Genomic DNA, 57,671 nt, shown 5'->3' on the forward strand with positions numbered 1-57,671 from the left:
CCTCAGAAGCTACAAACAGAATAGATAAGTTGTTAGTAGCCAACTCGAGCTCCTTTCGGAATAACAACAATGCCCTCCTCAGACACGTGGAAGTGTTTTTTATCTTCTTGAAGATTCACACCAATCTGAGTACCAGGAGCAATATCGGCATCCTTGTCGACAATCACACGACGTAAAACACATCCTTCGCCAATTTTTACGTCACCAAGAAGTATACATTCGCTGATATCGCAAGCAGAAGCAATATTACTGCGAAAACCAAGCACCGACTTTTCGATTCTTGAGCCTCTAACATAGCTGCCATTACACACTAAACTATCGATTATCTGCACACGACCATTATCAGAGTCGGTAAATGTCGCAGGTGGTAATGGTGGGTAGTAGGTGTGCAATGGCCATTTACGGTTGTACAGCGAAAATGGTGCATCTTTTTCTAGCAGATCCATATGCGCTTGCCAGTACGCATCAATAGTTCCGACATCACGCCAGTACACCTCTTCTTTTTCGCCACTGATTTTGTTGGTACTGAAGTCATACACGAACACATCACCTCTAGGGAACATCTTTGGAATGATGTCCTTTCCAAAATCATGTGATGAAGCTTCATTATCCGCATCTTCGACCAACTCTGAGAACAATACCTGAGCTTCAAAAACATAGTTACCCATTGAAACTAAAGCGTAATCAGGGTCCCCAGGAATCGATTTCGGATTTGCTGGTTTTTCTTCAAAGCCAATCATACGACCTTCACTATCGACTTCGATAACCCCAAATTGCGACGCCTCTTTTAGTGGCATGCGCAATGCAGATACCGTCAGAGAAGCCTTCTTTTCTGAGTGGAAGTTCAGCATTTGTTTGATATCCATCTTATAGATATGGTCAGAGCCAAAAATACAAACTTGCTCTGGTTCCTCTAATTCCATAAAACGCAGGTTTTGATAGATCGCGTCCGCCGTCCCTTCGTACCAACGTTTACCAGTACGCATTTGAGCGGGAATAGGATCGATAAAGCGGTCTGTAATGCCGTTGATGTTCCACCCCTTTTTTAAGTGATGGAATAAAGATTGAGATTTAAATTGGGTTAGGACGTAAATGCGCATCAGATCCGCATTAACAAAATTGTTTAGAGCAAAATCGATCAATCGATAACTACCACCAAACGGTACCGAAGGTTTACTGCGAGATTCCGTTAAAGGTCTCAAACGAGAGCCTTCACCGCCAGCAAGAATCATTCCCAAAACACCAGCCATTTGTTGTTCTCCATATCGTTATAGCTTGGATTTGGTACTCGCTTGAATGAGTCATACTCGGGGAGTCAAGCGAATACATTTAGCAACCGTCTCTGAGTTTCTGTGAACTCTTACAACACGGATAAAAAAGCTACGGCACTTCCAGTATGCAACGTCCACTCTTTCCTTATTTTTTGACGCAAAAAATGCACACAGTTGCACTAATTTTTGTAATAAATTATCTAAGCGGGTTCTAAATTACAATTTTTAATACGCCATTCTGTGTACCATACAGCTCTTGCGTACTCAAGACGATATCTAGATCACACATGGAAAAGCAAACGATTACATTGTGAAAACAATTTACGAACGGATTCACTACACCGCCGATTTTTTAGCCCAATGTATAACAAATATGTGAATGCAAAATGAAAGTTACAACGAATATTTTTTACATAAAAAATACATCAGCGACTACGAAATATTGATGCAGGGATCTTCTTGCGTCAGCAAAACTCAGTCAAAGCAGCAAAGATCTATACGAACAACACAATGGCCTTTACGCAAAAACAAAACGCAAAAAAGGCAGCGATATCGCTGCCTTTTTACATCACTTAGATCGTACGTTTTTATGCTTTCGCTTTTTTACGCTTATCAGTGACTTCCCACTTACCGTCAACAAAGAGCGCTGTCCAACCACTTGGCTTACCGTTCTCTTCCGAACGAACGTAGTTCTCTTTTGTTTTGCGACTAAAGCGTACGACTGCAGGACGACCATCAGGATCTTCTTGCGGTGCGGTCGCTAGGTATTTGAACTTCTCAGGTAAACGCTCTTCAAAACGTGCCAGTTCAGCAACCAAAGGAGCACGTGTCTCGCGCGATTTCGGGAAGTTGCTTGCCGCCATAAATAGACCTGAAGCACCATCACGAAGTACGAAATACGCATCTGAGTTTTCACATGGCAACTCGGGGAAATGAACAGGATCTTCTTTCGGGGGCGCGACTTCGCCATTCTTCAAGATCTTTCGAGTGTTCTTGCACGTTTCGCTCGTACAATCCATGTATTTACCAAAGCGACCGTTCTTAAGCACCATATCAGAGCCACATTTGTCACATTCAACAACTGGACCATCGTAGCCTTTTACTTTGAACTCGCCGTATTCAACAAGGTAGCCTTCACAGTTCGGGTTATTACCACAAACATGCATCTTACGCTTGTCATCAATCAGGTATGCGTCCATCGCTGTTTCACAGATCGGACAACGCTTTTTAGCACGAAGAGCTGCGGTTTCAACGTCTTCTTCTAGAACGTTAATAATACCTTCTTCGTCACCCAAGTTGATGGTTGTCTTACAACGCTCTTTTGGTGGTAACGCGTAACCTGAACAGCCTAAGAACACACCTGTTGAAGCAGTACGGATGCCCATTGGACGGCTACACGTCGGACATTCGATATCCGTCATGACGATATGGTTTAGCTTCATACCGCCTTCTGACTCATCCAATTCCGCTTTTTCAAGATCGCCAGTAAAATCAGCAAAGAAGTTGTCTAACACAGCTTTCCAGTTCACTTCACCTTCAGCGATTTGGTCCAATTTCTGTTCCATACGCGCAGTAAAGTCGTAGTTCATCAAATCGTTAAAGCTGTCATCAAGGCGGTCAGTAACAATTTCACCCATTTTTTCAGCGTAGAAACGGCGCTGATCAACTTTCACGTAGCCACGATCTTGAATCGTAGAAATGATCGATGCGTAAGTCGACGGACGACCAATGCCTCGTTTCTCCAGCTCTTTAACCAGTGCTGCTTCAGTGTAGCGCGCAGGTGGCTTTGTAAAGTGCTGTTTAGGGTCAAGTGACTCTAAGCTTAGCTTATCGCCAAGTTGTACCGCTGGAAGGATTGTATCCTCGTTTTTGCCCATTGGACGCTGTACACGAGTCCAGCCGTCAAATTTAAGGATACGGCCTTTCGCTTTAAGCGTGTATTCTGCCGCTTTTACGCTAATGGTTGTTGAATCGTATTCTGCTGGCGTCATTTGACACGCTACAAACTGATTCCAAATCAAAGCGTAAAGTTTGTGCGCATCAGCATCGACACCTTGCAGGTCTTCCGCCTTAACACCCACATTTGAAGGACGGATCGCTTCGTGCGCTTCCTGTGCTCCTTCTTTGCTACCGTACGTCAATGGTTTCGCTGGTAGGTACTTATCACCAAACTCAGAACCAATAAAGTCACGTACAGCGTCCACAGCCTCGGCACTTAGGTTAGTCGAGTCAGTACGCATATAAGTGATGTAACCGGCCTCATAGAGGCGCTGAGCTAGCATCATGGTCTTTTTCACGCCGTAGCCCAGACGTGTACTCGCTGCCTGTTGAAGCGTAGAGGTGATGTAAGGTGCTGAGGGCTTGCTCTTTGTAGGGCGGTCTTCACGCTTACATACTTCGTAACTTGCATTCTCAAGTACAGACATCGCTGCTTTGGTTTCTGCCTCATTAACTGGCTTAAACGCAGAACCGTCTTTCTGAGCAACAAGCAGTTTAAAGTCCGCTTTGTCTTTCGTTTTCGTATTCGCATGAATGTCCCAGAATTCTTCTGGTACAAACGCGTTAATCTCACGCTCGCGCTCAACTAACAGTTTCACCGCAACAGACTGCACGCGACCAGCAGATAAACCACGAGCCACTTTTTTCCAAAGTAAAGGTGAAACCATAAAACCAACGACACGGTCCATGAAGCGACGTGCTTGTTGGGCATTTACACCATCCATGTTCAGCTCGCCAGGTGTCTGGAAAGCTTGTTGGATCGCGTTTTTCGTAATTTCGTTAAAAACTACACGTTTGTATCGCTCTTCATCGCCACCGATGATCTCACGAAGGTGCCATGCGATTGCTTCTCCTTCGCGGTCCAAATCGGTTGCGAGATAAACGCAATCTGCGTCTTTGGCGAGTTTTTGTAGTTCGTTGACAACTTTTTCTTTGCCTGGAAGGATTTGGTAATTCGCTTCCCAGTCATGATATGGGTTAATCCCCATCTTTTTGATCAACGCTTTGCGGTCTTTCTCTTTTTTAACGCGCGCTTTCTCTTCCGGACTCATCCCTTTAGTTGAGATGGCTGCGGCTTTTTTCTCACCAGTGCTTTGACCGGCCGTAGGCAGATCACGCACATGACCAACACTAGACTTAACAATAAAGTCTTTACCAAGGTACTTATTTATCGTCTTTGCCTTGGCTGGTGACTCCACTATAACGAGTGATTTACCCATAACTGACTCTAACGTCCTTCATAATAATGCGGGTAGAAACCTTGTTTAAAGGCCACCCGCATAATGTTCTATTTCATTGCTTCTTTTTTTACTATTGTGCGAGATGAAAAGAAGATCAACTGCTTTTTTGAAATTCAGATCCGATTGGTTGACAATTCATCGTCTTTATACTTCAAAGAGACAGGGTTCTGAAAGGTATTGAGCGGCATATCTAAACAGGCAAACTTAGCATCCGCTAATCCAATGCAATAAATTTTGTTACCCATCACAAAATAGTTTGGTTCAATGCTCTGCCATCTTCCTCCGCATCATGCTTATACTCTAAAAATTGATCTGTTTAGTCTTACTGAACGATTGACTGAATTAATCATGCAAACCCATTTTAGTTGTAGGTATACTCAGCGTTCTTAACTGAATAGGATGGTAGAAAGAATATGTCTGATAGAACGTTTATCGAAGAGTTCGACCTTCTTTTGATCGCTAACCAAATCATCCAAGAGCACGATGATTACATCGAGGGAATGCGAGCAACAAGTGTAGAAGAAAAAGAAGGTGTTTTAGTTTTTAAAGGTGAATACTTCCTTGATGACAAAGGTTTACCAACTTCAAATACGACTGCAGTATTCAATATGTTCAAATACTTAGCGCATCACCTTTCTAAGGAATTTACGCTGGTTAAATAGTATTGGGAAACCAAAAAGCCAGAGTGTTATTCACTCTGGCTTTCCTGTTTCAGGTCAGAATATTTAGCAGCTTAAAGCCTTAAGTTTGTCGAAGTAGTCAGGGAACGTTTTCGACGTACACTTTGGATCGTTAATCGTCACAGGCGTATCACTAAGTGCCACCAGCGAAAAACACATCGCCATTCGATGATCATCGTAAGTATCAATCGCAGCATGCTTTAACTGAGAGACAGGTTTGACGATGATGTAGTCTTCCCCTTCTTCCACTTCCGCACCAACTTTACGTAACTCAGTCGCCATAGCTGACAAACGGTCTGTTTCTTTTACACGCCAGTTATAAACGTTACGAATAGCGGTAGTGCCTTCGGCAAATAACGCTGTTGTCGCGATGGTCATTGCAGCATCAGGGATATGGTTGTAATCCATATCAATGCCTTTTAATTGACCAACACGTGAAATTACGTAGTCATCACCCCATTCAATTTCTGCACCCATTTTTTCAAGCGCATCAGCAAATTGAATATCACCTTGAATGCTGTTTTTACCGATACCCGTGACTTTAACTTCTCCGCCTTTGATGGCTGCCGCCGCCAAGAAGTAAGAAGCAGAAGACGCGTCACCTTCAACCAAGAAATCACCTGGAGCGATGTATTGCTGACCGGCTGGGATCACAAACTCTTGATAGTCGTTGTTGATCACATCGACTCCAAACTGCTTCATGATATGCAGGGTGATATCGATATAAGGCTTAGAAACCAAATCGCCTTCGATGTTGATGCGAATTTCACCTTCAGCCAATGGCGCAGACATTAAGAAAGCGGTCAAGAACTGACTTGAAATGGACCCATCGATAGAAACTGTACCTGCTTTTAGGCCAGTACCAATTATTTTGAGAGGCGGAAAGTTCTCGTTTTCCATGTACTCAACGTTCGCACCAGCATCTTTCAGTGCCGTGACAAGGTGACCAATTGGACGCTCTTTCATACGAGGTTCGCCCGTCAGTACATACTCCCCTTCTCCAAGACAAAGAGCCGCAGCTAATGGTCGCATCGCAGTGCCAGCATTGCCGAGAAATAACTCTACCGGCTCTGAGACAGAAAACGGACGCCCAAGGCCTTCAACGAGACATTCTGTTTTATCTTCGGAAAGTTGGTATTGAACGCCTAGTTTAGTCAGCGCATTCAGCATATGACGGATATCATCACTGTCGAGGAGATTAGTAAGGCGAGTTCTGCCTTTAGCAAGAGCAGCAAGTAAAAGAGCTCGATTAGAAACGCTTTTAGAGCCAGGAAGGTTCACTTCCCCTTGAATTTTATTGATAGGTTGTAACGTTAGGCTTTCCATTAAAAGTTGATAATCCTTTGTGCCCTCAACATACGATTTTTTATGAGGGCTAAACAATTCTTCGTGAATTCAGACTACCCAAAAAAACACGACAAAACCAGAGTAAATCGGCGCTAATTTATGAATATCCTCAAGCAGCCTAAAGATACAGAATTAAAGGCATTGCCAGCGATGTAAATCAGAGCGAAAGAAGCACGGCGAAACAGCAAACTATTTCGACTTTATTTGACGATAAGCCAGCCCGACTGTACATGCCTGATTAGGCTTCGTTAGACTAAAACAACCTAGGGTTAATAAGTGATATCAACCCTGACTCCATCATCAAAATATAAAATACGAACTTCATCCCCTCGACTAAATAACATATTTTTATCAACATCTTGGATGACATTAATTAGCTTATCACCCTTCACTTTGATGAGTAGCTCAACTAACTTATATTCAACCGTGTATTGGTAATTACTTTGGTTTTGAGCAACTGCGGCACCTGCAAGCGCACCCACTGCCGTCGCGACTTCTCTTCCCGTACCACCACCAAATTGATTACCGACTAAACCACCGATAGTGGCACCAAGTAGTGTCTTCCAACCGTTACTTTTCGATTGAACAACCTCTTGTTGAGTAATATAACGGACAGAGTCAATCTTCCCGTAAACTACTTCATTAACTGGCTTGGCAACATTTCTTTCATAGGCTGCGTTGGCGACAAGTGGTAAAAACAGTATGATCCCAAGCCATACTTTTACGATATTTCTTAACCAGGTCATCATAAACTCCTCTGACTCCAATGTTGGTAACGACTTCTTATGGCTATTTATTTAACTGAACTCGATGAAACGTTCAACTTTCCCTCACCCTATAAAGCACTCAGCGACCCCAATGGTTTGCTGGCTTTTGGTGGTGACTTAAACCCCATGAGAATCCTCAATGGTTACTATCAAGGCATTTTCCCTTGGTATGGTCCTGGTGAACCTATTTTATGGTGGAGCCCTTCTCCGCGCGCCGTGTTTGACCCATTACAGTTTAAGCCATCTAAAAGTCTCAAAAAATTTCAGCGTAAACATAACTATAAAGTAACACTCAATTTCGCGACAGAAGAAGTGATTAGACTATGTTCTTCAACACGCCCTGCAGAGGAAACATGGCTCAACGAGGAAATGCAAGCTTCCTACATTGAGTTAGCCAAACTTGGTCACTGTCACTCTGTAGAAGTATGGCATGACAACAACCTGGTTGGCGGACTATATGGCATTTGCGTGGGCCAACTTTTTTGCGGAGAGTCGATGTTTAGTCTAAAAGATAACGCATCCAAAATTGCATTGTGGTACTTATGCAACCATTTGGCGTCAAAGCAAGGTCAATTAATCGATTGCCAAGTTATGAATTCTCACTTGGCATCACTTGGCGCATTTGAACTTGAGCGTGACGAATTTATGCAAAAACTACTATCTTTAAGAGAAAAGCAAACACTATTTGATGCCTATCAGCCCCAAGTTTTGCAGGATTCAGTATGAGTACGGATATACAACATATTCGAATAGGGTTGACGAATAATCACCCTTGTAGTTATTTGCCTGAACGGCAAGAGCGGGTTGCGGTGGCGCTTGATGAAAGGCTGCATACTGAAGAAAATTACCAGTTGCTCATGGCTAACGGTTTTCGTCGTAGCGGAGATACCATATATAAACCGCATTGCGAGCATTGCACCGCTTGCCAGCCAATTCGAGTCTCGATTCCAGACCTTAGACTATCAAAAAGTCAGAAGAGGCTGCTTAATAAAGCACAGTCTTTACGCTGGGAAATGAAACCTGAAATGGATGAGGAATGGTTTGAGCTTTACAGTCGGTACATCTGCAAACGGCATAAAAACGGCACTATGTACCCACCAAAGCGTGATGAGTTTGCTCGATTTGCTCAAACCAGCTGGCTGACAACGTCGTTTTTACACATTTACGATGAATCAGATCAATTGCTCGCCATTGCAGTGACAGATTTGATGCCACAATGCTCGAGTGCTTTTTATACTTTCTTTGACCCTGACTACGAGTTATCTCTTGGGACATTAGCGGTGCTTTATCAAATTAAATACTGCCAAGAAAACAAACAACAGTGGCTATATTTGGGATATCAGATTGATGAGTGCCCAGCAATGAGCTACAAAACACGCTTTCAACGCCACCAAAGGCTAGTAAATCAGCGTTGGCGAGGGTAGAATACGCCTCAACTTTACATAATTACTATTTAGCGGCAGAATATAGCCCGCTAATATTGCCTAATTTCTAAAGAGGATTAAATGGCTAAAGAAGACGTAATCGAGATGCAAGGCACAGTCCTTGACACTCTACCAAACACTATGTTCCGTGTTGAACTTGAAAACGGTCACGTTGTGACTGCTCACATCTCTGGCAAGATGCGTAAGAACTACATCCGTATCCTAACGGGTGACAAAGTAACTGTAGAGATGACTCCATACGACCTGTCAAAAGGCCGCATCGTCTTCCGCGCTCGTTAATCTCTGATTTTCGGATGCAATAAAAAACGGAGCAAGCTGCTCCGTTTTTTATTGCACAATTTTTTCCGATTTAGTTCAGATAAAAAAGCGCACGATCTTCTCGTGCGCTTTTGCGTTTGTTACCGACTAACGATTAATGCATCGCTGTCTCTTTCTCACTTAAGTATTCAAACTCAAGCGTATCGTTGACCAGCGTTACTTTCACTGTACCGCCGTCAACTAAAGATCCAAACAACAGTTCGTTAGCCAAAGGCTTCTTAAGCTGTTCTTGGATAACACGCCCCATTGGGCGAGCCCCCATAGCTTTGTCATAACCTTTATGTGCTAACCAATGGCGAGCGTCTTGCGATACTTCCATTGAAACGCCTCTCGCATCAAGTTGCACTTGCAGTTCAACAATGAACTTATCAACCACTTGATGGATAACGCTTTCATCAAGGCTGTTAAACCAGATGATGTTATCAAGACGGTTACGGAACTCAGGAGTAAACACCTTCTTAATTTCCGCCATTGCATCGTGACTGTTGTCTTGTTGAATCAAACCAATTGATTTCTTCTCGGTTTCCGCCACACCTGCGTTAGTTGTCATAACAAGAATGACATTACGGAAGTCTGCTTTGCGACCATTGTTGTCCGTTAGCGTACCGTTATCCATGACTTGCAACAGCAGGTTAAAGATATCAGGGTGCGCTTTTTCAATCTCATCAAGTAATACGACTGAATGTGGGTGCTTAATAACAGCATCAGTTAGCAAACCACCTTGGTCATAACCGACATAACCAGGAGGCGCACCAATTAAGCGACTTACGGAGTGACGCTCACCATACTCAGACATATCAAAACGAAGTAGCTCGATACCTAGAAGCTTAGATAACTGCACTGTCACCTCTGTTTTACCAACCCCTGTTGGGCCTGCAAACAAAAATGAACCAACAGGTTTGTTGTCTACACCCAAACCTGCACGTGTCAGCTTGATCGCCTCGGACAATGCATCAATCGCATTATCTTGACCAAATACCAACATCTTCATTTTGCTATCTAAGTTTTTCAAAATGTCTTTATCTGAAGAAGAAACCGACTTCTCTGGAATTCGCGCCATTTTGGCAACCATTGATTCGATATCAGCCACTCCGACCGTTTTTTTACGACGGCTTGCAGGAGCAAGACGACTACGCGCACCAGCTTCATCAATGACATCAATGGCCTTATCTGGTAGATGGCGTTCATTAATGTATTTAGCCGACAGTTCTACCGCGGCACGCAGTGCTTTATTGGTATAACGTACTTCATGGTGAGCTTCGTACTTCGGCTTCAAGCCCATCAAGATTTTAGTTGTGTCATCTAATGAAGGCTCTACAACGTCTATCTTTTGGAAACGGCGAGACAACGCACGCTCTTTCTCGAAAATGTTGCTGTATTCTTGGTATGTCGTCGAACCAATACAACGCAACTTACCGCTACTCAAAAGAGGCTTAATAAGATTTGCTGCATCGACTTGACCACCAGATGCCGCGCCTGCACCGATGATGGTATGTATTTCATCGATGAACAAAATGGCATCTTCTTCTTTTTCAAGTTGTTTCAAAATCGCCTTGAAGCGCTTTTCAAAATCACCGCGATATTTGGTACCAGCGAGCAAAGAGCCAATATCTAGTGAATAAATCACGCTGTTTTGAATGACCTCAGGGACCTGCCCTTCGACAATTCGCCATGCAAGACCTTCCGCAATGGCTGTTTTACCAACCCCTGCCTCACCCACTAGTAGTGGATTATTCTTGCGGCGTCGGCAAAGTACCTGAATAGTGCGCTCTAACTCTTTATCACGTCCAATTAGTGGGTCGATGTTTCCATCTTTAGCGACTTGATTAAGATTCGTCGCAAAGCTTTCTAGGCGTTCTTCAGAATTAGGCTCTTCAACACTTTCTGAGCTAAACGAGTCTGATGATGAATCCTCACCTGCACCTGATGCTTTAGTAATACCGTGGGAGATGAAATTAACAATATCTAATCGGGAGATGTCATTTTTCTTCAGTAAGTAAGCGGCATGCGACTCTTGTTCACTGAAGATAGCAACAAGCACGTTGGCGCCTGTTACTTCATTACGACCAGACGACTGTACATGAAAGACGGCGCGTTGTAGTACACGTTGAAAACTCAAAGTCGGCTGCGTTTCACGCGTCTCATCACTATCTGGGATAAGAGGCGTAGTTTGATCGATGAAAATATCGAGTTCGTTGCGTAAAGCGTCAAGATCCGCCTTACAAGCTAGAAGGGCTTCCTTAGCTGCATCATTTTCCAACAATGCAAGTAGGAGGTGTTCGACAGTCATAAACTCGTGGCGTTTATCTCGCGCCCGAGCAAATGCACCGTTAAGGCTTGACTCTAGTTCTTTATTTAGCATAAGTACCTCCCGAAAAAACAACTGGGGTTGTTCGAGCAAGTCTTCTTTGTTTACGCTTGCTCCATAGTGCAAAGTAGCGGATGTTCATTTTCCCTTGCGTACATCGTAACTTGCGCTACTTTTGTTTCGGCAATTTCTGCGCTGTATGTGCCGCAGATTGCCTTTCCTTCATAGTGGACCTGAAGCATGATTTGAGTTGCTTTATCAATATCATGTGAGAAAAATCGCTCAAGCACCTCTATGACGAAATCCATAGGTGTATAGTCATCATTATTGAGTACGACATTGTACAGCTTAGGTGGCTGGACTTTCGTACTTTCTCGCTCCAGAAGATCAGAGTCCGGAGTGACCCATTCAAAATTTTTACTCATGGCAATCTAAAGATATCGTATCAAAGGGTTGATGTTTTCGACCTATAAAAACAATCTACCACAAGCGTGCAACGCGGTGTAGTGAGTTATGGCACCGAATTCGATCTTTGATCGATAAAAGTTGCTACCTAATATAGAGACTAATGCACGTCTTGATACGGCGCAAATAAAAGATGCTTGTCGATAAGTTACACATTTTTTCTTATAAAAGAACTTTCTATTTATTGCTTTCGGACTATTGCAAACCACCCCATCATCTTCTATCTGGATCACACTTCCTCATTGAGAATACGGTAATTATCACGAAAACTTCATTTTTTATTCAGTCAGAGGATTCTTCTACCATAAGCAACACGGACAGTATGGCTTTTTCAGTATGAACCACTTCATAGGCAAATTGACTAAACTTCTGCGTATATACGAAAAACTGTTTGCAAATTTGTTAATCTCAAAAGTGATTTGTTTTCAATTATGTTTCTGTTTGTTGCTCACTGCTATTGACTGTCGAAATTCATTGACTACAGTGGAAAGTGTCGATGCATAAATCATCATTTTGAAACATCTCTTCTTTAAGTGGTTTGATGAATGTGACTTATCATTGATTTGACGTTTGTTGGCATTCGCTGACAATGGTAGTACCAAGTTAAAGGTATAACTTGGTTGCAGTAACAACATCAGTAAAAAATGCATGAGGGATGTAAAGCATGGCTACAGGTACAGTAAAGTGGTTTAACAATGCCAAAGGATTTGGGTTTATTTGTTCAGATGAAGAAGAGGGAGATATCTTTGCCCACTACTCAACTATCCAGATGGACGGTTATCGTACACTGAAAGCAGGCCAACAAGTCTCTTACGAGATTGAAAAAGGTCCCAAAGGCTGTCACGCGAGTAGCGTCGTGCCTCTTGAAGGCCAAGCCAAATAATTAGAGCGCTGTCGAAATATAAAAATATTGCTCTCGAAACGCCACGTTGATGTTTTGAAGAGAAAAATAAACCCGCCAAGATAGCGGGTTTCTTACTATTTAGAGCACGTGTTACAAAAGGAACACTTACAACGCACTTACAGGATAGGAAACACGCCGAAAACGACGTGTTTTTTAACACTAACTTACTTGTTAATGATTGCGTTAAAGGTTTCGCTTGGACGCATCAATTTAGAAACCAATGCATCGTCTAGTAAGTAGTAACCTCCTAGCTCACCTTTCACGCCTTGCGCATTATTTAGCTCAGCAACGATCGTTTCTTCCTGCTCTGACAGCGCTTTTGCAATTGGTGCAAATTCAGCAGCAAGATCCGCATCATCCGTTTGCTCTGAAAGCGCTTTCGCCCAGTAAAGTGCAAGATAGAAGTGGCTTCCACGGTTATCTAGCTCACCCACTTTGCGTGACGGAGATTTGTTGGTGTCTAAAAACTCACCAGTCGCTTTGTCTAGTGTATCTGCTAGAACCTGAGCCTTAGGATTGTTTGTCGCTACACTTAAATGCTCTAACGAAGCTGCAAGCGCTAGGAACTCGCCCAAAGAATCCCAACGAAGGTGATTCTCTTTTTCTACTTGTTGAACGTGCTTAGGAGCAGAACCACCAGCGCCTGTTTCAAATAGACCACCACCATTCATCAATGGAACAATAGATAGCATCTTAGCAGACGTACCTAACTCTAGAATTGGGAACAAGTCTGTTAGGTAGTCACGAAGAACATTACCTGTAACAGAGATAGTATCTAGGCCCGCTTTCATACGCTCTAGTGAGTACTTACAAGCTTCAACAGGAGATAGGATCTTAATCTCTAGACCGTCAGTATCGTGATCTGGTAGGTAGGCGTTTACTTTCTTGATGAGCTCAGCATCGTGCGCGCGGTTTTCATCTAGCCAGAATACAGCTGGAACACCTGTTGCACGTGCGCGAGTCACTGCTAGTTTAACCCAATCTTGGATTGGTGCGTCTTTAACCTGACACATACGGAAGATATCACCTTCTTCAACCGCTTGATCTAACAGTACGTTACCTGAAGCATCAACAACGCGAACAGTACCCGCAGCGTCTAGAATGAATGTCTTGTCGTGAGAACCATACTCTTCAGCTTTCTGAGCCATTAGACCAACGTTAGGTACGCTACCCATAGTGGTTGGATCAAATGCGCCGTGCTCTTTACAGAAATCAATAACCGCTTGGTAAATACCTGCGTAGCTACGATCTGGAATCATCGCTTTGGTGTCTTTTTGTTTACCATCTGGTCCCCACATTTGACCCGAAGAGCGAAGCATTGCTGGCATAGAAGCATCTACAATAATGTCACTTGGTACATGTAAGTTTGTGATACCACGATCAGAGTCAACCATCGCAAGTTCTGGTTGAGTTTGGTAAACCGCTTGAATGGCCGCTTCAATTTCTGCTTTTTGCGCTTCAGGTAGAGACTCAATTTTTGAGTAAACATCACCGATGCCATTGTTTACATCAACGCCTAGCTCTTCAAACAGCTTACCGTACTTATCGAAAACGTCTTTGTAGTAAACTTTTACGGCATGGCCGAAAATGACAGGGTCAGAAACTTTCATCATCGTCGCTTTCATATGAAGAGACAGCAGCACGTCTTGTGCTTTCGCTTCAGCAATCTCTTTCTCGAAAAATTCAACCAACGCCTTCTTCTTCATTACTGAAGTATCAATGACTTCTTTATCTAGTAATGGGAACGCAGACTTAAGCTCTTTAACTGTACCATCATTACCGACAAACTCGATTTTGACATCTGTTGCACCAGAGATAGTTGTAGACTTTTCGCTACCAAAGAAGTCATTGTCTGACATGCTCGCAACATGAGACTTAGATTCTGCTGACCATGCACCCATTGAGTGTGGGTTTTTCTTCGCGTAGTTCTTAACCGAAGTCGGAGCACGACGGTCTGAGTTACCTTCACGAAGTACTGGGTTAACCGCACTACCTTTGATTTTGTCGTAAGCCGCTTTAATCGCTTTCTCTTCGTACGTGCTCGGCTCTTCTGGGTAGTTTGGTAAATCGTAACCTTTCGCCTGAAGCTCTTTAATCGCCGCTTTAAGCTGAGGAACTGAAGCTGAAATGTTAGGTAGCTTGATGATATTTGCTTCTGGAGTTTGAGCTAGTTCACCAAGCTCAGTCAACGCATCGCCAATGCGCTGTTCTTCTTTTAGATGCTCTGGGAAGTTAGCGATAATTCGACCTGCTAGTGAAATATCACGAGTATCTACATTGATGCCAGACGATGCTGTGAATGATTGAATGATTGGTAGTAATGAATAAGTTGCTAGCGCCGGCGCTTCATCAGTGATGGTGTAGATAATTGTAGGTTTTTCTGTAGGCATGAAATTTCCCTATTTTTTAATCAACTTGTTGGCTGATCAACTCAGCGTCTGAGTTGGTTTAATTGACGCATTGCTGCACGTTAGCAGTACATGTCTCCTCACTAACGCCACATGCGGTTCGCACTCTTTGTTGTAGTTTGAAGCTCTAAGCTCTGAATCCATGAGTGCACTGATATAATTAAACAAATAACACGAATTAGTCTATCATTCTGTGCGCGTTTGTTAGTTTTAGGCGCGCAAATCATATCCGATCATGAGAAAACTTAAAACTTTCAAACACAGTTCATTTACATTTTTGCAGGGTAGTTAACATGTCATCTCGTACAGGTCAGGAAAAAGGTCGCAGTCGTAACCAGTCTAAAACGGGCCATTTTAAACACTCAGGAGCTCGCAATGGCTCGAAGACTCGTACTCAGCAAGACCGCCGCCCTAATCGCCCAACAAAAAGCCAAAAGCCAAAAGTGGCCCCTAAAGATCGTAAAGTCATTATTTTCAATAAGCCTTACGATACGCTCAGTCAATTTACCGATGGCGATGGTCGCAAAACGTTAGCGGACTATATCCCAATCAAAAATGTCTATGCGGCTGGCCGATTGGACCGAGACAGCGAAGGTTTGATGGTACTCACTAACGATGGCATCTTGCAGGCGAAGCTAACGCAGCCAAAGTCAAAATCGCCGAAGACTTATTGGGTTCAAGTTGATGGCGCTCCTCAGGAGCAAGATCTTGAAAAATTGAGAAAGGGAGTAGAGCTAAAAGATGGTATGACTCTACCAGCCGAAGTTGAAGTTATTCCAGAACCACAAGTCTGGGACAGAACGCCTCCGGTCCGTTTTCGCGCAAATATCCCTACCACTTGGTTAGCCATTACCATTATTGAAGGAAGAAATCGTCAGGTGCGTCGCATGACTGCGCACATTGGCTTCCCTACTTTGCGCCTCATTCGTCATTCGATGGGTGATATCGTCCTTAACGACCTAATGCCTGGTGAATGGAGAGAAATCTCTCTCTAACAAGCAGAAAAGATAAAAGCAGGCTTAAAGCCTGCTTTTTAGATTCATACTTTTTCAGTTAAGCCCTATCTAATGAACTAAGGGATTACTGCTCAGCAAGCCAGTTTTTAAAGGCCTCTTTTTCCGCCGGAGACGCTTTCTGGTACATCGTCTTTAATACATCAACCATTGGGCTGTCGTTTGATGCGGCTGTTGAACGGGTATCACTAGTCTCAACTAGAGGCTCGATATCACTTACTGATTGTTGATGCTGATTCACAGTTACATAACTAACGGCAACACTCGCGATACCGCCAGCAATATTGTAGTTGCGAGATTCTTGAGGGTAATTACGACCAATTTGAACACCATCTGACTCTAATACATCTTCGACCAAAGCAATAGGTTGGCCTTTGGTATCCAGTAATTGCCAATTTAGAGGCGAGATGTTGTTTTGCGCTTGGCGAAGAGTTTTAAACTCTGGCAGTTCAAACGTTAGCTTTTCGTTTTCAGCATCAAATTTAGCAACGATTACATCACTGTAAACCGTCTTAAGGTTTTCGTTAATTTCGAATGTAGGTTGATATTTGAAGACAATTTGATTCGTTCCGTCAGGTAGTTCGATTGTCTTCTCACTAGAAAAAAGACCACCTTCTAGATCTGGCTTCTCCATGTTGACGGCCAATAACTTCACGTCTTCTGGAACCACTAAAGTCGTTGCAGCGTAGAGGTTTGTACTGGCAAAAATAGACAGTGCCATTGCCACTTTTAATGATAACTGCATAGAATTTTTCATCCTTATCTTCATAGTAAAAGACCCAGCATATAGCTGGGTCTTACAATATCAAACTGGGTATTGATTACCAGTAGAAACGAGCACCAACACCGAAGTTAGTTGCGTCGTCTGTGTCTTTGTTGTCGAAGTCAGTACCTTCGAAAGTGTAACCCGCTTCTGCGAATACACGTGCCCATTTAGAGAACTTGTATTCAACACCAGCGTAGAACCAAGAAGAGTCTGCGTCTACTTTACCTGCTTCGTCAGTAGACTGAGCTAGGTACTCGTAACCAGAGTATAGAGTTGTTTTAGGAGCAACAGCGAACATACCAGCTACAACGATGTAGTGTGAATCAACTGTTGATTTACCTAGCTTATCTTCGTTTTCGTTGTAGTAGTACGTAGCACCTAGAGTGTGCTCGTTTAGTGCGTACTCAGCAGTTACTTCAAAAGATAGGTTTTCGTTATCAGTACGCTCTGTGTGAGAAACTGTTTGCTCTACACCATTAAGAACTAGTTTTTTCTCTTTAGTTACGTTGATGTCGTTGTTCGCAGTAAGTACACCAGCGTGTAGAGATAGGTCGTTGAAAGATTTACCAACGAATACTTCTAGTACTTCTTCGTTAGAATCTTTTTCGCCTAGCGCGTAACCAGCTTTTAGCCAGAACGCGTCATTTTCGTAAGCGTATTTGATTTGAGAATCGTTGTTCCAAGCGTGACCGTATGCAGTTTCCGCTGCGTTACCACCGAAGAAGTAAGAGTAATCTGCGAAGTATACGTCATCAGCCCAAGTACCTTCTTTACCGAAGCGAAGAGTACCCATATCACCCATATCAAAACCGATGATGTGGCGACGTACGTATACAGAGTCATCTGTACGCTCGCTTGAATCAGCACCTGCGTCGTAGTTGTCACCTAGAGCAACACCGATTTCAACTTCACCCAGAACTTTTAGGCTTTCGTCAACAACGTAAACCGCGTTCACACCAGTACGAGAAGAGCTAGTGTTTAGCTCTGCTGTGTGATCAGTTTTTTCTGTGAATAGAAGAGTTGGACGTAGCTGACCGTAGAAATCTACAGAACCTTCTTCAGATTTGAATACTTCAGCTGCGTTCACTGAAGTTGCAGACGCAACTACAGCTAGTGCTAATAGAGTTTTTTTCATAATTAATCCACTGCCTTTTCTTAGTTCGGGATATCCTTGTCCGGTTCCCTTTTTTTATATGTTTGAGGTAGAGCGTTAACAAAACGTTATACAGCACCTCCTCAAAATCTGGAGCTAAGAGTGCAAAAGATTATTCTGGCTGTCAAATTTTCTAAATACCAATGTAAAAAAAACAAAATACCATTATAAAACAACAACTTGATAAGTTTACCTTTATTTATTCGACGAACATCTAACCAATCTCCATTATTATTTGTAATTTACAAAATTATTAACAAATGGTTTTTTAATCCAATAAGTAAATTTAAAAAAACAAAAAAAAGAATAAAGACCCACAAATCAGACCAAGTTGGAGTTTTATATTTTTCATATAATGAAATTAATTTCATTAAGATAAGGTTCAATATTTTTTTGTGAAGGAGATCTACATTCCTTATAAAAGCATTCCGTTTTGTGAACTACTGTACAACTAGTGATGTGTGCTACTATTCGCCTCCAACGCATTTGAGGCCCGTATGCTGACCAGTAACATTCAAAAATCGATTCGTAATAGCTATCAAAACCTTCAAGATCAACTTGATAACTTTGTGCCTAGAAGAGCACAAAACTACCTTGTTGCAGAGATTGCAAAAACGCTGTGCGGTCAGTATCACAAATCTAACCGAATACTCGTTGCAGAAGCAGGGACTGGAATTGGTAAATCGCTCTCCTATCTAATGGCGACCATTCCCGTGGCTGTACATAACAATAGAAAAGTGGTTATCTCAACGGCGACCGTCGCTCTGCAAGAGCAGCTCATAAATAAAGACCTCCCTCTTTTTCGTCGGATTACCGACCGAGAGTTTTCTTTTATTTTGGCAAAAGGCCGTCAACGCTATTGTTGTGCAGAAAAGCTCGCTACTGCTAGCGGTGCTGATGGTGGCCAGTTAGCCATGTTTGAAACCAAACCTAAGCAAAAAGATATAGAGCTGTTAGAAACAATGCATCGCTCTCTTGCGCAAGGTAAATGGGACGGTGACCGTGATTCTTGGCCTAAACCCATCGACGATAAGCTTTGGCAACTGATTGTCAGTGATAAACACAGTTGCAATAACAGTTTACCAGGCCACCGCGGCTGCCCATTCCAAAAAGCGCGCTCAGAGTTGGATAAAAACGATGTCATCATTGCTAACCACTCTCTCGTCATGGCAGACGCAGATTTAGGTGGCGGCGTGATTTTACCTGAGCCAGAAAATACGATATACGTCTTCGACGAGGCACATCACTTACCTCACGTCGCTCGTGACCATGCTTCAGCATCTGCGAGTTTAAAAGGTGCGGCAGCATGGCTTGAGAAGTTAAATCAGTCGATTAGTAAGTTTTCATCACTCGCAGACGAGAAACGCGTAGCTCGATTTCGCAACGACCTTCAAGACGCGGTTCAGAACTTGATACCGGCACTGACTCAATTGCCCAAACAGTTCGACCCAGCTCAATTTGAAGAGGGTATCTACCGCTTCGAACACGGTGAACTACCTGAGTGGCTAGAGAACCAATCCAAAGAACTAAAACAGTTCAGTAAAAAAGCAAATCAGAGCGTGGCAAAAATTGCCGACCTTATTGCGGAAAGAGTAAAAGACGGGGAGCTTGCGACAAGGTTGGCTGAACCAGCGCTTGCAGAGCTCGGTTTCTACATTCAAAGGTTAGAAAACCTAGCGCAAGTATGGCATTTAATGGCTGAACCAACTCGTGAAAAAGGTGCGCCTTTAGCTCGCTGGTTAGAAACCCACCCCGATCGCGAGGGTGATTTCATTGTGAGTGTTTCGCCACTTGAAATTGGATGGCAACTCGACCAACAGATTTGGAGCAGATGTATTGGCGCCATTTTGGTTTCCGCAACGATGCGTGCATTAAACTCTTTCCATTACTTTTGCCATCAGGTTGGTATTGATGGAAAACCAGAATCAGGCACTCAGTTTTTAGCGCTTGCGTCACCATTCGATTACCAAAACCAGGCAGAATTGCTCATCCCTGCGATGAAATATGAACCACCAGCGCCTCAATTTACTGAATATCTTATTGAGACCTTGCCTAAGTACTTGGAAGACAAGAAAGCCAACTTAGTATTATTCTCATCCTATTGGCAGATGAACCAAGTCGCGAAGGCACTCTCTTCGGAGTTCATAAAAAAAGGCTGGGCGTTGCAAGTTCAAGGTGAAAGCTCACGTCAAGAAATTCTAAAAAAACATAAAAAGTTAATAGAATCAAATAAAACCAGCATCTTATTTGGTACTGGCAGTTTCTCTGAGGGGCTAGATTTACCTGGCGAATTACTTGAAAACTTGGTGATTACAAAAATTCCATTTGGTGTTCCAACCTCCCCTGTTGAGCAGGCTCACTCCGAATACATCGAGAAAAAAGGAGGAAACCCGTTTATGCAAATAACTGTACCTGACGCAAGCAAAAAGCTGATCCAGAGCGTAGGTCGCTTACTGCGTAAAGAGAGAGATTCTGGTAGAGTAACGATTCTTGATCGACGCCTAGTCACTAAGCGATACGGACAAGCCTTAATCGACTCACTACCTCCATTTAAACGTAAAATAGAATATTAGAAGAATCACCATTTATGGAAATGATTGAGCCAACCATGCTGTTGGTGTTGGCGCTTGTCGCTTTTGTCGCAGGATTTATTGATGCAGTTGCCGGTGGTGGTGGCATGCTTACCGTACCTGCTCTACTTTCGCTAGGCTTGCCGCCTCATATTGCACTAGGCACCAATAAACTTGCCGCTACCTTTGCTTCTTCTACTGCAGCATTTACGTACTACAAAAAACGTCTATTCAAACCTCAATGCTGGAGGCGTGCATTCGTGGCAACACTCGTCGGAGCGACATTAGGTACGCTATTTGTAGATGCGATTAGTACGGATTGGCTGGAAAAAGGATTGCCGCTTGTTATTTTGGCGGCAGCGTTGTATACCGTTTTTCATAAAACACCCCACTCTGCTCATCAAAGTCCAATACCCGAGCCTTGTCCAAAACTTCATAAAAAACAGTACATGCAAGGCTTATCCATAGGATTCTACGACGGACTCGCAGGGCCTGGAACTGGGGCTTTTTGGACAGTAAGTTCAATGGCGCTGTACCGGCTGAATATCTTGCTCGCTTCTGGCTTAGCAAAAGCAATGAACTTTACCAGTAACTTTACCTCTTTGATCACTTTTGCATTCCTCGGACATATCAACTGGGTGCTAGGCTTAACAATGGGAGTATGTTTAATGGCTGGTGCTTTTGTTGGCGCGCACTCCGCTATTAGATTTGGTTCTAAATTCATTCGTCCTGTATTTGTTACTGTCGTCAGCATACTAGCCATTAAATTGGCTTATGACGCATGGTTTGTAGGTTTGTCATGAACATTTCTCAACTCCAGGAAAATCTAGAACAAATGGCGAAGCAAGCCGCTGTTCTTGACCGTCAAAGAGGCGAACATCATGTTCCGCTTTTTGATGAGCGTTTATTTGGTTGCCGCTCTCGCTTACTTACTCCTTGCGTAAAAGAAGCAAAAGCCACGCTGGATGCGATTGTGCGTGAGCAAAATGAAGGTAAGCTCACCGCTTTGCGCGCTGAGTACCTCACTGAACGGTTAGTGGCGCAAATCGGTGCGATTCAACGCGAGATTTCTACCACTAAAATTCGTAAGAATGAAATCAAACATAGCAGCCATTTCCGTAAGCCTATCAACGTGCTTTATCAGGAGCTCGCTCAACACCAAGAGTGGGCAAGACGCTTGCGCGAGATGGTGTTAGAAAAAGAACGTGCTGTCGAAAGCGCTCCGAGTTTTATGCGTGCCGACGCTCAAAAAGTATTACTAGCAACCGAGCAACGTTTAGCGCGTTGTGAAGCAGCACTTCTTAAGCTAGAGAACCAAATTACACATAGGGAAAAACATCAATAATGGCTGACCAACCAACCTCGCCTTTAGATGACGCACCTGAAGAGATCAAACTGGCTGTCGATTTAATCTATTTGCTTGAGAGCAATGAGATAGATCCAGAAGTTGCGCTTAACGCTTTAAAGATCGTGCAAAACGACTTAGAAAACAAATTAAAAGCAAAGTAGCTCAGAGCGTTTCACTCCTTTCACCGAGACTCATTTTCAGTGCTCTTACACAATGATACTATTCATAAAAAGTACGCCCCAAAAGGATAAATAATGAAAGTAATCAGCTTTAACATCAATGGACTACGTGCGCGACTGCACCAACTCCAAGCGCTAATCGACAAACACCAACCTGATGTAATTGGTCTTCAGGAAATTAAAGTTCACGATGAAGCATTCCCGATTGAAGCTGTCGAAGCCATGGGCTACAAAGTGTATTTTCATGGTCAAAAAGCACATTACGGCGTAGCAATGCTTTGTAAGCAAGAGCCTCTACACGTACAAAAAGGGTTCCCGACGGATAACGAAGAACATCAAAAGCGCATGATCATGGCAACGTTTTTAAATGAAAACGGCGAAAAGGTCACTGTGCTAAACGGCTACTTCCCTCAAGGGGATAACATCAGCCACGAAACCAAATTCCCATACAAGCGCCAATTCTATAAAGATCTGATGACCTACCTAAACGATCATCACAATAACGACGAGCAATTGATTGTTATGGGTGACATCAACATCAGCCCTATTGATGCAGATATCGGTATCGGCGAGCCAAACCGTAAACGTTGGCTAAAAACAGGTAAATGTTCATTCCAACCTGAAGAGCGCGAATGGTTGAAAACCTTACTAGACTGGGGCTTTGTGGACACCTTCCGTAAGCTATACCCAGAGGTGAACGATCAATTTTCGTGGTTTGACTACCGTTCTCGCGGTTTTGATGATAACCGTGGCCTACGAATTGATGTCATTTTGGCAACCCCTTCTCTAGCGGAAAAGTGTATTGAATCTGGTATCGACTATGAGCTTCGTGGTATCGAGAAGCCTTCAGATCACGCACCAATCTGGTCGACATTTAAGTAATTTATTGCAAAGCTATAAGCGAGACTCAACGCTAAGCTTAGTCCAATAAAAAGGGAGACTCAGTCTCCCTTTTTCATACAAATTACTATTTAATCACTGATTCAGCGGCCAAACCGTTTGACCATCAATAGTTATCGGTGTTTGAGCAAATTCGTTCAGACAGTAGCCTGTATTACTACTTGCAAAGTAAGTGAGCGGCATCGGTGGTAGATTCAGCGCCACAACCTGCTGTTTCGCTTTTTCTGTGAACGAGAACCCCCACATATCGAGATAGTTAGTCATATCTCGCTGAGAGATGTAGCTCAGAGCAATAAGCAACCAGTCGTTGTTCGAGATGCTATTTACTTCTTCCCGAGAGTAGTTGGCGAAACCAATGCTCAATCGTCTCTCATCCCAAAGCGCATCGTCCGATTTTAAGCGGTTAAACTCACGTTCAATCAGGTGCAAGCGCGCCAATAAATGCCAACCATTTTTAAGCACACCTTCATGCTGCGCCGCCATCATCATTTGAATGTAAACACGAGCGCCCCAACTCCAACTGGTTTGATTTTGCGCAGCCATGTATGCGTTTGGATCCGCTTGAGTTCGGCTAACTTGCAATAATTCAAACTGGCCTTTGAAATCCAAGCTTTGGCAAGTTGAAAATTTTCCCGTATTCTGGAAGAAACGAGACTTACTGTAATACGAGTAGTAATTGGTCGTTGAATGCCCTTCCCAGCCTGAAAATCGGAATCGACCTTTTTCTAAACCATGACCAAGCTCATGTAAATCACCGTGACCGAGTGGGCTGAATGACCAGTAAGCATCGTAAGGGTTACCCGAACAACCATAACCACACGTCGCTTGGTCAGCGTTCATGTGCTTCACCATATCAATATTGGCGATTTCCCAACCTTGGTTTTGGGCGTATTGAATAATTTCAGGCACTTCATCTATGCCCGGCCCTTGGAAACCTGCCAGCACATGCGGGTAGTTGTGAACATATTCTTCTGTTGCAAGCGCCATTTCCGAAGGGGTAGACCACATTTCATCGTTGACCGACTCCAACATTTTGTCGCGCTTTGAGTGTACTTCAAACCCAGGAGTGATCAGCTCAGCCCAATCGAATAAATTGGCTTCTAACTGTTGAATAAAAGCGTCGTTGTCCTTCTCACTTCTCCAAACTGGATGCTGTGCCACATGATTAAATTTCAGTTCAACCGGAACATCATTTTTGTCAAAGTGAACCTGTACTGGACCACCATAAGGAGAAGTCAGCGTGATGGTTTCACCCGGCTTCACTTCATAGCCGAATGAAGTCAGCAGTTTTGGTCGTGTGTATCCATCTTTGCTGAACTCATGAGTTGCACCACTTCTTAAAGTGTTGATGACAATCTTAGTCGCCACATCATTGCTGTCATTACGTTTAACCGTAAAGGTTTCCCCAGGAAGCGCATACACACCAGCCGAACGGAAGTTACGCTTTGATTCCATATTAATCGTTGCACTGATTCTCTTTATTTCAGGGCTAAACTCACTACGGCTGAAGTTCCCCATATTGGGTTGTTTTGGGTTTACGCTTCGGCTGTTGTATTGCACGTAATCGGCAAAGTACGACTTTAGGAATTCGGTCGTTTGGGTTGACTGTTTGTCCATCGGGAAGACAACCGTTTGACGATAATGATCAGCCAGCAATACCATGAGTTTTTCGTATTGGTAGCCGTTTTGATTAAACAAATCTACTTTTTGTTCATCAAGCTTTTGCAACCAATGGCGAATGCTGTTTGCCCCTGCATAAAATTGACTGTCCATATTCGCAGTGTCAGGGCAGGATTTGTCATCACACTTTGACAAGTCAACGTTGAAATTTTGAGATTCAAAACGAGACAACAGCGCTTGTTGTGTGATGACAGAGTCCGGCACAACGTTCATCAACGATGAAGGTTCCCAGTCGACCAAGCCTAACTTACGCCAATAGTTATCTCCCACATAATCAACATGGAATTTTTCCAAAATGTCTTGGCCAAGTTCAGTTAGTCCTCCATCCCAATGCAGGTATAGAACAGGAATTTGGGCTTGCTCAGCGTATTCCAAAGCTTCGAGTACTGGTTTGTTGGTATCTCCAGATTGCAGATGCTGTGACAAGATCAATAAGTTTGGAGTATTGGTTTGCAAGCAGCTAAGTAGCTTCGAACCATCGCATAGGCTGGCCTCGTTAAACGCCAACTCTTGTGAAACATTGTCTTTTAGCCAATTCCGAGTCGCTTGCTCATCCGGAAAGTAATAAGACTGATCCATTTGCGCGATGACGACGTTTGAAGTAACTCCGCCCGACAACCAAGTGACCAGGTTACTTAACCATTGCGTCATCGCAGAGTTGGAAGAGTCGGGAAAACGTTGTGCCGTTCTAAATGGGTTACTCCCTAATAGTGCGTAACGTTGACCATTAGACTTTTCCCCGGCAACGCCAATTGACAGAGCTTGATCTTTGTAACCGCTTGCCATGGCCTTATTGGTCATCAAGATGGTGTCGTTGAAGCCATACTGAGGTGCCAAGATCGCGGCATCATGGGTTGGATCCCAATAAAGACCTGAAAGGTTTTTCGCAATTGCAGATTTGATCGTATTCGACTGCATCTTGTGAGCTTCTACAACCTGACGACTTTTACGAATGAATTCGCTCGGGTCAGAAACGAGCAGTGCATTACCAGTTTCAAGAGCTTGTTGAACTGGAGCTGGCGTTGGTTTTACTTGAGCATTAGGTTGTGATTCTCCCTCTCCCCCACCACATCCTGTGGCTAAGGCGGCAATGCCCAACGATAGAATTGTTTTTTTCATTTTTACTTACTAAACAATGAGTTTACCGAATGTTAATGTAAGTTGATGAATAATAAGAAAGAGTCTTTTACATCGACTGAAAAAATAGGAATGAAGATAACAAAATTATCAAAAGCAATAGCACCCACTCCGATGCTATTGCCTCTATTGATAATTAGCTTAAAGGACGCAGATAAGCTAAGAAACGCTTCTCTGCCACTTTAAAACACCACAAGATCATAAACGTCAGTGCCATGTAGAACAGCCCCGCCGTCAGGAAAGACTCAAATGGTGCATAGTAGCGCGAGTTAACTAGACGCGCAGCACCAGTTAAATCCATGATGGTAACGATGCCCGCGACTGCACTTCCGTGCAGCATAAATATGACCTCGTTTGAATAAGCTGGTAATGCTCGACGCAATGCACTCGGCAAGATAATACGTCTGTATGTCATAAACTTACTCATGCCATACGCTTTCGCAGCTTCCACCTCACCTTTCAGCAAACCATTAATCGCACCACGAATAATTTCTGCGGTGTAAGCCGATGTATTAAGAATAAAAGCGACCAAAGCACAGAACCAAGCGTTCTCCCATAAGGTATCTTTCACAGGGAAAAACTGATCCATGCCGTAGTAAATCAAATACAGCTGAACCAATAGCGGCGTTCCACGGAAAAAGTAAATGAATCCCCAAGAAGGTAAGCTTAGAGCGTAATTGGTACTATTGCGTGCCACGGCTAATGGGATAGAGACACACAAGCCAATAACCAACGCTAATCCCACTAACCAAACTGTTGTCCAAAGTCCCTGAAGATAAGTTGGAAAGCTTTCAATAATCAAAGAAAAGTCCATAACTTACCTCGCATGAATACTGAACTTACGCTCAACAAGCTTGAGTAGCCCGGTCGAAACGCTGGTAAAAAATAGAAAGATGAGCGCGACAGCCATGTAAAAGGTGAACGGCATTTTGGTTGTACCTGCTGCCAATGAGCTCATTCTCACCATGTCATCCAGACCAATAATGGAAACTAACGCAGTGGTCTTAAGTAACACTAACCAGTTATTACCAAATCCAGGTAATGCATGACGAATCATCTGAGGCAGTAAGATTCTTCTAAACGATAAAGCAGAACTCATCCCATAAGCTTTCGCCGCTTCTAGCTCACCTTTGTCCACCGCCATGATCGCTCCACGAAAAGTCTCCGCCATGTAGGCGCCAAAGATAAAACCAATCGTGAGTACACCAGCAATAAATGGGCTGACATCAATATAATCAGGTAAGTAAGACGTCCATTCATGGTTTGGATCACTCGAGGCAAACCACTCGTTGAGCGTTTCGTTGATGGAGTAAAGGCTGTTATTTAAAAGTATTTGTCCACCAAAGAAAATTAGCATCATCAGAACCAAATCTGGAATGCCGCGAATGACTGTGGTGTAAAGAGTGGCAATCGCCCTTGCCCATTTGTAAGGCGCTAACTTAGCTAATGCGCCAAGCATGCCTAAGACCATGGCGAGAATGAGTGAAAGCACTGCAACTTCTATTGTTACTAAAGCTCCTTTCAAAATCGAAGCTTCGTATCCTTGTAAATCTAGCATAGGTGAGTTCCTAATCCCTAAACTCAAAAAATCGACCGTTGACTACTTCTAGGAACAAGCCAACGGTCGCTTAATTACGGTTTATTCACCGTACACATCGTAGTTAAAGTATTTACCAGCAATTTCTTGGTAAACACCTTTCTCACGTAGTGAAATAATTGCTGCGTCGAGTTTCTTCGTCAGATCTTTGTCTTGTTTACGAACAGCGATCCCCATACCTTCACCAAACCATTTTGGATCGGTTAACGACGGTCCAACAAACTCATAAGCTTCTCCACCTGCTTTGTTGATCACACCCTCTTCTAGAGCCGACGCATCACCTAAAACGGCAGCAATTCGACCATTTTCTAGATCAAGATACGCTTCATCAAAAGAGCCATAACGCACAATTTCAACATCATCGCCGTAGTTGTCAGTTAAGTACTTGTCATGTGTCGTCGCACGTTGCACGCCAATTTTGACATCTTTAAGATTATCAAAATCTAGACCAGCACCTTTCTTAGCGATAAATTTATTTGGAATTTGTGCGTACTTGCCAGTGAAATCGACTTTTTTCTTGCGCTCTTCAGTGATAGACATTGCTGCGATGATGGCATCGTACTTACGTGCAAGCAGAGAAGGAATAATACCATCCCAATCTTGAGCGACGATTTTGCACTTCACTTGCATCTCTTCACAGAGTGCATTTGCCATGTCTACGTCAAAGCCTTTTATTGAGCCATCAGTTTCTGTCCAGCTAAACGGAGGGTAAGCACCTTCGATACCAAAGCGAACTGTTTTCCATTCTTTCGCTTGAGCAACACCTGATACTGCCGTTGCAGCAATCGTTGCTGCTAATAACCACTTTTTCATTTCCATACTCCTGTGATTGCTATTTTATTTCGTTTTGTTTGTTGTGTTGGCTTAGGAGGCAATAGTCTGCCGCCTAACAAATATTAGTAAATGGATGAGATAAACTGCTGTAATCGTTCTGAATCCGGGTTTGTAAATAGCTTAGCTGGATTTCCCTGTTCTTCCACTAAGCCTTGATGTAAAAACATCACATGGTTTGATACGTCACGTGCAAACGCCATTTCGTGCGTGACCACCAGCATAGTTCGCCCTTCATCTGCCAAATCTCTCATTACCCCCAAAACTTCTCCTACAAGTTCTGGGTCAAGCGCAGAAGTTGGCTCGTCAAACAACATCACCTCTGGGTCAACTGCTAGCGCACGGGCAATAGCTGCACGTTGCTGCTGGCCGCCAGATAAGTGCCCAGGGTAATAATCTTTACGCTCATACAAGCCTACTTTCTTAAGCAAGACTTCTGCATTTTCAATCGCTTGAGCTTTTGGCACGCCTAAGACATGAACAGGCGCCTCAATCACGTTTTCTAGTACGGTTAGGTGAGACCAGAGGTTGAAACCTTGGAAAACCATTGCCAGGCGCGAGCGAATACGTTGGACTTGCTTTTCATTAGCAGGAACAGATTCACCTGCTCTGTTGTTCTTCATTTGGATTAATTCACCATTTACCCAAATTTCGCCCGCGGTAGGCGTTTCTAGCAAGTTGATACATCTGAGAAAGGTACTCTTACCTGAGCCGGAAGAGCCAATGATGGAGATAACATCTCCTTTGTGCGCGGCAAGTGAAATGCCTTTTAAAACTTCATTTTGTCCAAATGTTTTGTGCAGGTCTTTTATATCTAGCGCTGGTACATCATTCATGCGCCCTACTCCCTGTGTTTTTGTCACTGCAATTAAGGGACTCCGCCCTCTCTAATTCGGAACAAATTAGCACCGCCCCTTGAAACTTGCAACAAATTATTAACCTAAATAATTCGAATAGAAAGATACGATAGGCAAATTAATATGCAATATATAGCAACATATTCTTCAAAAGTTGAATATTAAATATAAAAAAGCCCCTTTCAAAGGGGCTTAATAAATTTACAAAAGTGTTAATTGAAACCTATTCGAGGTCGCAATGAATTAATTAAAACGACTGACTACCAACGAGTTTGAAGTACGTAATGTCACTTCATTTTCTAAGCCTTCTTTTTCAGAAGTAATGATGCCATCTAGGTCTTCATCTAGTTCAGGCTCTGACGCTTCACCATTGGAAAAGAAGCTCATGAAAACTTTAGAATCAATATTACTATCTTCATTCACTACCAAAGCAGTGCGATTAAAATCGTCCGAAGCTGAAACTTTCAAACCGTTAACGGCCGATGTTGGGAAGTTGTAGTAATGCAATTCTGGAACAACAACAGAATCACTATCACTTGTTGTGAAAATGCGATGTGTGACTCTGTAGTCGCCTGAAGTTGCAAAGTAAGCGACACGAGTAAAGCCTTCAGTAGACGATGTTAAGCCCATGTCCAGATCAATCACGGACTCTGCACTTCCTTGCGTTGATACACTTGGTTTTGTGTTCGGCAGGTTATCAATATTTAAGTAAGCACTCGGATCAACGTCAATATCCCATCCGTCAGAGATCGTTTCGTTAAGTAGAGACTCCCAACCATTAACTTGATTCTCTGAGAACGCCATGTATACCCAAGTTTCTTTATTCGTTGCACTAGGGCGATTATATTCAACGGCCGTTTTATCCAGCTTCAACGCGTCATATGCAAAGCCGTTAGTAACAAAGCCAATGTTGAGCGAGTCGTAAGTATAGTCAGAAGACGAATAAATGTTTGACGTATTATCCGCTCTAACTAAGGCTATCTCACCAGTTCCCCACGAACCAATACCATACTGGTAAAGCGCTTTGTCGCTTGAACCTGATTCATACTGAAACAATGCCGTTGGTTCACCTTTAAGCCCCATCAGTTCATCAGTAGGCAACATATCAGGGTTCGGAGACGTGAAAATATCGGTTTGCGAGACAAAGTTGTAATCTCCGCCACCTGATTCAGCGTTTCGGTAATCTAAGTTAGTAAACTTATTGCTTGCTAAGTTACCGCCAGTAAAGCATTTGTTCAAAGAGTCTCGGTTTAGTGCAAAAGTAGCATTACGTAGTTTCTTATCTTGCAAGAACTCTTTTGAAAACGTGTTTACGCGAGCTTCTTTGCCGTTAAATTCTATTGCTTGAAACGTTACAAAGCCGCCGTCAGGGATATCTTCAAGATAAAACTTAAAGTTATCAGTGGTAGGTTTGATAATGTCTCCGGATCTTTTGCCATCGGCATCAGAGTAGTAACCGATAACATAGTTGGTCACTTGCTCTTTTGACGCTGCACTATAGGTTAAAACCGTTTTATCGCCGTTCAGCTCAGTTTTGTGGTCATATACAGTACAACCTTTCGTAGTTGCTTCACTTTCAGTCATTGTTGCTGGTATAGCAAAATCAAAAGTAAAGGCAGTTTTCGGCGCTGCACCACCGCCACCGCCGCCACCGCCGCCGCAACCGACCATTAACCCTGAGATGATTGCCACTAGTGGCAGTACTTTAAGCTGTTTCATGTCTTTTTCCTAAACTGAGCGGCAATGATTAGCCAAAAAATTGTCTTTGCTCTGTCCAAAGCAAGAATAAAGCCAGCTTTATATAATCACCGTGAATATTGACATTTAATCTGCATCTCGTGCAAAAGGACAAAAAGTTCTAATTTTATGCAACTTGTGTAATGAAATTACACAAGATCTCCGCATCTCATTCGCATGCCAGAAACTTTCTGTAGTTTTATTTCACAACCATTCTTAAAGTGATCTAAATCAATCACCCTAAATGGCTATCTTGCTAGACTCCTGCCAAAAGATGAGGCTTTTTTTGCGCCTCAACACAATAAGTTATTAGCTATGCTTAGGCACAGTGTCGACGTGTAACAAATCTAACAATAGCTAGCATAAGCGTGCCGCAGGATGCGGATTAACACAATTGAATGAAGAATTCATAACTTTTAAATATATGAGGAATCTATGTCAGACGCAGTTAACAAAACGCACTCTGATTCAGATATCGAGACCAAGAGCTACCGTGAGCTTCATCGTCCAGCATCTGAGTTCGCAAGCCGTTCAGACTACCTAGACCACGAACTACAAATCATGAAGCCACGTCGTTTTGGCTTGAACTTGCCAGGTCGTGACTTCCGCTTTGAGCTTGAAGACCTTGTTCCAGCGCTTGCTGGTACTATCGGTATTATCGCAATGTACTCTGCGGTAATGATGTCTTGGGCTGAAGGTCTTACTGCAGCATGGGACCACGTAAACTTAGGCAAGGACTTTGCTATCGAAGTTGCGCGTGTAGAAATGCTCATCCCTGCACTTCTTTTCTGTGTACTTGCCTCTGGTTTTATTAACCCTAAAGCCAACCTAGCAGGCAACCACGGCCCAATGATCCCTCTTATTGGTACCATCGCTCTTGCTGGTGCTCACCCTCTTGCATTAGCAATTCTCATTGGTGTGTTTGGTTTGATTTTGAGCCTCTTAAAAGGTGGGTCAAAACTGGTTAACCTCACCTCTGAAGGTACGGCTGGTGGCCTTCTTATTTTCTTAGGTTTAACCGGAACCATGAGCCAAATTAACTCTATTCAAGCTTGGGCTGTTGGTTTGCAATCCGATACGGTTGCCGCTGGTAGCATGGGTTACATCGGTCTAATTGTTCTTGCGGTTACCATTGGCTTATACGCGTTCCTTGCTAAAGTGAACAAACGCTGGCTAGCGATCCCTGTTTGTGCCTTCACTGGACTTGCAATCGCACTTGCTCTTGGCGCAGGCTTCGATATTAAATTCGTAACCGAGACAGGCCTTCCAAACCTAAATCCAATCTACTGGTGGGGTTCAACAGAAGAAGGTTGGATGCTTGGTCTTCCTAATATGGAACACTTCATCGCTTCACTACCATTCGCCATTCTTGCGGTAGCAATGTGGTCACCTGACTTCTTGGGTCACCGTATCTTCCAAGAGATGAACTACCCACGTAAGAGTGAGAAAGTGCTGATGGACGTTGATGACACAATGACAATGTGTTCCGTTCGCCAAATGGTCGGTACTGCAGTGGGTGGTGGTAACATCACATCATCTTGGGGGACTTACATGATCCCTGCTGCAATCGCGAAACGCCCTATTCCTGCTGGTGCCATCTTACTAGGCTCTCTATGTATTATTGTTGCAATCCTTGGTTTTCCTATGGACGTTGCAGTATGGCCTCCAGTTATGCGCGTTGCTCTTCTCGTTGGTGTATCTCTACCACTGCTTGAAGCTGGCATGCAGATGGTGAAGGACTCGAAAGACTCACAAGCAGCAGGCATTTGTATCTTTGGTTCTGCCGTTGTTAACCCAGTTCTAGCTTGGGCACTAACTATGCTTTTAGATAACAACGGTTTAATTGGAGATAAAGAGCGCGCGTCTCGCCTATCATTTGTAGACAAGATTGTGATCCCAGTAAGCGTACTTGTTATCTGTTTAGTTGCTATGCTTGCAGTTGGTATGCTTGAAGGCCAGTATGGCATCCAAGCTTGGCTATAAGCTAGCAGTCTAGAAATTTGTGGGTAGCGCTCGTCGCTACCCCATTTTTATCGAGATTTTTGAGGATTTATTGATTTAGTTTAAGGTTTGCAAAAAAATTTTAGTTTAACCTCTAACTGTTGCTTAAAAAGAGAAACGTTAAAACTAGTGACAATATTTATAGTTTTGTAAATCGAATACGTAAATTTAAGACTATAAATATTGTTATTCATAAGAGTGTACTGTTCCCCTCTTTTATCTGGGGATAGCTGGCTCAACGGCGAAGCAGTACGTATTTTTTTCTACTAAAAAGGTAGGTATGTCATGGCAGAGCAATTTGCTAAAGCTTGGGAAGGTTTTGCTGCAGGCGACTGGCAAAACGAAGTAAACGTTCGTGATTTCATTCAGAAGAACTACACTCCGTACGAAGGCGACGAATCTTTCCTAGTTTCTGAAGGTACTGAAGCGACTAACAAGCTTTGGGCTAAGGTAATGGAAGGCATCAAACAAGAGAACGCGACTCACGCTCCTGTTGATTTTGATACTTCAGTTATCTCTACCATCACTGCTCACGATGCAGGCTACATCGAAAAAGACCTAGAAACTATCGTAGGTCTTCAAACTGACGCTCCTCTAAAACGTGCGATCATCCCTAACGGTGGTATCCGCATGGTTGAAGGTTCATGCAAAGCCTACGACCGCGAGCTAGACCCACAAGTTAAAAAAATCTACACAGAATACCGTAAAACTCACAACCAAGGCGTTTTCGATATCTACACTCCTCAAATCATGGCGTGTCGTAAATCTGGCGTACTGACTGGTCTTCCAGATGCATACGGTCGTGGTCGTATCATCGGTGACTACCGTCGTGTTGCTCTATACGGTATTGACTTCCTAATGAAGGATAAATTCGCGCAGTTCTCTTCTCTACAAGAGCGTTTTGAGAACGGCGAAGACCTACAAATGACAATGCAGCTTCGTGAAGAGATCGCAGAGCAACACCGTGCTCTAGGTCAAATCAAAGAAATGGCTGCAAAATACGGTTGTGATATTTCTCGTCCTGCTGAAACTGCGCAAGAAGCTATTCAGTGGACTTACTTCGGTTACCTAGCTGCTGTTAAATCTCAAAACGGTGCGGCTATGTCTCTAGGTCGTACTTCTACGTTCCTAGACATCTTCATCGAACGTGATATCGCGGCTGGTAAGCTAACTGAAGAACAAGCTCAGGAAATGATCGACCACTTCGTAATGAAACTACGTATGGTTCGTTTCCTACGTACTCCTGAGTACGATGATCTATTCTCTGGCGACCCTATCTGGGCAACTGAGTCTATGGGTGGTATGGGTCTTGACGGTCGTACGCTAGTTACTCGTACAAACTTCCGTTTCCTAAACTCACTATACACTATGGGTCCTTCTCCAGAGCCAAACATCACTGTTCTTTGGTCTGAGCAACTACCTGAAGGCTTCAAGAAGTTCTGTGCGAAAGTATCTATCGATACTTCTTCTATTCAGTACGAAAATGACGACCTAATGCGTCCAGACATGAACTCTGACGACTACGCGATCGCATGTTGTGTATCTCCAATGGTTGTTGGTAAGCAAATGCAGTTCTTCGGTGCTCGTGCGAACCTTGCGAAAACAATGCTTTACACCATCAACGGTGGTGTGGATGAGAAGCTAAAAATCCAAGTTGGCCCGCAAATGCCTAAGATCGAAGGCGATGTTCTTAACTACGATGAACTGTGGGAGAAAATGGACCACTTCATGGATTGGCTAGCGAAACAATATGTGACTGCACTAAACGCTATCCACTTCATGCACGATAAGTACAGCTACGAAGCGGCACTAATGGCTCTACACGACCGTGACGTTAAACGTACTATGGCTTGTGGTATTGCTGGTCTATCTGTTGCGGCTGACTCACTATCTGCAATTAAATACGCAAAAGTTAAGCCAATTCGTGACGAAGACGGTCTAGCAATCGACTTCGAAATCGAAGGCGATTACCCTAAATTCGGTAACAACGACCCACGCGTTGATGACATTGCATGTGAACTTGTTTCTGTATTTATGGGCAAAATCCGTAAGCTTAAGACTTACCGTGATGCAATCCCTACTCAGTCAATTCTTACTATCACTTCAAACGTGGTTTACGGTAAGAAAACTGGTAACACGCCTGACGGTCGTCGTGCTGGTGCTCCATTTGCTCCAGGTGCAAACCCAATGCACGGTCGTGACGAGAAAGGTGCTGTAGCATCACTAACTTCAGTTGCTAAACTGCCGTTTGCTGACGCACAAGATGGTATCTCTTACACATTCTCTATCGTACCTAACGCACTAGGTAAAGATGAGGGTTCACAACGCGCTAACCTTGCTGGTCTTATGGATGGTTACTTCCACCACGAAGCGGGTATCGAAGGTGGTCAACACCTAAACGTGAACGTTCTTAACCGTGAAACTCTAGAAGACGCAGTTAAGCACCCAGAGAAATACCCTCAGCTAACAATCCGTGTATCTGGTTACGCTGTTCGCTTCAACTCTCTAACTGCAGAGCAACAAGCTGACGTAATCGCGCGTACATTCACTGAGTCTCTATAAGACTATAGCGAAATAACGTTCTAGTAATACAACAAAGGCTGATGCTAAGTAGCATCAGCCTTTTTTTATTTCTTGAATGAAAGTTGTGATATCGCGAAAGACTTTTGCCCGCATTCTTACGTATGATGCGAAAAAAGTTAGCAAATAAAGTCTATGAGATTTAGTAAATTAATTATTCTTACCCTTCTTTCTCCAGTTGCAATAGCATCCACTAAGTCTACGGTTTCTTTTACCATCGACAACGATGGTATTTTTGGCGTCGATCAAGACTATACGAATGGTGTTTTCCTTTCTTACGCGACAGACCAACTGACACAAGAAAGCCAATGGAAATGGCTGAGTCTAGCTAACTCAGAGCACGCCAATATCGATAAAATAGAGTTGGTTCTTGGCCACAAGATGTGGACTCCAAGCGACATTGAAGCCGATTATCCACTAATCAATGATCGCCCATATGCCGGTTACCTACACACCGAAATCAACTACCTTTCCCTAACGAGTGACAAAGCTGTACGGTACAATTTCACCATAGGAACTACGGGTGAAAGTTCGCTATCAGAAAAGGCGCAAGAAATCGTTCACGGCATAACAGGATCGACGGACCCTCAAGGTTGGGATTACCAGATTGAAGATAAAGTGGCGTTCAGCCTTGGTTACCGCGTATTTAACAAATTGATGCGCAGCGAAGAACAAAAAACACAATGGGAGATCACCAACATTAACGACATCAATGCGGGTAACTTCCGTAGTGATGTCTCTCAAGGCGTCATGTTTCGTTGGGGTACAAACCTAGCGAATAGCATCGGAGCCGCCAATATCAGTGTCGAAAGCCCTTTCTCAGCAAGTATGATCGCTCAGAACACGTCGAGTTGGTTCTTGTTCACCGGGTTTGAAGGTCGTTACCGCTTTAATGACATGACTATCGAAGGAGATCGTCCTGGCATTCCTGAACCGTCAGCGCCATACGACGTCACACTGCAAAATTGGCAAGCAAGTGCCGTCGCGGGAGTATCTTGGTACAACCAAAATTACGGTGCAAGCATCACCTTTACAATTAAAACACCGGATTATGAAGAAGCCCAAACCGATGTTTATGGGACAGGCTCGTTCTCCGTGTTCGCCTTTTTCTAAAAACTGGATTATCCCAGCATCGAAGTCAATCTAGATACACGGCAAGTTCTCGGGGTAGGTATTAACCACCTCGTGTTCAAGCGTTTATGCAGATTGGCTCCATCTATTTTCTTTCTTCAAATAACCTTGCCTTTAGTACCGACAAAGCTGTTTTAACCCTGCTTTTTGTAATAAAATAACAGCTAGAATTTACTAGTAATGAGAGCAAAAGATGTCAACAGCTGGTCGTATTCACTCATTTGAGTCATGTGGTACCGTAGACGGACCTGGTATTCGATTTATCGTCTTCTTGCAAGGTTGTTTAATGCGCTGTAAGTATTGCCATAACCGCGATACTTGGGACACGCATGATGGCAAAGAAGTCACGGTTGAAGAAATCATTTCCGAAGCGAAAAGTTACCGCCACTTCATGAATGCATCAGGTGGTGGCGTTACTTGTTCTGGCGGCGAAGCGATGCTTCAACCGGAATTCGTACGTGATTTTTTCCGCGCAGCTAAAACCGAAGGCATTCATACATGTCTAGATACTAACGGTTATGTTCGTAAGCACACTGATGTTATCGATGAAGTACTGGATGCAACAGACTTAGTCATGCTTGACATCAAACACATGAAAGACGAAGTGCACCAAGATCTCATCGGTGTATCCAACCGACGCACATTGGACTTTGCTCGTTACTTGCAAAAAATCGGAAAGAAAACATGGATTCGCTATGTCGTCGTGCCTGGTTACACAGATGACCCAGAAGCAGCACACATGCTTGGTGAATTTATTAAAGACATGGATAACATCGAAAAGGTCGAGTTACTTCCTTACCACAAATTAGGGGCTCATAAGTGGGAAGCGTTAGGCTTAGAATACCCACTCGAAGGCGTAAACCCGCCACCGAAAGAAACCATGGATGAAATTCAATCCATTCTTGCTCAATACAACGATAACGTAAAATACTAAGTGAACCGCAAGACTAACCTCTTTAAAATACCAGCTTATTGCTGGTATTTTTTTGATTATATCTAAGCCTTATCAGTGAGTTTCTCTGCGGTCATTTAGGTATAAAAAGAACGATAGAAATGATTGCGTCATGTTCGCATAGGAAGGAAGTAACATGGATTTGTTTAACTTAGGCTCTCTTGTTGTCTCAATTTGGATAGTAGTAGTCTACTGCCTACCAGATTGGAAAAAAGTCGTTTGGCCCAAACTGGAAAAAGAAAAAGGATTTCAGCACCTCGTTTTTGCAACGCTCTTCTTTTTCAGTATTTTATGGGCCGCTCAAGCAGGTGTAAAAGAAGGATTACAGATTCATTTTCTTGCACTAACAACGCTGACGATGATGTATGGTTGGCGCATGGCATTTATACTCAGCATTCCCGCTATGTTGGTCAACCACCTACTACATGATGTGTCCTTGCTACTCTTACCCACGTCGTTAGTTCTATCTGCCCTAATTCCGATTTTCATTAGTTACTTAGTGTTTCTTCTGAGTTACCACTACTTGCCACGAAACATTTTTGTTTTCATCTTCGTTGCTGGATTTTTCAATGGCGCGATAACAGGAAGTCTGCACCTCATCATTAACTCTTTTTATCACCTATCAGTTGGTCACTACGATTGGGAAACCATTCAACATAACTACTTTGTTTTTGTGCCGTTGCTCGCCTTTCCAGAAGGTCTATTAAATGGTATGGCACTGGCGGTTTTAACCGTATTCAAGCCAGAGTGGCTGAGAGTATTTTCAGACCGAGACTACATATACAATCATTACCATAAATAAGTGTTTTCAAACTGGTCAAAAGTGACAGTTCTTGCCATTTTTTAGTATTAAATATGTGTTGAGATCATGTTTCACTCATGTCTTAAGCGTTAACCTAAGCACATTAAAAATGTATTAGATATCTAGTGAGGTCACCATGGAAATGTCAAACGCTCAACGTTTGATTCTATCAAACCAATACAACCTTATGTCTCAACTTGATCCAAGTAATGCGGCCAAATACAAACGCTTACAAACGATCGTTGAACGTGGTTATGAACTACAAATGCGAGAGTTGAACAAAGATTTCGGCTGCCTCTCAGAAGCAGAATGTCGTGAGATCATCGACGTTATGGAGATGTATCATGCGATGCAAGAATCTTACAACATGCTAGACGATGAAGACCGCAGCAACGTAGATCAGCGCCGCTTGAAGTTCTTGGGATTTGATATCGCTTCAGAAGCGCAACAAGTACATTACGTACGTTTTCTCATCGATTCTGAAGGTTTGTACCCTCAGTTTGACAAGGCAGATCATCACTTTAACAGCCAAATGCCGATGCTAGATAAATACCGCCGTATGCTGCAAACTTGGCGTAACTGCCCTCGTCAGTATCATTTATGTGAAAACGAACTAGCGCAAATCTTCAGCGCATAAAATGGTCGTCTAAGAATGAGGAGAGCGCCCGCTCTCCTTGTTATTTACCCTGTCACAAACTTATCTAAGACTTTGCTCTCTTCCTACCTCTTTCACTTACCTTGCTCAATGTAGAACAACGAATCACTGAGACTCTTCTGTCTTTGCCAAATATTTGATTTCTATTGCACCTATTCACGACATAAATTCGTCCTTAATAAAAGAGTGATTCAAATGTCACTTTTACAATAAATTCATAATTGTTAAGCAAAATTGCAAATCCCCGACTAGGCTTAAGTAGAGAAAGGCTGTGATTGAAAAATTCATATCCACCGCTCACCGTTGTAACGAAAAAACCGTCCATAAAGCAAAGTCTTTGGTGTCGCCAATCTTACATTCTGTACGAACCAAATGTGATAACAGGACGTATATTCAAACAACAACGAGCATAACTGTTGGTGGAAAGCCTGAATCAACGTTCGTCGGTAGACTGACTATTAAAGGGGAAAGCGACATGAGTATTTTCGACCACTATCAATCAAGATATGAAGCTGCAAAAGATGAAGAGATGTCGTTACAGGAGTTTTTAGCCCTGTGTAAAGATGACAAAAGCGCTTATGCTAATGCAGCAGAACGCCTACTGATGGCGATTGGTGAACCAGAGATAATCGATACGGCAAAGGATCCGAGACTAAGCCGAATCTTCTCGAATCGTGTTATCTCTCGTTATGAAACCTTTAAAGACTTTTATGGCATGGAAGATGCCATAGAACAAATTGTGTCTTACCTAAAACATGCGGCGCAAGGCCTAGAAGAGCGTAAGCAGATTCTTTACTTACTCGGCCCTGTAGGTGGCGGTAAGTCTTCGCTTGCAGAAAAGCTTAAGGCTCTGATGGAACAGATGCCTATTTATGTTCTTACTGCTAACGGCGAACGCAGCCCAGTGAATGACCATCCATTCTGCCTATTCAAAGCCACAGAAGATGGCGATATTTTGAAAAAAGAATATGGCATCGAGCACCGTTATCTTCGCTCGATCATGTCTCCTTGGGCCGCTAAACGTCTTCACGAGTTTGGTGGTGATATCACCAAATTTAAAGTAGTGAAAGTACGCCCTTCTATCCTTGACCAAATCGGTATTGCCAAAACTGAACCAGGCGATGAAAACAACCAAGATATCTCATCATTGGTTGGTAAAGTCGATATTCGTAAGCTTGAACACTATTCGCAAGACGATCCAGACGCTTACAGCTACTCCGGTGCGCTGTGTAAAGCAAACCAAGGTTTAATGGAATTCGTTGAGATGTTCAAAGCACCAATCAAAGTGCTTCACCCGCTGTTAACAGCAACGCAAGAAGGCAACTTCAACGGTACAGAAGGCCTTTCTGCGATTCCATTCGACGGTATGATTCTGGCTCACTCAAACGAATCTGAGTGGCAGACCTTCCGTAACAACAAGAACAATGAAGCGTTCTTGGACCGTGTTTATATTGTGAAAGTACCTTACTGTCTACGTGTTTCAGAAGAAGTCAAAATCTACCAAAAACTTCTCGAAAACAGTGAGTTGTCTCAAGCCCCTTGTTCACCAAGCACGCTCGAGACTCTGGCACAATTCAGTATTCTTTCTCGACTTAAAGAGCCTGAAAACTCGTCCATCTTCTCTAAGATGCGCGTATACGACGGTGAAACGCTGAAAGATACGGATCCAAAGGCAAAAAGCTATCAAGAGTATCGTGATTATGCTGGTGTCGATGAAGGCATGAACGGTCTCTCAACACGTTTTGCCTTTAAGATTTTGTCACGCGTATTTAACTTCGACCAAACCGAAGTGGCAGCCAACCCTGTACATCTATTCTATGTGATTGAACAACAGGTTGAGCGCGAACAGTTCCCTGCTGAAACAGCAGAGAAATATCTCGAGTTCTTGAAAGGCTACCTAGTACCTCGATACGTTGAATTTATCGGTAAAGAGATTCAGACCGCTTATCTTGAGTCTTACTCTGAATACGGCCAAAACATCTTCGACCGATATGTCACCTATGCAGACTTCTGGATTCAAGACCAAGAGTACCGAGATCCAGAAACTGGTCAGCTATTTGATCGCTCTTCACTGAATGCTGAGCTAGAGAAGATCGAAAAAACAGCTGGTATTTCTAACCCGAAAGATTTCCGAAACGAAATCGTTAACTTTGTGCTTCGTGCGAAAGCGAATAACAATGGTCAAAACCCGGTTTGGACCAGCTACGAAAAACTGCGCACAGTAATCGAGAAGAAAATGTTCTCCAATACCGAAGAGCTACTTCCGGTTATCTCATTTAATGCGAAAACCTCTTCTGAAGATCAGAAGAAGCATGACGACTTTGTCGCTCGCATGATGGAAAAAGGCTATACCGAGAAACAGGTTCGCCTACTTTCTGAGTGGTACCTACGAGTACGTAAGTCATCCTAACCCAGTATTGAGTTAGGTCGCTTGTGAAACATGAAGAGGGCTATTTCATGGCGCAATTTATAGACCGAAGGCTCAATGGCAAGAACAAGAGCGCTGTTAATCGACAGCGCTTCTTGAAGCGCCACAAAGAGCAAATAAAAGAGTCGGTAGCAGACGCAGTGAATCGACGCTCGATTACGAATACGGAAACGGGCGAAGACGTCTCTATCCCTCACAAAGACATCAATGAGCCTATATTTCATCAAGGCAAAGGTGGTGTTCGAGAACGAGTTCATCCCGGTAACGACCAATTCATTACTGGTGATAAAATTGAGCGTCCCAAAGGTGGCGGTCAAGGTAGCGGCTCTGGAGAAGGGAACGCCAGTCCAGATGGAGAAGGCCAAGACGAATTTGTATTCCAAATATCAAAAGATGAGTACCTCGATATTTTGTTCGAAGATCTCGAGCTGCCTAATCTAGAAAAAAACCAAATTGCCAAAATCACAGAATGGAAAACGCACCGTGCAGGCTTTCAAACTGCCGGTATCCCTTCCAATATCGCCGTAGTACGCTCTCTGCAACAATCTCTTGCGCGCCGTACTGCAATGACTGCTGGTAAGAAACGACTTCTTAAAGAGTTAGAAGACGAACTTGCTCGCATCAAAAATATTGAACCTGCTCAGCAGTTTGAAGAGAACCGCTTGAAGGCTGAAATTGAAGAACTGCGCAAGAAAATCGAAAGCGTGCCGTTCATCGATACCTTCGACTTACGCTTCAAGAACTATGAGAAACGCCCGGTACCATCGAGCCAAGCGGTAATGTTCTGTCTAATGGACGTATCCGGTTCGATGGACCAGGCAACGAAAGACATCGCAAAACGCTTCTATGTTCTTTTGTACTTGTTCTTAACTCGTACCTACGAGAATGTCGAAGTCGTCTTTATCCGCCACCATACCCAAGCGAAGGAAGTGGACGAGCACGAATTTTTCTACTCACAAGAAACCGGGGGTACCATTGTATCTAGCGCGCTCAAGTTAATGGATGAAATAGTAAAAGAGCGATACCCGATTGGTCAGTGGAACATATATGCAGCTCAAGCATCCGACGGTGACAACTGGGCAGATGATTCGCCAAGATGCCGGGATCTGTTAGTGAACAAATTACTTCCAAACTGTCAGTATTACTCTTACATAGAGATCACGCGGCGATCGCACCAAACTCTATGGCATGAGTACGAAAAACTCACTGAAGAGTTTCCTAATTTCGCAATGAAAAACATTCGCTCTGTGGAGGATATTTTCCCAGTCTTTCGTGAACTATTCCAAAAAGAAACGGCGTAAGGAGGCTAGCGATGAATACCGCAACGAGAAACCTCTCAGGAGAGGCGCCTAAAAAGCGTAACAGTAAAGTGTTGCCAGATGGACCAGATTGGACATTTGAGCTGTTAGAGCGATACCACAAAGAAATTAAGCGTGTCGCGGAGCATTATCGCCTAGACACTTACCCTAACCAAATAGAAGTGATTACTTCAGAACAGATGATGGATGCCTACTCAAGTATCGGCATGCCAATCAATTACAACCACTGGTCATTTGGTAAAAAATTCATTCAAACAGAGCAGAACTATAAACATGGTCAAATGGGGTTAGCCTACGAGATTGTGATTAACTCCGACCCTTGTATTGCTTATTTGATGGAAGAAAATACGGTAACAATGCAAGCACTCGTTATAGCGCACGCGTGTTACGGCCATAACTCTTTTTTCAAAGGTAATTACCTATTCCAAACGTGGACTGACGCCAGCTCTATTATCGACTATCTGCTGTTCGCCAAAAAGTATTTAGCCGAGTGTGAAGAACGATATGGCGTAAAAGAAGTGGAAAAACTGCTCGACTCTTGTCACGCGTTAATGAACTTTGGTGTAGACCGCTACAAGCGTCCAGAGAAAATCTCAATTACAGAGGAAAAAGCAAGACAAGAAGAACGCGAAGCATACCTACAATCTCAAGTTAATGAGCTTTGGCGCACGGTACCGACAGCCAAGACGAAAGAGGAAGACATTAAAGAGCGATTCCCAAGCGAGCCTCAGGAAAACTTGCTCTACTTCTTCGAAAAACATGCGCCGTTGCTAGAGCCGTGGCAACGTGAAGTTGTTCGGATCGTCCGTAAGATCAGTCAGTATTTTTATCCGCAAAAACAAACGCAAGTTATGAATGAGGGCTGGGCAACGTTCTGGCACTACACCATACTCAACCATCTTTATGATGAGGGCTTGGTGTCTGAAAAATTCATTCTAGAGTTCTTACATAGCCACACCAGTGTCGTGGCTCAGCCGCCTTATAACAGTCCTTACTTTAATGGCATTAACCCCTACGCGTTAGGCTTTGCCATGTTCCGAGATATTAAGCGTATCTGTGAAGAACCAACTGATGAGGACAAAGAGTGGTTTCCAGACCTAGCAGGAACCGACTGGTTAGATGCAGTGCATTTCGCGATGCATAATTTCAAAGATGAAAGCTTTATTAGCCAATACCTTTCTCCGAAATTAATGCGTGATTTCAAGCTGTTTGCGATCAACGATGATGATCATAAGAACTTTATTGAAGTCGCTGCGATACACGATGAGATGGGTTATAAACGCATTAGAGAAACCTTAGCTGCTCAGTATAACTTATCTAATCTTGAGCCAAACATTCAGGTGTTTAATGTCGATGTCCGTGGTGATAGATCGCTTACGTTGCAGTACGTTCCTCACAACCGCATCCCACTTGATGATAGTTACGAAGAAGTTCTAAAGCACGTGTACCGATTATGGGGCTTTGATGTCATTCTCCAAGAAGTGAAAGACACCGGTCACCGAGAAGTGTTAGCAACCTGCCCTAAACGGAACCAATACGACACTAATATTTAACTAATACCGCGATACAAGTAAAACAAAAAGGCTCCTAATTCAGGAGCCTTGTTTATTCTTAAATCTATATGAGCATTTGTTACGCTTGCTTTGCAACAATCGCGCGCACGGCTTCTAGGTCTTCGGGCGTATCAACCCCTGCCGCTGGTGCCTCTTTCGCTACCGCCACATGAATTTTTTCACCGTACCAAAGCACTCGCAGTTGCTCAAGACACTCAATCTGCTCTAATGCACTTGGTGCCCAGTTGACATACGTATTAATGAAACCAGCTCGATAAGCATAAATACCAATATGACGCATTAATGGGTTGGCAATAGTTTTGTCTTGTTTAGCAAAGCTATCGCGATCCCAAGGGATGGTTGCTCGACTAAAGTACAACGCATAGCCTTGCTCATCTGCGACAACTTTAACAGCGTTCGGGTTGAACACTTCCTCTTCCGAGTCTATTTCTACAGCTAACGTCGCCATCGGGGCTTCACACCCAGATAAGTTATCAGCAACCTGACGAATGATGGACGGCGGAATCAAAGGCTCATCCCCTTGCACATTAACAATAATGTGGTCTGACGGAATAGCCATCTTTTCAACAACTTCGGCAAGACGCTCCGTACCTGATTCGTGGTGGGGAGAGGTCATACAAACTTTACCACCAAATGACGAAACCGCTTTCGCAACACGCTCGTCATCAGTTGCAACGATGACATCTTCCGCACCCGCTTGTAGCGCTTGTTCATAAACCCACTGAACCATAGGCTTACCACCAATATCCGCTAGCGGTTTACCAGGCAAACGGCTCGATGCGTAGCGCGAAGGGATGACAACCGTAAAAGACATTAGCGTCCCTCATCCATGCTCATAGTGCGAGCTTCAGGCTCTAGCAGAACTGGAATACCCTCTTTGATCGGGTAAGCAAGGCGATCCAATTTGCAGATCAACTCTTGATTATCTTTATCGTACGTCAGCTTACCTTTGCAAACAGGGCAAGCTACAATCTCAAGTAGACGGTGATCCATAAGCCGCTTTAACCTCTTTTATTCTATTTAAAATTTGCTCTGCATCGTTTGATTCAAACTGGGCAGATACAGGCAGATACCACCAATTATCTTGCGCATAATGGCTGCACTTGACGGCATCTTTCTCGGTCATAATCACATTGGTCCCTTGTTGAGCCAATGCTTCTAATTCTTGTTGATCAAAGTCTTGATGGTCAGCAAAACCTTTTGTGACTTTAACATCTGCGTCCATCGAGTTTAGTGTATGAAAAAAACGCGGAGGATGCCCAATGCCCGCAAATGCGACGAGATCTTTCAACTCCGAGACATCCACATGTTGCTTAGTCTTAAGATTAATAGCTTTAGAGGGTGCTAAAGCCATTGCGATTTCGCCCGTATGCGCTTGACCGCCATTGGTGATGATAAAGTCGACTTCTTTAAGTCGCTCAATACCTTCACGTAAAGGACCTAATGGAATCAGGCTTTCATTCCCAAACCGGCGATTCCCATCCACAATCACTAACTCAATATCACGGCCTAACGCATAATGTTGTAATCCATCATCCGTAATTATGATATCCACATCCAAATCTAGCAGTGCTTTCACTGCATTTGAACGCACAGGATCTACCGCAACAGGTGCTCCTGTACGGCGATGAATCAACTTAGGTTCATCGCCACAATGCTTCGCTGGCGTATCTTCTTTTAGCACTAACGGATAGGCAGGAGCCTTTGCCCCATAACCACGAGAAACAACCCCCGGCTTAAAGCCCATTTGCTGTAGTTGCTCAACAAGCCACACAACAACTGGTGTTTTACCATTGCCACCAGCAGTGATATTGCCAACCACAACAACAGGTATAGGCGCATTATAAGCTTGCTTGCGGCCAGTTTGGTATTGCTTTCGCTTTGACTTGCTTATCGCTCCAAATAATAAACTCAGTGGCCACAAAAGCGGCCACAAGAGGTATTTTATTGGATGGTTTTCAAACCAGATTTTTTCAATCACCGCGCTTATTCACCAAACTGAATACGGTGCAATTGTGCATACGCACCATTTTTCTCAATAAGCTCAGCGTGGTTGCCACGTTCAATGATGGCACCATCATCAACCACAAGAATTTCATCGGCTTTCTCGATTGTGGATAAGCGGTGCGCTATTACAAGTACCGTTTTGTCTTTTTGCAGCTCATCAAGTGCAGCTTGAATAGCTCGCTCGGATTCGGTATCCAAAGCCGAAGTTGCCTCATCAAGAATCAGCACTGGAGCATCACGCAATAGAGCTCGCGCAATCGCAACACGTTGGCGTTGACCACCAGACAAGCTAGCACCATTTTCACCAATCATGGTATCAAGTCCATCATCCATTTTGCCGATGAACTCCATCGCATGCGCGAGTGTTGCCGCTTTCTCGATATCACTGCGCTCGTATTGGCCATCCGTTGCGTACGCAATATTGTTTGCTATCGTGTCATTAAACAAATGAACATTTTGCGATACTAGTGCAAATTGCTGACGTAAATTCTTTAGCTCGTAATCACGAATATCATGCCCATCTAATGTGATAGATCCACTGTCAACATCATAGAAGCGGTTGAACAAGTTCGCGATGGTACTTTTACCTGAGCCAGAACGGCCAACTAGCGCCACCGTTTTTCCTCTTGGAATATCGAAGCTGACATTTTCCAATGCTGGTTTTTCTGCACCAGTGTAAGTAAAGCTTACGTTTTTAACTGAAACATCGCCATTTGCGCGTTCAACTGTCAACTTACCTTCGTTTTTCTCAGGCTCGAGGTCAATTAACGCGAAGAGCGTTTGGCTCGCGGCCATACCACGTTGGAACTGAGAAGTAACGTTAGTCAGCGCTTTAAGTGGGCGCATCAGACCAAACATTGCAGAGAACACAACAGTAAATGTACCTGGAGTCAGTTGCTCTTTAATCGAATCAATACTTGCTAAATAAAGAACGGCAACAATTGCAAGTGATGCAATCATTTGGATGATAGGGTTAGCCGCCGCTTGAGCCGTCACCAACTTCATGCTTTGTTGACGCATTTGGTTGCTGACTTTTTCAAATCGTTTACGTTCGATGTCTTGGCCGCCATAGCTCAACACAACTTTATGGCCTTTCAGCATCTGCTCTGCTGATGCAGTTACGTTACCCATCATGGTCTGCATATTTTTGGATATTTTTCTAAAACGTTTAGAAACAACACCAATACCCCATGCTACAACGGGAGCAACAGCAAACAGCACTAGCGACAATTGCCAGCTGTTGTAAAACATCAAAACTAACAGACCAATGATACTTGCGCCTTCACGCACAATGCTCACCAACGCTTGGCTAGTTGCCGCTGATACTTGCTCTGAGTCGTAGGTTATACGCGACAATAAGTTGCCCGTCTTTTCCTTATCAAAATAAGATACTGGCATATGCATAAAGTGATTGAACACCATGCGACGGACTTGCATAACTACGTTGCCAGATACCCAGCTCAAACAATAGGTGGAGACAAATCCACTTATGCCACGGATGAACATCATGGCAAAAATAATCAATGGAAGCGTGCGTAAAAAATCAGATTCAGCGTTCCCAAAACCTTCATCGAGTAGTGGTTTTAGCAGGGAAATCATATAGGTATCTGATATGGCATTAATAACTAATGCAATGACTGCAACGACAAGACCTGACTTATAAAGGCGAATAAATTGCCATAGACGCTTAAACGTCTGCCAAGTCGTTTCATCAGTATTTATCGACATAGAAGTGCTTTATTTTCTTACATTAAGACTCTCATTCTACTCCCTTACGCAGCATCTGCCTATACCAAGGCTCAAATGTATCGCTACGTTTGGTTTCTGAGCGCCAATTATCACGGTGAATAAAGAAGCTTACCTGACCACCCTCACCAGTATCAAGCCAAGTAATGCCAAGTTTTCGGTATGAAGCAACGACATTTTCCGCTGGCATTCCCCATCGATTGTTTTTTGCTAAAGAAGCAACCGCCACACTCGGGCTCACCGCCTCAATAAATCGAGGATTCGATGAACTTTTACTCCCGTGGTGAGGGACTAGCATCACATCACTTTGTAACTTTCCGGGTTCTCTAAGCAAAATCCACTCGCTAATGGCCTCAATATCACCAGTAAAAAGCATACTAAAGTTAGAAATAGGGTCAGTAAGTCGTAATACACAGGAGTGCGGATTATACGCACGTTGAACAAGTGCAGGAGGCCAGAGTACTTCCATCTTTAATCCTTGCCATTTCCATTGGTCGCCTCTAGTGCAAGGCTCATATCCGATAAAGAATTGACTACTAAGTTTACGCTGTGGAGAAAAGGCATCTTCAATGAAAAAGCGGCCGCCTGCGTGATCATTATCGGAATGGCTTAGAATCAGTGTATCTATGCTTTCATAACCTCGTTGATGCAAAACCGGAGTGACGACCTGCTCTGCGATACTGCCGCTTTGCCATGCTTTACCAGTGTCATACAGCAACACCTTGTCGTCTTTTTCTACAACCACTGCAAGGCCATGACCTACATCTAATACATCGATACGCCAATGCGGTTCATACTCCGATGCAAGCTTGATACTAATAACGATGCCGAGTAACAAATACCACGCGTACTGAGACATGAACCGTTGAAATATTAAGCAAACCACTATCGCCATAACCAGCATTGTCATTTCCATGCTAATAGGTTGCCAAGAACCTATTGCGTACTGTATTGACGTGCTCAATGGCTGTAATGACCAGTCCACCAAATGCCACAGAGGCTTCGCTATCATTTCAAGAAACAAAGATGAGAACAGGGCTAGAAACATCAAAGGTACAACGATAAATCCGAACCAAGGAATAAATACCAAGTTGTAGGCTATTGAGGACAAACTAAAACCGGAGAAGAAATGGCCACTAACAGGTACGATTAAAGCGCTCAACATCAATTGAGTAAGCAATAACGCTTTTAATCGCGCTTTCCAACCTCCCCTTTGATGTCGAATCAAATTAATTGCGAACAATACCGCACAAGCGGAGAGGTATGATAACCAAAAGCTCATACTGTAGGATGCAAAAGGTTGGACAAGCAGTTGTAGAGATACTGCAAGCAAAAGAACTCGCCAAGAAGTCCAGTGCACTAGAGTATACTTCAGGAGAACGTAAACAACGCATACCGACACTGCTCGCGTAGTAGGCAGAGAGAAATCCGCTAACCAAGCGTAGGCAACAGCGAAGATCAGCCCATATAAGCTAGGTAACAACTGGTATTGGGGTAATAGATAACGAACGGTACCGCCCACGACTAGCCCAAAAGTAAACGCCATACCAATATGTAAACCAGAAATGGAGACCAAATGCAGTAAACCACTGTCCCTGAGCGCTTGCCAATCTTCCTTAGACAACCAAGAACGGTCAGCAAAAACTAACGCACTTATTAACGAGAAATGATGAAGGGAAGACACATCATCAGCGACATCGGCAATAATGGATTGACGCAGAGATACATTAGAACGAACAATCCACTTAGCGTCTTTGTTAACAACCGCTCGGGCGATAGTATTTTTACCCATCGCGTGCTTTTCAGCATCAAAGCCAGCTTCGTTGCGTAGACCTGTAATCGGCTTTAACGAGATGGATGTCGTAAACTCACTGTTAACATCGAGTGGAAAAGGCGTAATAAGACGGATTTTAGGTTTAAGAAAAGGTAACAGAGTTTGAGAATTTACCGCTTCTATAGCGACAATACCTTCATAACCGTGACTTATTTGCGTAAAAGGGCTGTCAACTTTACCAATTATGGTAATATTCTCCCCTGCTTGAAAAAGGGCTTGTCTCTGAGACTCCAATACATTGCCGTGGACGATGACAACCATAAAGCCCGCAATTGCGCCTATGCTAATTAAGCCACGACGTAATTTGATTATTGAGCCAGTGGTTATTATTCCCAGCAGCAACCAACGCCAATCTGGTATTGTCGGCCACCAAGCCGACGAGATTACGCTCGCTACAAATAACGCCAAGGTCCAACTTTTTTCTGAGAGAGTCATGCTGTCCTATGCCTAGAAAGCTGATAAAACGCTTCATGCCAGATCATGAATTGATCAAACGCCAAAAAGCATTGAAGGTCTTCGGCAATGTGTTGTACAACCCGAACTTGTGGTGCTTAAACCGCCGCTCGGCATCAGGGGCTTTTGCTGTCGGGTTATTTATGGCTTTTGTTCCGCTGCCGAGCCAAATGATCATGGCCGCTGGCTTGGCCATTATGTTGGGTGTCAATCTGCCCCTCTCCGTCGCTTTAGTATGGATCAGCAACCCTATCACTATGCCTGTGCTATTTTACTTTGCGTACAAGCTAGGTGCTCTAGTGATGCGTCTTCCCCCGCAACCTTTTCACTTTGAACTATCGTGGGAATTCATCATGCAGCAAATGAGCACCATTGGACCTCCATTTCTATTGGGCTGCGCAATTTGTGGGGTTGTATCCGCGATTATTGGCTACTTCGGAATTCGAGGGCTTTGGCGCTACTCAGTGGTACGGAGCTGGCAAAAACGCAAAATAAGATAAGACCTTACTGCGTAAAAATCAGCATTTGAGCTATCAGTTGAGGGGCATCTAACAGTTAGAATGAAACGCGATGTTACTCAAGTCGGATAAATACAAAAAAGGACCGAATTCGGTCCTTTTTTTGTTTTTCGCATATTGTAAAACAATCAGCTATTTAGAACTCAGTACAGCCGCCGGATTCAACCTTGCGGCACGAGAAGCAGGATACCACGTCGCAAGTAAACTAAGCACTATCGCCGTCACTGACACCAATGCCACATCTGGCCAGTGTAGTTGTGATGGTAAGAAGTCGACGAAGTAAATATCGCCCGATAAAAACTGATGACCAATTAAGCTCTCTAACCCTTTAATTAACGGAGTCAGGTTTAACGCCACTAAGACACCGATAACACTGCCGACGAGACTGCCAAATACACCAGAGAATACACCTTGCCAAACAAAGATCCGTTTGATTAGGCTATCTTTTGCTCCCATTGTTCGCAAAATTGCGATTTCCGCCGCTCGGTCTTTCACTGCCATCATCAACGTAGACACAATATTAAAACATGCCACGCCAATCACCAGTACCATCACCAAGTACATAATGGTGCGCACGAGCTGAATATCGCGATACAAAAAACCAAACTTTTGCTGCCAGCTTTTCAAATACACATAAACATCAACCATGCTACCAACCTCGCGAACGATCGTAGGTGCATTGAGAACATCGTCCGTTTTTAGTGAAATGCCAGTGACCCCTTCCCCTAATCTCGCGTATTGCTGAGCATCCGCTAATGGTACTAACGCTAGAGAGTGGTCGATTTGGCCATTCAACGTTAAGAATCCTGACACCTTCACGCGCACACGCTTAGGAGCCTGCACTTTATTTGCGCCGCCTGCTTGCGGAATCATCAACGTAACGTAATCCCCCACGGCGACATTTAGCTCGTTTGCTACACCTCGGCCTAAGATCACTTGCTGCTGACCGGCATAAAAGTTTTGCCAAGCTTCTTGGTCAATAAAATTCGATAAGCTCGACACCGCTTGCTCGAAAGTAGGCTCTACGCCACGAACTTCTATCGCTTTTAGCTTACTGCCTTTTTCTGCCAAACCCGTAAAACGAACGTACGGTGCTGCCGCAACAACATGTTCATGTTTTAGAGCTTGATTCATCGTTTTGGTGTAGTTATGAAGTGGTCCATTAACACCTTCTAACTCGCCGTGTGGAATCACAGACAACACACGCGACTGCAGCTCGCGCTCAAAGCCATTCATTGCAGACAAACCGATAATAATCACGGCAACGCCAACCGCAATACCAATAGTCGAAGAAAGCGATATAAAAGACACCATCTTGTTGCGCTTTTTCGCTCGACTGAAGCGACCACCAATCATCAAAGCTAAAGAGGTAAACAAAACTAGCCCTCCGCAGATGCTGTATCAGTCACAAGACGATCTACGAGCAAACCATCTTGCATGTGCATTTGACGATCCATTTTTGCTGCCAGCTCTTTGTCATGCGTGACAACCAAAAATGCAATGTTTGACTCTTTATTGAGCTCGCGCATCAAATCATAGATAGACAGTGCCGTATTGTGATCTAAGTTCCCCGTAGGTTCATCAGCCAAGACCAGATCAGGTTTATTCACCAATGCACGCGCAATCGCAACACGCTGACGCTCACCGCCCGATAACTCGGAGGGTCTATGTTGTATCCGATGACTCAAACCAACTTTATCTAACAGCGCTTTAGCCGCCTGTTTTGCATCCGCTACTTTAGCACCGCCAATCATCAGTGGCATCGCCACATTTTCAAGCGCAGTAAAGTCAGCCAACAAGTGATGAAACTGGTATACAAAACCAAGGTGCTTGTTGCGTAATGCCGCCTGTTTGTTCGAGCTCAAAGCTGATAGGTTTTGCCCTAGAAAATCAACTTCACCATGAGTTGCGTCATCTAACGCACCTAAAATATGCAATAAGGTACTTTTTCCCGAACCAGAAGAGCCAACAATAGAAACCAACTCCCCTTTGTCGATATCGAAACTTACGCCTTTCAACACTTCCGTATCTAACGAACCCTCTCGGTAGACTTTACGAATATCACGACATTCTAATAGCTTATTCATAGCGAAGTGCCTCAGCAGGTTTAACAGAAGATGCTCGATAAGAAGGATAAAGCGTAGCAGCAAGGCTAAGAGCAATCGCCAATACCACCACTAAAAGAATTTGCAGTGAATCAATCAAGATGGGTAGATGACCACCAAAGCTGAATAGCGCCACACCAGCAGATTCAAGAATCGCATTTAGATTAAGTGACAAGATCACGCCCGCAGCGCCACCAACAATCGCGCCAATTACACCACTGCTTGCACCTTGCACCATGAAAATGGTCATCACTTGAGATTGAGTCATGCCTTGAGTTTTCAATATTGCGACTTCTGATTGCTTCTCCATTACCACCATGATTAAAGCGGAGATAATATTGAATGCAGCGACACCCACAATTAGACCTAGCATAAGTCCCATCATGTTCTTTTCCATTTTCACCGCTTGGAAAAGCTCACCACGCTGTTCGCGCCAATCACTCCATTCCCATCCATCAGGCATGGGTTGGTCAGCAAAATCCGTCACCATAAATGGGTCAGAGAAAAAGACACGCCAACCAGAAACCGTGTCTTTAGGGAAACGCATCAGCTTAGATGCATCCGTCATGTTCACAATCATTAATTGACCATCAACGTCCGATCCCGTATTGAAAATGCCTGAGACAGTGAAGTTTCGCTGGCTAGGAATACGACCAAGTGGGGTAAACTGCGTCGCGTTGGTCACCATCAAGCGTACTTTATCCCCGATTGAGACCTTTAGTGAACGTGCCAAACTGTGACCCAAAAATACATTGTAGTCACCTGCTTGAAGTGACGATAATCGTCCGGCAATCAAATGGTTGCTAATCGGATCGCCTTTCTTAGGTTCAATACCGATGAGGTAACCAGCCGTCAGCTGTGCAGAACTCTGAATAACAGCCTCTCCTCTAACGATAGGCTCCGGCTGGGATTCACTCGACATCGCTTGAACAAATGGAGGAGCAGACTCGGTCATAGGCGTTTTTCCATCGTGTTGCGAAACAACGGCATGAGGTAGCACACCTAAAATGCGTTCTTTTAACTGCGATTCAAACCCGTTCATCACAGAAAGAACCGTCACCAACGCCATTACACCGATCGTAATACCCGCCGTCGACATATAAGAAACAAATCGGCTGAACCTATCTCCAGAGCGTCCCCGAAGATACCTTAAGCCAATAAACAATGAGATAGGATGATACATATAAGACAAACCAACTGGTTGTTTTGATATAAAGCTTTAGCGGATTATCTTACCTTACTCTTCTCATTAAGAAGACAAGAGAATCGCTAAATTTGTCAACGACATGCAATAAGTCTGTATTTAGGGCAAAAAGTTCAAGGACAAATCAGCTAAACTTGATAACTTCATTCAGTTAGCGATAATCAGTGCCCTATTTCTCTTTGTTTGTTGAGTGAACAGGGAGCGCTCACTGGCAAAAGGATCGACTATATGACAGAGCAAGAATACTTTACCGTCCATCATAACCTCACCATCAACGTCGAAACGTTGAGTGCGGACTTTGCTTTGCCAGATGAAGAAACATTTGCCTCCGAAATTCCAGCACCATTTATTGTCGCCAGTGAATTTAGTCACTTAGATATGTTGGCAGACAACGCGCGTCTAGAGCTGAAAAACAAAGAGTTAAAGCATGTGATCAACTTGCTTGATACGCAAAACGCGAAACTTAACCTCTTGTTGAGCTTTATGCTTTCACAACAAGATGACGCCTCCATTCGATATCAAACGACGCAGTTTGGTGCTAGTCAACTCAGTTTCCGCTCAGATACAGCGTTAACTACTCAACAACTCGTTCGTGTTAAACTGTTCCTCGATCACCCTGCTGCGGCGATTTACTGTTACGCTCAAGTAGAAGAATGTGATGCTTCAGAGCAAGATTTCATTATCACGCTTAGATACAAGATGCTCCGAGAATCTGATCAAGATTTACTGATAAAGGCGGCACTGTATCAACAACAAAAACTTTTACGTCAGCGCTCGATGGAGCGAGATAAAAAATAATTCCTATGACAAAAGCAACGATTCTTTCCGTCACCAACCCTTCAGAGCGTGGCGACAAAAAACAGCTAGGTAATTTGCCGGGCGCAGCTCTACCTCTAGCCATTGCAGAGCTAGCCAAGCAGCATTCGAGTCACTCGCTACTCGTTGTGCCTGACCCGCAAATCGCTTTAAAGCTTCAGGCAGAGATTGAGCAATTCACCGACCAAACGGTAAGCCTGTTCCCCGACTGGGAAACGCTGCCTTACGATAACTTTTCTCCGCATCAAGAAATCATCTCTGAACGTATCGCACGCCTATACCAACTGCCAAGTCAACGTGATGGCATAACCATCGTCCCGGTCAGTACAGTATTGCAACGCCAATCGCCACGTGATTTTCTGTTGCAACACACTTTAATGGTGAAAACTGGTGATCGGCTCTCGCTAGAGAAGTTACGTGTACAACTTGAAAATTCTGGCTACCGCCATGTAGATCAAGTATTTGGACCAGGTGAATATGCAAGTCGTGGGTCTATTCTGGATCTCTTTCCTATGGGCAGCAATGACCCGTACCGCATCGACTTCTTTGATGATGAAATAGATACCATTCGCACGTTTGATCCAGAGAACCAACGCTCTATCGACGATATTCAGCAAATCCAATTGCTGCCTGCACATGAGTTCCCAACCACTAAAGAAGCGATTGAAGATTTCCGTACACGTTGGCGCACCCAGTTCGACGCACGCCGCGAGCCTGAATCAATCTACATGCAAGTGACCAAAGGCACGTGGCCCGCTGGTATTGAGTATTGGCAGCCGCTGTTTTTTGACCATACCGAGACTTTATTTGAATATTTGCCAGAAGACTCTCAAGTCATCACATATGGTGATATCGAATCTGCGGTCGATACTTTCTTAACCGATGTCGAATATCGATACGACCAGAAAAAAGTTGATCCGTTGCGTCCTCTTTTGACTCCTGAACAGCTTTGGTTGAAAAAAGACGAACTTTTCAGTCAACTAAAACAGCTCCCTATCGCTCAATTGAGCCTAGATAAAGTGGTTAAGCGTGCCGGTCGTCAAAACCTACCCGTACAATCGTTAGCCGAGCTTGGCGTTCAGCAACAAAATAAAGAGCCGCTCTCGCGCCTTCGTCAGTTTAGTGAGCAATTCAGCGGAAAAATCGTTTTCTCGGTAGAGTCAGAAGGTCGTCGTGAAGCACTAACGGAGCTGTTGCAAGGCATCAAAGTTCGGCCAGTCGTACATGGCTCACTTTACCAAGCTCTAGACTCGGGTGATCGATTCAGCTTGATCTTAGGCGCAGCAGAGCATGGTTTCATTCACGAAGAGCTGAACTTCGCTCTGATCTGCGAAAGTGATCTACTCGGTGACCGTGTTATCCAGCGACGCCGCAAAGATAAAAAAGCTGTCAACAGTGACACCGTTATTCGCCATCTTGCGGAACTAAAACCCGGTCAACCTGTGGTTCATATTGATCACGGTATTGGCCGCTACATCGGTTTACAAACACTTGAAGCCGGTGGTATGAAAACGGAATACGTCACTCTTGAGTATCAAAACGATGCCAAGCTCTACGTGCCAGTTTCATCACTGAATCTTATCAGCCGTTATTCTGGCGGCGCTGAAGAGAGTGCGCCACTGCATAAATTAGGTGGTGAAGCGTGGGCAAAAGCACGTCGTAAAGCGGCAGAAAAAGTGCGTGATGTCGCGGCAGAATTGCTGGATGTGTATGCTAAACGAGAATTAAAACCTGGCTTCAAATTTGAGCTAGATCGTGGGCAATACGCAACATTTAAAGCAACATTCCCGTTTGAAGAAACAGATGACCAAGCGATGGCCATCAATGCCGTCTTGTCAGACATGTGCCAGGCAAAAGCGATGGATCGCTTAGTGTGTGGTGACGTGGGCTTTGGTAAAACGGAAGTCGCTATGCGCGCAGCATTTGTCGCAACGGATAACAGTAAACAGGTCGCCGTACTCGTACCAACAACCTTGCTTGCTCAGCAGCATTTCGAAAACTTCCGTGACCGTTTTGCCAACTTACCAATCCGAGTTGAAGTACTGTCTCGTTTTAAATCTGCCAAAGAACAAAAAGTCATTCTGCAAGACGTTGCCGATGGTAAAGTCGATATTGTCGTTGGTACGCATAAGCTGCTTTCGAGCGACATTAAATTCAAAGATTTAGGTTTGTTGATCGTTGATGAGGAACACCGCTTTGGGGTTCGTCAAAAAGAAAAAGTCAAAGCAATGCGTGCGGATGTGGACATTCTTACCCTCACCGCAACACCAATTCCACGCACACTGAATATGGCAATGAGTGGCATGCGAGACCTGTCGATCATCGCGACACCTCCTGCACGCCGTTTAGCCATTAAAACCTTTGTTCGACAAAAAGAAGAGCCAGTGGTCCGTGAAGCGGTACTGCGTGAAATTATGCGTGGTGGTCAGGTTTACTTCCTGCACAATCAGGTTGAAACCATTGAAAAAACGGCAGAAGACTTACAGAAACTCATCCCAGAGGCACGCATTACCGTGGCTCATGGTCAAATGCGCGAGCGCGAACTTGAGCGAATCATGAATGACTTCTACCATCAGCGCTTTAATGTGTTGGTGTGTACAACCATCATCGAAACCGGTATCGACGT

Annotated in this window: 46 protein-coding genes (1 of these 46 running past the window's edge); 23 read left to right on the forward strand and 23 right to left on the reverse strand. The window is 43.8% G+C overall.

Annotated elements, in window-relative coordinates:
- Positions 1–32: 32 nt before the first annotated feature.
- Together glgC and topA are read right to left on the reverse strand one after the other, a co-directional pair.
- A complete protein-coding gene (gene glgC, locus R7E00_RS16400) occupies positions 33–1,250 on the reverse strand; it encodes a glucose-1-phosphate adenylyltransferase (RefSeq protein ID WP_005378352.1) in 1,218 nt (405 codons plus the stop codon).
- Between the two features lie 608 nt (positions 1,251–1,858).
- Complete coding sequence (gene topA / locus R7E00_RS16405) at positions 1,859–4,489, reverse strand: type I DNA topoisomerase (RefSeq protein ID WP_005378351.1); 2,631 nt, start codon at positions 4,487–4,489, stop codon at positions 1,859–1,861.
- Between the two features lie 434 nt (positions 4,490–4,923).
- Here topA and R7E00_RS16410 point away from each other — a divergent pair, with 434 nt between their 5' ends.
- Positions 4,924–5,172 carry a YciN family protein gene (locus R7E00_RS16410; protein ID WP_005387884.1) on the forward strand — a complete coding sequence of 83 codons (249 nt, stop codon included), beginning with the start codon at positions 4,924–4,926 and terminating at the stop codon, positions 5,170–5,172.
- 63 nt (positions 5,173–5,235) lie between these two features.
- Here the strand turns inward: R7E00_RS16410 and aroA are convergent, their stop codons facing one another.
- Entirely contained in the window at positions 5,236–6,516 is a 1,281-nt protein-coding gene (aroA, locus tag R7E00_RS16415) for a 3-phosphoshikimate 1-carboxyvinyltransferase (RefSeq protein ID WP_005387883.1), read from the reverse strand.
- A 290-nt stretch (positions 6,517–6,806) separates the two neighbouring features.
- Positions 6,807–7,283 (reverse strand): glycine zipper 2TM domain-containing protein, encoded by a 477-nt coding sequence (locus tag R7E00_RS16420; protein WP_005378348.1) that lies wholly within the window; start codon positions 7,281–7,283, stop codon positions 6,807–6,809.
- Between the two features lie 39 nt (positions 7,284–7,322).
- Here R7E00_RS16420 and aat point away from each other — a divergent pair, with 39 nt between their 5' ends.
- The 3 genes from aat (at position 7,323) to infA (ending at position 9,028) form a co-directional block, all read left to right on the forward strand.
- The gene (aat, locus tag R7E00_RS16425; protein ID WP_262606133.1) at positions 7,323–8,030 is read left to right on the forward strand and encodes a leucyl/phenylalanyl-tRNA--protein transferase; all 708 of its coding nucleotides are present in this window, start codon (positions 7,323–7,325) and stop codon (positions 8,028–8,030) included.
- The gene (locus R7E00_RS16430; protein WP_053307475.1) at positions 8,027–8,728 is read left to right on the forward strand and encodes an arginyltransferase; all 702 of its coding nucleotides are present in this window, start codon (positions 8,027–8,029) and stop codon (positions 8,726–8,728) included. Before aat ends, R7E00_RS16430 begins: the two co-directional genes overlap by 4 nt.
- Before the next feature lie 81 nt (positions 8,729–8,809).
- Entirely contained in the window at positions 8,810–9,028 is a 219-nt protein-coding gene (gene infA / locus R7E00_RS16435; protein WP_001040192.1) for a translation initiation factor IF-1, read from the forward strand.
- 133 nt (positions 9,029–9,161) lie between these two features.
- On the opposite strand, the gene clpA is transcribed toward infA, so the two are convergent.
- Both clpA and clpS read right to left on the reverse strand, forming a co-directional pair.
- Complete coding sequence (clpA, locus tag R7E00_RS16440) at positions 9,162–11,429, reverse strand: ATP-dependent Clp protease ATP-binding subunit ClpA (RefSeq protein WP_005387879.1); 2,268 nt, start codon at positions 11,427–11,429, stop codon at positions 9,162–9,164.
- A 50-nt stretch (positions 11,430–11,479) separates the two neighbouring features.
- Entirely contained in the window at positions 11,480–11,800 is a 321-nt protein-coding gene (gene clpS, locus R7E00_RS16445) for an ATP-dependent Clp protease adapter ClpS (protein ID WP_005378419.1), read from the reverse strand.
- A 704-nt stretch (positions 11,801–12,504) separates the two neighbouring features.
- Here clpS and cspD point away from each other — a divergent pair.
- On the forward strand, positions 12,505–12,723 hold the full coding sequence (gene cspD / locus R7E00_RS16450; RefSeq protein ID WP_005378407.1) for a cold shock domain-containing protein CspD: 219 nt from the start codon (positions 12,505–12,507) through the stop codon (positions 12,721–12,723).
- 185 nt (positions 12,724–12,908) lie between these two features.
- Here cspD and R7E00_RS16455 read toward each other — a convergent pair whose 3' ends face one another.
- Positions 12,909–15,134, reverse strand: coding sequence for an NADP-dependent isocitrate dehydrogenase (locus R7E00_RS16455; protein WP_262606134.1), 2,226 nt, complete (start codon positions 15,132–15,134; stop codon positions 12,909–12,911).
- Positions 15,135–15,445: 311 nt separating this feature from the next.
- On the opposite strand from R7E00_RS16455, the gene R7E00_RS16460 reads away from it, so the two are divergent.
- Positions 15,446–16,147, forward strand: a complete 702-nt coding sequence (locus R7E00_RS16460) for a pseudouridine synthase (RefSeq protein ID WP_005387874.1) — start codon at positions 15,446–15,448, stop codon at positions 16,145–16,147.
- An 85-nt stretch (positions 16,148–16,232) separates the two neighbouring features.
- Here the strand turns inward: R7E00_RS16460 and R7E00_RS16465 are convergent, their stop codons facing one another.
- Positions 16,233–16,910: a DUF2057 family protein gene (locus tag R7E00_RS16465; protein WP_025766923.1), complete on the reverse strand. Its 678-nt coding sequence runs from the start codon at positions 16,908–16,910 to the stop codon at positions 16,233–16,235.
- Between the two features lie 76 nt (positions 16,911–16,986).
- Positions 16,987–18,066 (reverse strand): porin, encoded by a 1,080-nt coding sequence (locus R7E00_RS16470; protein ID WP_005378424.1) that lies wholly within the window; start codon positions 18,064–18,066, stop codon positions 16,987–16,989.
- 515 nt (positions 18,067–18,581) lie between these two features.
- Here R7E00_RS16470 and dinG point away from each other — a divergent pair.
- The 5 genes from dinG to xthA all read left to right on the forward strand — a co-directional run bounded on the left by dinG (position 18,582) and on the right by xthA (position 23,063).
- Positions 18,582–20,657: an ATP-dependent DNA helicase DinG gene (gene dinG / locus R7E00_RS16475; RefSeq protein WP_167415105.1), complete on the forward strand. Its 2,076-nt coding sequence runs from the start codon at positions 18,582–18,584 to the stop codon at positions 20,655–20,657.
- A 14-nt stretch (positions 20,658–20,671) separates the two neighbouring features.
- Complete coding sequence (locus tag R7E00_RS16480) at positions 20,672–21,457, forward strand: sulfite exporter TauE/SafE family protein (protein WP_005387866.1); 786 nt, start codon at positions 20,672–20,674, stop codon at positions 21,455–21,457.
- Positions 21,454–21,999 (forward strand): primosomal replication protein, encoded by a 546-nt coding sequence (locus R7E00_RS16485; RefSeq protein WP_005378431.1) that lies wholly within the window; start codon positions 21,454–21,456, stop codon positions 21,997–21,999. The genes R7E00_RS16480 and R7E00_RS16485 overlap by 4 nt, the downstream gene beginning before the upstream one ends.
- A complete protein-coding gene (gene rsmS / locus R7E00_RS16490; RefSeq protein WP_005378432.1) occupies positions 21,999–22,163 on the forward strand; it encodes a pleiotropic regulatory protein RsmS in 165 nt (54 codons plus the stop codon). Before R7E00_RS16485 ends, rsmS begins: the two co-directional genes overlap by 1 nt.
- A 93-nt stretch (positions 22,164–22,256) precedes the next feature.
- Positions 22,257–23,063 (forward strand): exodeoxyribonuclease III, encoded by an 807-nt coding sequence (gene xthA / locus R7E00_RS16495; protein WP_005378433.1) that lies wholly within the window; start codon positions 22,257–22,259, stop codon positions 23,061–23,063.
- Between the two features lie 93 nt (positions 23,064–23,156).
- Here xthA and R7E00_RS16500 read toward each other — a convergent pair whose 3' ends face one another.
- The 6 genes from R7E00_RS16500 to R7E00_RS16525 all read right to left on the reverse strand — a co-directional run bounded on the left by R7E00_RS16500 (position 23,157) and on the right by R7E00_RS16525 (position 30,902).
- Positions 23,157–25,880: an ImpA family metalloprotease gene (locus tag R7E00_RS16500; protein WP_167415103.1), complete on the reverse strand. Its 2,724-nt coding sequence runs from the start codon at positions 25,878–25,880 to the stop codon at positions 23,157–23,159.
- Between the two features lie 154 nt (positions 25,881–26,034).
- Entirely contained in the window at positions 26,035–26,712 is a 678-nt protein-coding gene (locus R7E00_RS16505; protein ID WP_213970503.1) for an ABC transporter permease, read from the reverse strand.
- 3 nt (positions 26,713–26,715) lie between these two features.
- Positions 26,716–27,456: an ABC transporter permease gene (locus R7E00_RS16510; RefSeq protein WP_005378436.1), complete on the reverse strand. Its 741-nt coding sequence runs from the start codon at positions 27,454–27,456 to the stop codon at positions 26,716–26,718.
- A gap of 81 nt (positions 27,457–27,537) precedes the next feature.
- Entirely contained in the window at positions 27,538–28,308 is a 771-nt protein-coding gene (locus R7E00_RS16515; protein WP_005378437.1) for an ABC transporter substrate-binding protein, read from the reverse strand.
- Between the two features lie 83 nt (positions 28,309–28,391).
- The gene (locus R7E00_RS16520) at positions 28,392–29,162 is read right to left on the reverse strand and encodes an ABC transporter ATP-binding protein (RefSeq protein WP_005378438.1); all 771 of its coding nucleotides are present in this window, start codon (positions 29,160–29,162) and stop codon (positions 28,392–28,394) included.
- Positions 29,163–29,426: 264 nt separating this feature from the next.
- Positions 29,427–30,902 (reverse strand): hypothetical protein, encoded by a 1,476-nt coding sequence (locus tag R7E00_RS16525; RefSeq protein ID WP_017820023.1) that lies wholly within the window; start codon positions 30,900–30,902, stop codon positions 29,427–29,429.
- A gap of 453 nt (positions 30,903–31,355) precedes the next feature.
- On the opposite strand from R7E00_RS16525, the gene R7E00_RS16530 reads away from it, so the two are divergent.
- The 9 genes from R7E00_RS16530 (at position 31,356) to R7E00_RS16570 (ending at position 44,341) form a co-directional block, all read left to right on the forward strand.
- Positions 31,356–32,903, forward strand: coding sequence for a DUF3360 family protein (locus tag R7E00_RS16530; RefSeq protein ID WP_005378441.1), 1,548 nt, complete (start codon positions 31,356–31,358; stop codon positions 32,901–32,903).
- A gap of 303 nt (positions 32,904–33,206) precedes the next feature.
- Positions 33,207–35,483, forward strand: coding sequence for a formate C-acetyltransferase (gene pflB, locus R7E00_RS16535; protein ID WP_005378442.1), 2,277 nt, complete (start codon positions 33,207–33,209; stop codon positions 35,481–35,483).
- 153 nt (positions 35,484–35,636) lie between these two features.
- Entirely contained in the window at positions 35,637–36,614 is a 978-nt protein-coding gene (locus tag R7E00_RS16540) for a lipid A deacylase LpxR family protein (protein ID WP_005378443.1), read from the forward strand.
- A 211-nt stretch (positions 36,615–36,825) separates the two neighbouring features.
- The gene (gene pflA / locus R7E00_RS16545; RefSeq protein WP_005387854.1) at positions 36,826–37,566 is read left to right on the forward strand and encodes a pyruvate formate lyase 1-activating protein; all 741 of its coding nucleotides are present in this window, start codon (positions 36,826–36,828) and stop codon (positions 37,564–37,566) included.
- 154 nt (positions 37,567–37,720) lie between these two features.
- Positions 37,721–38,386, forward strand: a complete 666-nt coding sequence (locus R7E00_RS16550; RefSeq protein ID WP_104978939.1) for an energy-coupling factor ABC transporter permease — start codon at positions 37,721–37,723, stop codon at positions 38,384–38,386.
- Between the two features lie 136 nt (positions 38,387–38,522).
- On the forward strand, positions 38,523–39,023 hold the full coding sequence (locus R7E00_RS16555; protein ID WP_005378446.1) for a YfbU family protein: 501 nt from the start codon (positions 38,523–38,525) through the stop codon (positions 39,021–39,023).
- Positions 39,024–39,516: 493 nt separating this feature from the next.
- Complete coding sequence (locus tag R7E00_RS16560; RefSeq protein WP_005378447.1) at positions 39,517–41,451, forward strand: PrkA family serine protein kinase; 1,935 nt, start codon at positions 39,517–39,519, stop codon at positions 41,449–41,451.
- 47 nt (positions 41,452–41,498) lie between these two features.
- A complete protein-coding gene (locus R7E00_RS16565; protein WP_005378448.1) occupies positions 41,499–42,770 on the forward strand; it encodes a YeaH/YhbH family protein in 1,272 nt (423 codons plus the stop codon).
- Between the two features lie 11 nt (positions 42,771–42,781).
- Positions 42,782–44,341 (forward strand): SpoVR family protein, encoded by a 1,560-nt coding sequence (locus R7E00_RS16570; RefSeq protein WP_005378449.1) that lies wholly within the window; start codon positions 42,782–42,784, stop codon positions 44,339–44,341.
- A 79-nt stretch (positions 44,342–44,420) separates the two neighbouring features.
- On the opposite strand, the gene kdsB is transcribed toward R7E00_RS16570, so the two are convergent.
- The 5 genes from kdsB to R7E00_RS16595 are packed head-to-tail and all read right to left on the reverse strand — an operon-like array spanning position 44,421 to position 50,384.
- Positions 44,421–45,176, reverse strand: coding sequence for a 3-deoxy-manno-octulosonate cytidylyltransferase (kdsB, locus tag R7E00_RS16575; protein ID WP_054575460.1), 756 nt, complete (start codon positions 45,174–45,176; stop codon positions 44,421–44,423).
- The gene (locus tag R7E00_RS16580) at positions 45,176–45,355 is read right to left on the reverse strand and encodes a Trm112 family protein (RefSeq protein WP_005378451.1); all 180 of its coding nucleotides are present in this window, start codon (positions 45,353–45,355) and stop codon (positions 45,176–45,178) included. Before R7E00_RS16580 ends, kdsB begins: the two co-directional genes overlap by 1 nt.
- Positions 45,336–46,343: a tetraacyldisaccharide 4'-kinase gene (gene lpxK, locus R7E00_RS16585; protein ID WP_065274294.1), complete on the reverse strand. Its 1,008-nt coding sequence runs from the start codon at positions 46,341–46,343 to the stop codon at positions 45,336–45,338. The genes R7E00_RS16580 and lpxK overlap by 20 nt, the downstream gene beginning before the upstream one ends.
- A 5-nt stretch (positions 46,344–46,348) precedes the next feature.
- The gene (gene msbA, locus R7E00_RS16590; RefSeq protein WP_042522131.1) at positions 46,349–48,097 is read right to left on the reverse strand and encodes a lipid A ABC transporter ATP-binding protein/permease MsbA; all 1,749 of its coding nucleotides are present in this window, start codon (positions 48,095–48,097) and stop codon (positions 46,349–46,351) included.
- Between the two features lie 31 nt (positions 48,098–48,128).
- Positions 48,129–50,384 carry a DNA internalization-related competence protein ComEC/Rec2 gene (locus R7E00_RS16595; RefSeq protein WP_225466332.1) on the reverse strand — a complete coding sequence of 752 codons (2,256 nt, stop codon included), beginning with the start codon at positions 50,382–50,384 and terminating at the stop codon, positions 48,129–48,131.
- An 8-nt stretch (positions 50,385–50,392) separates the two neighbouring features.
- On the opposite strand from R7E00_RS16595, the gene R7E00_RS16600 reads away from it, so the two are divergent.
- The gene (locus R7E00_RS16600) at positions 50,393–50,902 is read left to right on the forward strand and encodes a DUF2062 domain-containing protein (protein WP_005387834.1); all 510 of its coding nucleotides are present in this window, start codon (positions 50,393–50,395) and stop codon (positions 50,900–50,902) included.
- 150 nt (positions 50,903–51,052) lie between these two features.
- On the opposite strand, the gene lolE is transcribed toward R7E00_RS16600, so the two are convergent.
- Genes lolE through lolC form a run of 3 tightly spaced genes read right to left on the reverse strand, consistent with a single transcriptional unit; the run spans position 51,053 to position 54,208 of the window.
- Positions 51,053–52,297 (reverse strand): lipoprotein-releasing ABC transporter permease subunit LolE, encoded by a 1,245-nt coding sequence (lolE, locus tag R7E00_RS16605; protein WP_213886258.1) that lies wholly within the window; start codon positions 52,295–52,297, stop codon positions 51,053–51,055.
- A gap of 2 nt (positions 52,298–52,299) precedes the next feature.
- Entirely contained in the window at positions 52,300–53,007 is a 708-nt protein-coding gene (gene lolD / locus R7E00_RS16610) for a lipoprotein-releasing ABC transporter ATP-binding protein LolD (RefSeq protein WP_262606135.1), read from the reverse strand.
- Positions 53,000–54,208: a lipoprotein-releasing ABC transporter permease subunit LolC gene (lolC, locus tag R7E00_RS16615; RefSeq protein ID WP_031778997.1), complete on the reverse strand. Its 1,209-nt coding sequence runs from the start codon at positions 54,206–54,208 to the stop codon at positions 53,000–53,002. Before lolC ends, lolD begins: the two co-directional genes overlap by 8 nt.
- Positions 54,209–54,457: 249 nt before the next feature.
- On the opposite strand from lolC, the gene R7E00_RS16620 reads away from it, so the two are divergent.
- Together R7E00_RS16620 and mfd are read left to right on the forward strand one after the other, a co-directional pair.
- Positions 54,458–55,027, forward strand: a complete 570-nt coding sequence (locus R7E00_RS16620; protein WP_017634743.1) for a hypothetical protein — start codon at positions 54,458–54,460, stop codon at positions 55,025–55,027.
- 5 nt (positions 55,028–55,032) lie between these two features.
- Positions 55,033–57,671: the 5' portion of a transcription-repair coupling factor gene (gene mfd / locus R7E00_RS16625; RefSeq protein WP_033905041.1), read on the forward strand. 823 nt of this gene lie beyond the right edge of the window; the window shows 2,639 of its 3,462 coding nt (coding positions 1–2,639); its start codon is at positions 55,033–55,035; its stop codon lies off the right edge, out of view.

The sequence above is a fragment of the Vibrio sp. Vb1755 genome (genome assembly GCF_033338635.1).
GTDB lineage: Bacteria > Pseudomonadota > Gammaproteobacteria > Enterobacterales > Vibrionaceae > Vibrio > Vibrio alginolyticus.

Coding starts and splice junctions, on each gene's coding strand:
- R7E00_RS16465 (WP_025766923.1), bottom strand. CDS start 16,910: ATGCAGTTATCATTAAAAGTGGCAATGGCACTGTCTATTTTTGCCAGT.
- R7E00_RS16620 (WP_017634743.1), top strand. CDS start 54,458: ATGACAGAGCAAGAATACTTTACCGTCCATCATAACCTCACCATCAAC.
- R7E00_RS16420 (WP_005378348.1), bottom strand. CDS start 7,283: ATGACCTGGTTAAGAAATATCGTAAAAGTATGGCTTGGGATCATACTG.
- xthA (WP_005378433.1), top strand. CDS start 22,257: ATGAAAGTAATCAGCTTTAACATCAATGGACTACGTGCGCGACTGCAC.
- msbA (WP_042522131.1), bottom strand. CDS start 48,097: ATGTCGATAAATACTGATGAAACGACTTGGCAGACGTTTAAGCGTCTA.
- aroA (WP_005387883.1), bottom strand. CDS start 6,516: ATGGAAAGCCTAACGTTACAACCTATCAATAAAATTCAAGGGGAAGTG.
- R7E00_RS16565 (WP_005378448.1), top strand. CDS start 41,499: ATGGCGCAATTTATAGACCGAAGGCTCAATGGCAAGAACAAGAGCGCT.
- R7E00_RS16470 (WP_005378424.1), bottom strand. CDS start 18,066: ATGAAAAAAACTCTATTAGCACTAGCTGTAGTTGCGTCTGCAACTTCA.
- R7E00_RS16555 (WP_005378446.1), top strand. CDS start 38,523: ATGGAAATGTCAAACGCTCAACGTTTGATTCTATCAAACCAATACAAC.
- aat (WP_262606133.1), top strand. CDS start 7,323: ATGGCTATTTATTTAACTGAACTCGATGAAACGTTCAACTTTCCCTCA.
- R7E00_RS16455 (WP_262606134.1), bottom strand. CDS start 15,134: ATGCCTACAGAAAAACCTACAATTATCTACACCATCACTGATGAAGCG.
- lolC (WP_031778997.1), bottom strand. CDS start 54,208: ATGTATCATCCTATCTCATTGTTTATTGGCTTAAGGTATCTTCGGGGA.
- cspD (WP_005378407.1), top strand. CDS start 12,505: ATGGCTACAGGTACAGTAAAGTGGTTTAACAATGCCAAAGGATTTGGG.
- R7E00_RS16510 (WP_005378436.1), bottom strand. CDS start 27,456: ATGCTAGATTTACAAGGATACGAAGCTTCGATTTTGAAAGGAGCTTTA.
- kdsB (WP_054575460.1), bottom strand. CDS start 45,176: ATGTCTTTTACGGTTGTCATCCCTTCGCGCTACGCATCGAGCCGTTTG.
- clpS (WP_005378419.1), bottom strand. CDS start 11,800: ATGAGTAAAAATTTTGAATGGGTCACTCCGGACTCTGATCTTCTGGAG.
- R7E00_RS16505 (WP_213970503.1), bottom strand. CDS start 26,712: ATGGACTTTTCTTTGATTATTGAAAGCTTTCCAACTTATCTTCAGGGA.
- R7E00_RS16500 (WP_167415103.1), bottom strand. CDS start 25,880: ATGAAAAAAACAATTCTATCGTTGGGCATTGCCGCCTTAGCCACAGGA.
- dinG (WP_167415105.1), top strand. CDS start 18,582: ATGCTGACCAGTAACATTCAAAAATCGATTCGTAATAGCTATCAAAAC.
- pflB (WP_005378442.1), top strand. CDS start 33,207: ATGGCAGAGCAATTTGCTAAAGCTTGGGAAGGTTTTGCTGCAGGCGAC.
- topA (WP_005378351.1), bottom strand. CDS start 4,489: ATGGGTAAATCACTCGTTATAGTGGAGTCACCAGCCAAGGCAAAGACG.
- R7E00_RS16595 (WP_225466332.1), bottom strand. CDS start 50,384: ATGACTCTCTCAGAAAAAAGTTGGACCTTGGCGTTATTTGTAGCGAGC.
- R7E00_RS16410 (WP_005387884.1), top strand. CDS start 4,924: ATGTCTGATAGAACGTTTATCGAAGAGTTCGACCTTCTTTTGATCGCT.
- pflA (WP_005387854.1), top strand. CDS start 36,826: ATGTCAACAGCTGGTCGTATTCACTCATTTGAGTCATGTGGTACCGTA.
- glgC (WP_005378352.1), bottom strand. CDS start 1,250: ATGGCTGGTGTTTTGGGAATGATTCTTGCTGGCGGTGAAGGCTCTCGT.
- R7E00_RS16530 (WP_005378441.1), top strand. CDS start 31,356: ATGTCAGACGCAGTTAACAAAACGCACTCTGATTCAGATATCGAGACC.
- R7E00_RS16430 (WP_053307475.1), top strand. CDS start 8,027: ATGAGTACGGATATACAACATATTCGAATAGGGTTGACGAATAATCAC.
- R7E00_RS16550 (WP_104978939.1), top strand. CDS start 37,721: ATGGATTTGTTTAACTTAGGCTCTCTTGTTGTCTCAATTTGGATAGTA.
- R7E00_RS16520 (WP_005378438.1), bottom strand. CDS start 29,162: ATGAATGATGTACCAGCGCTAGATATAAAAGACCTGCACAAAACATTT.
- lolD (WP_262606135.1), bottom strand. CDS start 53,007: ATGAATAAGCTATTAGAATGTCGTGATATTCGTAAAGTCTACCGAGAG.
- R7E00_RS16600 (WP_005387834.1), top strand. CDS start 50,393: ATGCCTAGAAAGCTGATAAAACGCTTCATGCCAGATCATGAATTGATC.
- R7E00_RS16480 (WP_005387866.1), top strand. CDS start 20,672: ATGGAAATGATTGAGCCAACCATGCTGTTGGTGTTGGCGCTTGTCGCT.
- R7E00_RS16460 (WP_005387874.1), top strand. CDS start 15,446: ATGTCATCTCGTACAGGTCAGGAAAAAGGTCGCAGTCGTAACCAGTCT.
- R7E00_RS16515 (WP_005378437.1), bottom strand. CDS start 28,308: ATGAAAAAGTGGTTATTAGCAGCAACGATTGCTGCAACGGCAGTATCA.
- rsmS (WP_005378432.1), top strand. CDS start 21,999: ATGGCTGACCAACCAACCTCGCCTTTAGATGACGCACCTGAAGAGATC.
- R7E00_RS16570 (WP_005378449.1), top strand. CDS start 42,782: ATGAATACCGCAACGAGAAACCTCTCAGGAGAGGCGCCTAAAAAGCGT.
- R7E00_RS16560 (WP_005378447.1), top strand. CDS start 39,517: ATGAGTATTTTCGACCACTATCAATCAAGATATGAAGCTGCAAAAGAT.
- R7E00_RS16580 (WP_005378451.1), bottom strand. CDS start 45,355: ATGGATCACCGTCTACTTGAGATTGTAGCTTGCCCTGTTTGCAAAGGT.
- clpA (WP_005387879.1), bottom strand. CDS start 11,429: ATGCTAAATAAAGAACTAGAGTCAAGCCTTAACGGTGCATTTGCTCGG.
- R7E00_RS16540 (WP_005378443.1), top strand. CDS start 35,637: ATGAGATTTAGTAAATTAATTATTCTTACCCTTCTTTCTCCAGTTGCA.
- infA (WP_001040192.1), top strand. CDS start 8,810: ATGGCTAAAGAAGACGTAATCGAGATGCAAGGCACAGTCCTTGACACT.
- R7E00_RS16525 (WP_017820023.1), bottom strand. CDS start 30,902: ATGAAACAGCTTAAAGTACTGCCACTAGTGGCAATCATCTCAGGGTTA.
- R7E00_RS16485 (WP_005378431.1), top strand. CDS start 21,454: ATGAACATTTCTCAACTCCAGGAAAATCTAGAACAAATGGCGAAGCAA.